Annotated in this window: 40 protein-coding genes (2 of these 40 only partly in view); 17 read left to right on the top strand and 23 right to left on the bottom strand. The window is 55.0% G+C overall.

The features are described 5' to 3' along the window. On the top strand, positions 1–112 hold the end of the coding sequence (locus tag LEP6406_RS27445; protein WP_162160861.1) for a DUF928 domain-containing protein. 458 nt of this gene lie to the left of the window's left edge; only the last 112 of its 570 coding nucleotides appear in the window; the start codon falls outside the window, past its left edge; its stop codon occupies positions 110–112. A gap of 218 nt (positions 113–330) precedes the next feature. Here LEP6406_RS27445 and LEP6406_RS0210395 read toward each other — a convergent pair whose 3' ends face one another. From LEP6406_RS0210395 to LEP6406_RS30190, 5 genes are all read right to left on the bottom strand, one after another. Continuing rightward, positions 331–1,050 carry a transposase gene (locus LEP6406_RS0210395; protein WP_008308666.1) on the bottom strand — a complete coding sequence of 240 codons (720 nt, stop codon included), beginning with the start codon at positions 1,048–1,050 and terminating at the stop codon, positions 331–333. Between the two features lie 15 nt (positions 1,051–1,065). Continuing rightward, entirely contained in the window at positions 1,066–3,768 is a 2,703-nt protein-coding gene (locus tag LEP6406_RS27440; protein WP_008308664.1) for a CHAT domain-containing protein, read from the bottom strand. Positions 3,769–3,970: 202 nt separating this feature from the next. Next, complete coding sequence (locus tag LEP6406_RS0210385; RefSeq protein ID WP_081748055.1) at positions 3,971–6,385, bottom strand: two-partner secretion domain-containing protein; 2,415 nt, start codon at positions 6,383–6,385, stop codon at positions 3,971–3,973. Positions 6,386–6,505: 120 nt separating this feature from the next. After that, a complete protein-coding gene (locus tag LEP6406_RS32800; protein ID WP_008310800.1) occupies positions 6,506–8,746 on the bottom strand; it encodes a hypothetical protein in 2,241 nt (746 codons plus the stop codon). A gap of 245 nt (positions 8,747–8,991) precedes the next feature. Then, a complete protein-coding gene (locus LEP6406_RS30190) occupies positions 8,992–10,038 on the bottom strand; it encodes a filamentous hemagglutinin N-terminal domain-containing protein (RefSeq protein ID WP_008310799.1) in 1,047 nt (348 codons plus the stop codon). Between the two features lie 436 nt (positions 10,039–10,474). On the opposite strand from LEP6406_RS30190, the gene LEP6406_RS0210360 reads away from it, so the two are divergent. Then, positions 10,475–11,425 carry a Uma2 family endonuclease gene (locus LEP6406_RS0210360; RefSeq protein ID WP_008310797.1) on the top strand — a complete coding sequence of 317 codons (951 nt, stop codon included), beginning with the start codon at positions 10,475–10,477 and terminating at the stop codon, positions 11,423–11,425. A gap of 164 nt (positions 11,426–11,589) precedes the next feature. On the opposite strand, the gene LEP6406_RS27430 is transcribed toward LEP6406_RS0210360, so the two are convergent. From LEP6406_RS27430 to LEP6406_RS32795, 5 genes are all read right to left on the bottom strand, one after another. Beyond that, positions 11,590–13,443 carry a ShlB/FhaC/HecB family hemolysin secretion/activation protein gene (locus LEP6406_RS27430; protein WP_008310795.1) on the bottom strand — a complete coding sequence of 618 codons (1,854 nt, stop codon included), beginning with the start codon at positions 13,441–13,443 and terminating at the stop codon, positions 11,590–11,592. Between the two features lie 207 nt (positions 13,444–13,650). Continuing rightward, positions 13,651–15,363 (bottom strand): HlyD family secretion protein, encoded by a 1,713-nt coding sequence (locus tag LEP6406_RS0210350; protein ID WP_027269026.1) that lies wholly within the window; start codon positions 15,361–15,363, stop codon positions 13,651–13,653. Continuing rightward, a complete protein-coding gene (locus LEP6406_RS0210345; RefSeq protein WP_008310789.1) occupies positions 15,360–16,949 on the bottom strand; it encodes a M50 family metallopeptidase in 1,590 nt (529 codons plus the stop codon). The genes LEP6406_RS0210350 and LEP6406_RS0210345 overlap by 4 nt, the downstream gene beginning before the upstream one ends. A 272-nt stretch (positions 16,950–17,221) precedes the next feature. Continuing rightward, a complete protein-coding gene (locus LEP6406_RS0210340; RefSeq protein ID WP_008310787.1) occupies positions 17,222–18,229 on the bottom strand; it encodes a hypothetical protein in 1,008 nt (335 codons plus the stop codon). 68 nt (positions 18,230–18,297) lie between these two features. Further along, complete coding sequence (locus tag LEP6406_RS32795; protein WP_008310785.1) at positions 18,298–18,459, bottom strand: hypothetical protein; 162 nt, start codon at positions 18,457–18,459, stop codon at positions 18,298–18,300. Between the two features lie 582 nt (positions 18,460–19,041). Here LEP6406_RS32795 and LEP6406_RS0210330 point away from each other — a divergent pair. Beyond that, complete coding sequence (locus tag LEP6406_RS0210330) at positions 19,042–19,392, top strand: bleomycin resistance protein (protein ID WP_008310782.1); 351 nt, start codon at positions 19,042–19,044, stop codon at positions 19,390–19,392. A 29-nt stretch (positions 19,393–19,421) separates the two neighbouring features. Next, the gene (lipA, locus tag LEP6406_RS0210325) at positions 19,422–20,330 is read left to right on the top strand and encodes a lipoyl synthase (protein ID WP_008310781.1); all 909 of its coding nucleotides are present in this window, start codon (positions 19,422–19,424) and stop codon (positions 20,328–20,330) included. Here lipA and LEP6406_RS0210320 read toward each other — a convergent pair. Further along, the gene (locus tag LEP6406_RS0210320; protein WP_008310779.1) at positions 20,299–21,204 is read right to left on the bottom strand and encodes an ion channel; all 906 of its coding nucleotides are present in this window, start codon (positions 21,202–21,204) and stop codon (positions 20,299–20,301) included. The genes lipA and LEP6406_RS0210320 overlap by 32 nt on opposite strands. A gap of 13 nt (positions 21,205–21,217) precedes the next feature. On the opposite strand from LEP6406_RS0210320, the gene LEP6406_RS0210315 reads away from it, so the two are divergent. Further along, complete coding sequence (locus LEP6406_RS0210315) at positions 21,218–21,838, top strand: thiaminase II/PqqC family protein (protein WP_008310777.1); 621 nt, start codon at positions 21,218–21,220, stop codon at positions 21,836–21,838. A gap of 84 nt (positions 21,839–21,922) precedes the next feature. Next, positions 21,923–22,570 carry a YdcF family protein gene (locus tag LEP6406_RS0210310; protein ID WP_008310775.1) on the top strand — a complete coding sequence of 216 codons (648 nt, stop codon included), beginning with the start codon at positions 21,923–21,925 and terminating at the stop codon, positions 22,568–22,570. Positions 22,571–22,872: 302 nt separating this feature from the next. Here LEP6406_RS0210310 and menD read toward each other — a convergent pair whose 3' ends face one another. Both menD and LEP6406_RS0210300 read right to left on the bottom strand, forming a co-directional pair. After that, complete coding sequence (gene menD, locus LEP6406_RS0210305; protein ID WP_008310770.1) at positions 22,873–24,759, bottom strand: 2-succinyl-5-enolpyruvyl-6-hydroxy-3-cyclohexene-1-carboxylic-acid synthase; 1,887 nt, start codon at positions 24,757–24,759, stop codon at positions 22,873–22,875. A 154-nt stretch (positions 24,760–24,913) separates the two neighbouring features. After that, positions 24,914–26,386 (bottom strand): isochorismate synthase, encoded by a 1,473-nt coding sequence (locus tag LEP6406_RS0210300; RefSeq protein WP_008308516.1) that lies wholly within the window; start codon positions 26,384–26,386, stop codon positions 24,914–24,916. Between the two features lie 744 nt (positions 26,387–27,130). Between LEP6406_RS0210300 and LEP6406_RS0210295 the strand changes: the two genes are divergently transcribed. From LEP6406_RS0210295 to LEP6406_RS31090, 4 genes are all read left to right on the top strand, one after another. Beyond that, a complete protein-coding gene (locus LEP6406_RS0210295; protein ID WP_081748054.1) occupies positions 27,131–28,141 on the top strand; it encodes a DUF7507 domain-containing protein in 1,011 nt (336 codons plus the stop codon). Beyond that, positions 28,141–31,905 carry an RHS repeat domain-containing protein gene (locus tag LEP6406_RS27425; RefSeq protein WP_008308519.1) on the top strand — a complete coding sequence of 1,255 codons (3,765 nt, stop codon included), beginning with the start codon at positions 28,141–28,143 and terminating at the stop codon, positions 31,903–31,905. Before LEP6406_RS0210295 ends, LEP6406_RS27425 begins: the two co-directional genes overlap by 1 nt. Further along, complete coding sequence (locus tag LEP6406_RS0210285; RefSeq protein WP_008308520.1) at positions 31,902–34,076, top strand: OmpA family protein; 2,175 nt, start codon at positions 31,902–31,904, stop codon at positions 34,074–34,076. Before LEP6406_RS27425 ends, LEP6406_RS0210285 begins: the two co-directional genes overlap by 4 nt. 118 nt (positions 34,077–34,194) lie before the next feature. Then, positions 34,195–37,674, top strand: coding sequence for a beta strand repeat-containing protein (locus tag LEP6406_RS31090; RefSeq protein ID WP_162160860.1), 3,480 nt, complete (start codon positions 34,195–34,197; stop codon positions 37,672–37,674). 12 nt (positions 37,675–37,686) lie between these two features. On the opposite strand, the gene LEP6406_RS27420 is transcribed toward LEP6406_RS31090, so the two are convergent. From LEP6406_RS27420 to LEP6406_RS27415, 3 genes are all read right to left on the bottom strand, one after another. After that, entirely contained in the window at positions 37,687–38,574 is an 888-nt protein-coding gene (locus LEP6406_RS27420) for a hypothetical protein (RefSeq protein ID WP_008319254.1), read from the bottom strand. A gap of 197 nt (positions 38,575–38,771) precedes the next feature. Further along, complete coding sequence (locus LEP6406_RS0210265) at positions 38,772–39,623, bottom strand: sulfotransferase domain-containing protein (RefSeq protein ID WP_008319251.1); 852 nt, start codon at positions 39,621–39,623, stop codon at positions 38,772–38,774. A 77-nt stretch (positions 39,624–39,700) separates the two neighbouring features. Continuing rightward, positions 39,701–40,585, bottom strand: coding sequence for a sulfotransferase family protein (locus tag LEP6406_RS27415; RefSeq protein WP_008319249.1), 885 nt, complete (start codon positions 40,583–40,585; stop codon positions 39,701–39,703). A gap of 100 nt (positions 40,586–40,685) precedes the next feature. Between LEP6406_RS27415 and LEP6406_RS0210255 the strand changes: the two genes are divergently transcribed. Together LEP6406_RS0210255 and LEP6406_RS0210250 are read left to right on the top strand one after the other, a co-directional pair. Next, positions 40,686–41,873 (top strand): glycosyltransferase family 4 protein, encoded by a 1,188-nt coding sequence (locus LEP6406_RS0210255; protein WP_225886498.1) that lies wholly within the window; start codon positions 40,686–40,688, stop codon positions 41,871–41,873. After that, positions 41,870–42,829, top strand: coding sequence for a glycosyltransferase family 2 protein (locus tag LEP6406_RS0210250; protein WP_008319245.1), 960 nt, complete (start codon positions 41,870–41,872; stop codon positions 42,827–42,829). The genes LEP6406_RS0210255 and LEP6406_RS0210250 overlap by 4 nt, the downstream gene beginning before the upstream one ends. Here the strand turns inward: LEP6406_RS0210250 and LEP6406_RS0210245 are convergent. Beyond that, entirely contained in the window at positions 42,826–44,016 is a 1,191-nt protein-coding gene (locus tag LEP6406_RS0210245; protein WP_225886479.1) for a glycosyltransferase, read from the bottom strand. The genes LEP6406_RS0210250 and LEP6406_RS0210245 overlap by 4 nt on opposite strands. A gap of 33 nt (positions 44,017–44,049) precedes the next feature. Beyond that, positions 44,050–45,069, bottom strand: coding sequence for a hormogonium polysaccharide biosynthesis glycosyltransferase HpsE (gene hpsE, locus LEP6406_RS0210240; protein ID WP_008319241.1), 1,020 nt, complete (start codon positions 45,067–45,069; stop codon positions 44,050–44,052). Positions 45,070–45,495: 426 nt separating this feature from the next. Between hpsE and LEP6406_RS32790 the strand changes: the two genes are divergently transcribed. The 3 genes from LEP6406_RS32790 to LEP6406_RS0210225 are packed head-to-tail and all read left to right on the top strand — an operon-like array spanning position 45,496 to position 47,043. Next, positions 45,496–45,645, top strand: a complete 150-nt coding sequence (locus tag LEP6406_RS32790) for a hypothetical protein (RefSeq protein WP_008319239.1) — start codon at positions 45,496–45,498, stop codon at positions 45,643–45,645. Further along, entirely contained in the window at positions 45,642–46,832 is a 1,191-nt protein-coding gene (gene dxr, locus LEP6406_RS0210230; RefSeq protein ID WP_008319237.1) for a 1-deoxy-D-xylulose-5-phosphate reductoisomerase, read from the top strand. Before LEP6406_RS32790 ends, dxr begins: the two co-directional genes overlap by 4 nt. Before the next feature lie 4 nt (positions 46,833–46,836). Beyond that, positions 46,837–47,043, top strand: coding sequence for a hypothetical protein (locus LEP6406_RS0210225; protein WP_008319235.1), 207 nt, complete (start codon positions 46,837–46,839; stop codon positions 47,041–47,043). A gap of 231 nt (positions 47,044–47,274) precedes the next feature. Here the strand turns inward: LEP6406_RS0210225 and LEP6406_RS0210220 are convergent, their stop codons facing one another. From LEP6406_RS0210220 to LEP6406_RS0210200, 5 genes are all read right to left on the bottom strand, one after another. Then, a complete protein-coding gene (locus LEP6406_RS0210220; protein WP_008319233.1) occupies positions 47,275–48,261 on the bottom strand; it encodes a cysteine synthase A in 987 nt (328 codons plus the stop codon). A gap of 317 nt (positions 48,262–48,578) precedes the next feature. After that, positions 48,579–49,202, bottom strand: a complete 624-nt coding sequence (locus LEP6406_RS0210215; protein WP_008319232.1) for a DUF3782 domain-containing protein — start codon at positions 49,200–49,202, stop codon at positions 48,579–48,581. A 186-nt stretch (positions 49,203–49,388) separates the two neighbouring features. Continuing rightward, on the bottom strand, positions 49,389–51,797 hold the full coding sequence (dnaB, locus tag LEP6406_RS0210210; protein WP_008319230.1) for a replicative DNA helicase: 2,409 nt from the start codon (positions 51,795–51,797) through the stop codon (positions 49,389–49,391). Positions 51,798–52,096: 299 nt separating this feature from the next. Further along, the gene (gene rplI, locus LEP6406_RS0210205) at positions 52,097–52,555 is read right to left on the bottom strand and encodes a 50S ribosomal protein L9 (RefSeq protein ID WP_008319228.1); all 459 of its coding nucleotides are present in this window, start codon (positions 52,553–52,555) and stop codon (positions 52,097–52,099) included. 141 nt (positions 52,556–52,696) lie between these two features. Continuing rightward, complete coding sequence (locus LEP6406_RS0210200; RefSeq protein WP_008319227.1) at positions 52,697–53,683, bottom strand: acetyl-CoA carboxylase carboxyltransferase subunit alpha; 987 nt, start codon at positions 53,681–53,683, stop codon at positions 52,697–52,699. A 722-nt stretch (positions 53,684–54,405) separates the two neighbouring features. On the opposite strand from LEP6406_RS0210200, the gene LEP6406_RS0210190 reads away from it, so the two are divergent. After that, on the top strand, positions 54,406–56,682 hold the full coding sequence (locus LEP6406_RS0210190; RefSeq protein WP_008319225.1) for an AMP-binding protein: 2,277 nt from the start codon (positions 54,406–54,408) through the stop codon (positions 56,680–56,682). A 17-nt stretch (positions 56,683–56,699) separates the two neighbouring features. Further along, positions 56,700–57,671: the beginning of a type I polyketide synthase gene (locus tag LEP6406_RS30185; RefSeq protein WP_008319224.1), read on the top strand. 5,901 nt of this gene lie beyond the right edge of the window; the window shows 972 of its 6,873 coding nt (coding positions 1–972); the start codon lies at positions 56,700–56,702; its stop codon lies beyond the right edge, outside the window.

The following is a 57,671-nucleotide window of genomic DNA, read 5'->3' as shown; positions in this document are numbered from 1 at the left end:
TGAGCCTAATAATGCTGAGGTTTTGGCGGCATGGCGTGGGTTGCTGGCGAGTTATGGGTTGGAAATTTTTGCGGAGCAGCCTTTTCTGGATTGTTGCCAGGTGATGGATTGAATTAGCCGCACACAGATCACCCGCGCACCGGGCACCCACAAGGGGTACCCCTACGGGATGCGGGGTGGGATGGCCAACGGGATGTTGTGGTCATAATTGGTCACCCGCGCACCGGGCACCCACAAGGGGTGCCCCTACCGAATTTGGTTGGGTTTGGCCAATGGGATGTGGGGGTGAAAATTGCTCACCCGCGCACCGGGCACCTACAAGGGGTGCCCCTACGGGATGCGGGGGTGGAGTTGGTCGGTTTCCCAGGATTTGGGGTTGTTGTGAATGTAGGTGCGGATTCTATCTAGGTCGGCAGGGGTCCGAATGATGTGTTCGTAATAGTTGCGTTGCCAGAGCCGTTTTTGAAAAGGGATCCAGTTTTGGTCTTTAACGCCTTTGGTGTACTGGTGGGTGGTTAGGGATTTGAACACGCCCACCACCGTCCCTAATGGCACCCTCGTTTGTGGCCGATCGGTACCCAAACCCGTAGGGACAGGTCTTGTGCCTGCCCTGGTGACAACCGTAGGGGCAGGTCTTGTGCCTGCCCTGGTATCAACGGAGTCCAGATCGGGTCTGGATGATGGCGGATCCATGGGGGCAGGTTCTGTGTTTGTTCCGACAACACCCAGATCCGTAGGGGCAGGTCTTGTGCCTGCCCTGGTCGCAGCGGAGTCCAACCCCTCTGTTAACACCAGAATGCCGTGCATGTGGTTGGGCATAACCACAAACGCATCCAGATCAACATGGTCAAATCGTTGGGGCAGCGATCGCCAGATTTCCTCCACCATAAAACCCGCAGGATTCAACTGCATGTGCCCCTGGCCTATTTTCCCCAGCAAACAGGAGCGGCTCTGGATACAGAGCGTGATGAAGTAGGCTCCAGCAGTGCTGTAGTCGTGATGCCGCAATCGCAGCGATCGCCGTCTATGTCGATCGGGGTCGTAAACCATGGTGCGGTTGGGACGCTATAGCCAGTTCCCCAGGCTGATGAACGCTGCCCAAAAATAGGGTGGCCGTCCTGCTTCCAATAGGGTGACCTGAGCCCGACGCAGGGCTTCTGACTTGGTCACCTTTTCTGTTGCCAGGATGTGATAAAAGGTGGCCATCAAGTTACTAGTGGCTCGGTCATCAACTATCCACTGAGAGGCGATTGTTCCTCTGGCCCCCGCTTGCAGGGCTAAACCCGCTAATCCAAGGGCGGCCTGCCCACCACCTTGCATCGTTTGACAGGCACTGAGAATCATTAGCTCAATTGGGTCAGGACTGTTCTGATCCCGAGGTCGGAGAATATCTCCCAATTCCCTGATATTGACTGGTTTATCCCAGGCGAGGATAAAGGTCTTTTCCAGATCGGCATAAAATTGTCCGTGGGTGGCAATATGCAGGATGGGACTATTATCAGTGACGACCACATCTCTCAATGTGTCGCTGGTAAAGGCTTGATTCAAAAAGACTTTGGCCAAAGGTATCGTTGATTGAATACTTTCAACTTCGGTAATGACATGTCGAAGAGCCGGGAAGTCACGGTGTGTAGGTAGGTCGCCGCGTTGCTCTGAGAGACCCATGACCACTGAACTGATGTCCTTTTCTTGCATGGGTTGGGGACTGAGCAGTTGCAACCCAGGGGATAGGGCGATCGCATAGGGTTTTTGAATCAGGAATTGCTCTCCATCAAAGAGGGCCGCTACAGGAATATCCCGCAAGACTCCATCCAAAACAAACACCAGTGTAGTCACCCCTTGTTCTTCTAGAGCAGCTTCAAAGGGCTCCACGAACCAGCTATAGGCGGCTTTAGTCAATTGCAGGGTGTCGTCAGAGAAGGCAGGCCCCTCTACAGCCCCTCTGAGTTGTTTAATCTGCGTTTCAAACCAGGCGGGAGATTGGTAGGTCTGGTGGCTGAGGAGTTGATCTTGATGGGGTAGTTTGAGAATCACCTCTAGGCGATCTCCTAGGACAATGGAGTACAGGAAAGCGGCGGAGTCAAATTGATCAATCACTCGATCCACGGCCTCTAGGCTGGCGATGCTACAGGATTGACGCAGATAGTTTTCCACCTCCAGGGTTTGCAGAGAGTCGATCACCTGACGGGCGTTCCTCAAAGAGGGTTGGGTGGGCTGGTCGGCCTTGAGGAGGAGGTCGGCGAGTTCGCGGTAGACGGGTTCGATGTCGTCGCGGAAGGAGAACTGGACATCGGGGTTGAGGATGACCAGGTCGCGACGGAGGGATTGGATGGTTTCGACGGCGGCGGTGTAGGCCGCGATCGCACTTTCCCGTTCCCCTTGTTTTTCCTGAATTTTGCCCAGTTGCCAGAGCCAGCGGTAGGTGAGTTCAGGGCGGTGAATGGCTTGGGCGGTGGTGAGGGCAACATCGGTGGCGCGGAAGGCATCCGCTAGGTGTTGGGGGGTGGGGGCTGCGGTTTCGTAGAGGCGACCCAGGATGCCAGTGGCTTCGCTGTAGAGGCGGCGATCGTTCTGTTCCTGGGCGGCGGCGACGGCAGTCCTGATCAGTTGGACTAGGTCGGCGCGGCTGGGCGGCAGACTGGGATGGGTCTGGAGCAGGGGAATCAGGTGGTGGGCAAAGTGGATGCGGGCGGCGATGCTGGGGCGATCTTGGCTCGGCAGGGCTTGGATCTGGGGATAAATCTGGCGCACCAGGGTAGTTAGGTCCTCCGGTTCGGGGGCTATATCTGTAGCCCGATGCAGGTGTTTAGCCATAAAACTGAGGGAGTTAAGTTGGGCTTGTAGTCCCTGGAGCGGTGTGGAAGCCATGGCAACGGCCTGGTCATAGGCGGCGATCGCCCGGTTCCGATTCTCTAGCGCTCTGGGCTTATCCTGGATGGCCAGGTTGCGCTCGGCGATGCTTCGATAGACATTTCCCAGTTCTAGATGGAGGGCACTGAGGCGATCGGGGGCTTGCTGCTGGGCCAGTACCTGAGCCGCTTGTAAAACCCCTAGGGCTGATAGGGTGTCTGGGGAACTGTCGAGGGTGCCAATCAAGCGCAAGGTGCGCCCTAAATCAATGGCTAAGTCTACCCGCAGGGCTGGGGTCAGGCGATCGGGCTCGGTCTGGATGGCTTGGTACAGACCGGTGAGCCGGGATTGGGCATCGAGATGACGACCCAGATATTGCAGGGCACGGGCCTGATAGAGCTGGTTTCTGACCCAATCTTCTAGGGCGCTGGGCTGGTTAAGGTGCTGGCGGTACTGTTGCTCTGCCTGTTGCCATAGCCCCAGGGCTGTCTCGGTCTGACCCTGGCGTTCCCACCATTGGCCATAGACATCTAGGCTGCGGCCTAGGGCTAAGGATGTCCGCTGGGGGGTACGGTTGCTGCGGGTCTCCTCCCAGCCCAGACTCTCTAGGCTCTGGAGGATGGCCTGTTGAGCTGCATCCCAATTCTGAAGGTTTTGATGGGCCAGGGAGAGGTTATTGAGCAGGGAGGCCCGCTGGGGAATCTCCTGGGTTTCGGCCAGTAGGGTTTCCCAATGTGCGATCGCGCCTTCATAGTCCCCCTGCTCATAGGCATCTTCCCCTGCTTGGTAGAGGGGTGGGGGGGCGGTTTGGGCCGGGGCGGGGATAAAGCTGCCCCCACTGCTCCACAGCAGGGTGAGCAGCAGGCCCAAAATCAGCCATAGGCAAAGACGCAGGGAGCGGCGCAAGGGTAGGGTCATGGTAGATGCGGTAGATGCAGTGAGCGATCAGGGATTTCCATATCCGTAGGGGCAATCCCTTGCCTGTCCTGAGCGGCGGAGTCGTTAGCAGAGCCTGCCCGGAGGGCATAGGATGCTTGCCCGCTGGGCGGGTGACCGATATGGGGGTAGCGAGCTGGGGATGTGATTTAATCGCACGTCCCTAAGGGCAGGGTTAATCTATCTATCCGGGACGATGACAGGCTGCGGCGGTGTGGATAGGGCGTTGGCTGCTATCCACACCTAACGGTGCTTCGGAATTCTCGGCAGGGATATCAGCATCGGGCCAGGGGCTGAGGGGAACTCGCACCCCATCTGGACTCAACGCCCCCTCTACCCCAGGGGCAACACCCCCCTGTCCGGTAATGATGAAGGTGCTCTGGCGGCGGCGACGCTCTGGGGACTGGGCCACCCCTGCGGCACAGCGATCGGCAATCTCCTCCCCTAGGAAGTCCTCTGGCAGACTTTCGTCTTCAGGACGTTCAGAAAATTCCACATCAACGCTGCCGTCTAGCCCCTGTTCTGAGGTAGCCGTAAAGTCATTTTCTGGGGTGCGAACACCTTGAAAGTCATTAAAGAAGAGAATCACCCCCCGCACATCGCCATAAATACGACCTCCTTGCCCCGATATGGCACTGGCGACCACATCATTGTTCTCACTTAAAACGGGAGCCAAAATCGACCCGCCTACAAAGAAGCCAATGTTGCCCCCATCCCCAGTGCCCAGTGCTTCCGTGGTGATTTCACTGTTGAAGCGCATGATGATATTGCCGGGGACTCTGAATTCAAGATTGCCCCCCAGCCCTGAATTTGTGAAGGCTTGAATACGGCCTTGTTGAATTAAATTGATGCTGCCTGCTCGAACATCCAAATTTCCAGCCACCCCTGCCCCTGCGGTGCTCACTGTGATGGCCGCATTGTTAGTCAATCGCAGCTCTCCGGCAGTCCGCAGTTGAATTCCCCCCGCTGACCCGGCTCCTGTTGCTTCTGACGTAATCCGGCTACCGGTATCAATGCGAACGGTTCCCCCCGCCCCAATATCAATCGTGCCCCCCTGACCATCTACAGCCTCAGTGGTAATGCGACTGTTATTCAACAGGCTCAATGTACCCACATTCTCCAGCCGAATACTGCCCCCCTGGCTATTGGTGGTTTCTTCCGCAGTAATCCGGCCCTGATTGTCCAGCCTAACTGTGGTGGCCTCCAGGACAATATTGCCTGCAATCCCCGCCGCAACAGTCTTGCTATTTATCTGGCTCACGCTGTCAACCATAATCGCAGAAGGGGCACCAGTTTGCAGCGGACGCACAGTAATATTTCCTCCTGCTGCCGGACTAGCAGTAGCGGCTGAAATTCTGGATCCAAATTGCAAACTTAAGTTCTGCGAGAACAAATTGATGTTCCCTGCCTCTCGGGTAGAACTCGGAAGAGATTCCGAGCGAATTTGACTGTCAGACAAATCAATATTTTGAGCATATATATTGACATCTCCGGCTCGACCATTACCAGATGTTGTGCTACGAATAGATGTGCCGGGATCTAGCAGCAAGCTGCCAGTTCTAATTTCGATGAATCCTACGTCTTGAGCAAGTCCCAAATTCTCCAAAAATAACTCTGTTCCACTGTCACGTAACTGAACAGATTCAGAGGTTTCAATCACGAGACTGCCAGATGCTTGAGCGGGTGTGGGACTCAAATCAAAGTAAGCCTGCTCTTCTATAATCAAGTTTCTAGCTTGAACTTGTATATTGCCACCGCTAGAAACAATCGCGCCACCTTGAGAAAGACGAATATCTTGAAAACTTGATGTATCACTATAATCAAAAATCCAACCTGTAGGAACCGCAGTTAAATTGACAATACTTTGAGGAGCAACACTACCTAGAGCAATTTGGCCATGGGTTGCACTAATATCACCAGACCTTATCTCAAGATCACCACCAATTAGAGCAAGCGTGCGATCAAAATCAACAGCCAACCTGGGAAAAATATTAAACCCAACTTGTACTCCATTAACCTGGATGCTTTCAGCCCTATTCCCAAATTGGAGGGAAACAGGAAGATTAATCGTCAGAAGTGGAACATCTGGAGATGCACTAGAGAAGACTTCTCCGTTATCAAATATCACACTTTCCGCAGTACTAGCAATGAAAGAACCTCCCAAATCTAAAGCTGCATTAGGTCCAAACACAATTCCATTGGGATTAATTAAGAATAAATCAGCACTACCAGTAAAGCCATTGCTAGATACTCCTAAAACCCCATTAATGTTGGAAGCATTACCACCCGTAACACGGGCAATAATATGACTGATAGTATTATCATGATCAAAATAAACACGCTGACCAGCACCAACATTAAACTCTGTAAAACTGTGCAGAAGATTGGCTCCTCGAATTGCACCACCCTCAATCACGATGGCGGGTTGAGCATTAATAAGTCCATTGATGGGACTTGATAACTCTGGCCCTACTAGAGTAGCGTCAGGAAGAATTTGGGCAGTTGCCTCAGACACCCCGACGCCCAATCCTAGTAAACAACTGCAAACAAAGGAAACAGATACCAGTCTAGAACCTGGCGCATTAATTGGAATAAACATTGTCACGCACCACTTGTAGATGTCCCTAACACAAAAAATATTTAAACAGGATGGCGATTATGCTAAGCTGAATCTCTCCTCACAAGGATAAATCTCAGTTTTTCAATCCTCGCCATAATTCTAGTCTTGACTCAAATACTTTTTCTTGCCAATCAGTCCCAGACCTAGCAGAGAGGCAAAGAGCCCTAGCCCTAGTGATGGTTCAGGAATATTGACTGGATCTACAACTACGTAGCCATCACAGCCAGGGTAAATCAGCTTTGCTCCATTCTCGCTACCCACAACTACTTTTGAGTTCCTGTTCTTACCAAAAATCCACAGACTATATCCCCCCTGATTTTCAATTCTGTTTGGCACATGAAACTGAAACACACTTTCAACAGGATCGGGCTCAGGGCAATTAGGGCCATAGATTGGAATTCCCTTTGTAGAGTCCGTAACGTAATCCGTTTTGTTTAAGGATGCTCCAGCAATATTCTGAAACAGTGAATTCCTAGGAAGGCTATCAAATAGTTGAAACTCAAGCTGAAGTTCAGGATTATTCTGCAAATCAGAGAGATCCAGAGTGCTGGACAAATAACCAAGTGTATTTTTGTTCGGATCCACGAGGACAAATCCACTAACCGACTCCAGAATCCCCTGAATCCATTGAGCAGAAGGAATGATTTCACCACTGGCATAACCGAACAGCAACCAAGGTGTAATCACGGAAACCGTCGTAGGATTTACTGAGAAAACATTGCCATCTGGATCAATGACCTGGCGAATTTCAAGGCTTTCCGCATTATAGTTACCTTGTTTAATCAGATTCTCAATTGAGGTATCGCCAACTTCAAATTTGTTGGGAATGAATCCTCGATAGCGACCATAACCAGCACCAACCTCTTCGGCAGCTCGCTCAAGCAATCCCGCAGCAGTGTATTTTTCACCCTCATAGCCCTTCTCCTCAGCAGGTGTAATGAAACACTGATTGAGTATATCCAGCAGCTCCGCAAAAGTATTTACTCTGGGACAAGGAGCATTATCAAGATATGGTTCTCCTAAAAGTTGTTTAATGTAATCATTCATTGCATCTGCATCTTGGCCTGATATAGCTGCATATTTAGCCTCCATGACCGGTGAGTTTGCTATTGTAGGAGAGCGATGCACAAATGAACCAGGAGAGTGATCCGCAATAACAACATCCCCTCGATTAGGAACTTCCACATCGGTACCTCTTTCTGGATCCCAGTAAAGTTTCTCTGTATAAGCCCTATATGCCTCCTGAATAACATCTTCCAATCGGATTCCAATGTGCTGCACACCATATCCTAAAGGTGTTGTAGGTACTGGTAAGGCAAGAACGTTATTAACAATAGAACCTGATATCCACTCACTTGCAGTTCCGGCAATTCGATACCAAGCATTAGTTGCAGGAATATTTAATCCAGTATATTGGATATTAATTCCACACCTTGTCCAAGAATCAAATGCCAAAGGAGTACCATTGGGAATCGCACTTGCACCTGCCTTTATTTGTTGGCCGCGACCTATATAATTGCCTTGTTCATCAATGCCAATAATGCCGGGTAGAGAACGAGTATTAGCACCAATCAACGAGGCTGCAATTCCATTAAACTGATAAGGCATAATCACATTCTCACAATCTAATATAATTGGAATTTGTAATACCCCTTCTTTACTGTCAATATAAGATAAACCACCTACCGACATGCTTTCAATTCGATTCCAATTCCCAAAGGTGATGTCCACCTCACTGTTGAGGGAAGAAACAATAATGTCTATGGAGTCACCTGCTTGAACATAAAGGGATTGCTGAGTGCCAGTTTCTCCAGTTCCATTCATGCCATTAATGGATATGATCTCTTGGGAGCCCTGCTCTTGGCTATTCCAGACAATCTGCTGTCGGATGTCAGCAAAGGCATCAGCAGTCAAAATGTTAGATAAAATAATTTCACCAGTAATGTTACTGACCCATCGTCGTACTAAAGATGTAGGTGAGTCGGCTTTAAGAGTTCCGCCTGTCGCGGTCAGAATACTCCCGTCAGGTGCGTTCCACTGACCACCCAAGGCTGGAACTATTTCTATAGGTTCCTCTTGACCTCCAAATAGATAAAACCACCGCTTATAGTTCTGAGTGTTAGAAAAATCTGTTACAGAGTCTGTAACCAGACTCGCTCCGTCCGTTGGATTAAGTAAGTCATCAATGGAGGCAGAACTCCCCGTACTACTACTGCCAGTATTGTGCGTACTGCCAGTAGTATTCTGAGCGCTTACAATTTCTGTAGTAAATACTACGGTCAGAGATGAAATAGCAGTCGCAGTTACTAACGTCAGAGCCAGCCCACGAATAATAGTCATCAGTATTTACCTCGGAGATGCACGGTATCTTTAATAAATCTATGCCTATCTCTGAGAATAGCAAGGGATTCTACGCAGCTTCTTGGTAACTTCATAGGAATTTTATACAGATGAAATTTGCGTAAAGGAAGGTTGATGACATCAGAGGAGGTTGATGTGGATGTTGCTGGAGAAACAAGGAGGCTGTTGTCGGCGGCGATCGCACCATAGCGATCGCATCGAGTAGAGCCAACTTCACCGGCACCCTAGCAACCTTGAGGAAGGTGGGTGGCAGGGCCGCGAGTGGTTCCAATATCGGAAACCATGGTGGGCTCCGGGGCGTGCTCACCCGGCCAAGGGGTTGGCGGCACCTGGATATCATTCAAGCTGAGGGTCGCATCGATTCCGGGCGCGAGTCCCCCTGGCCCGGTAATTGTGAAGCTAGGCTGTGCTGGTGATGTCCTACAACGTCCAGTGATTATCTCTTGAAGAAATCTCTGGGGCAGATCTCCCAATATGAGATCATCTTGATCAGAGCGTTGGTCTCCAAATCTAACTCCTTCTTGTTCAAGCAACATAGCAATTGCTTCAACGCCAGCTATAGGGTTAACACCTATCCTTTCATCTCCACCCTGCGGGATAACTAAAACGAATGACGGATTCTTGATAGCCGCTAGTACGATGAACGCCCGTAGATCAAAGCTAGGATCACCTTGATTGAACAAATTGAGCCAGAGGTTATGGTTCCCTTGGTGGTAGGTAAGGCTGACGGGAAGGTAGATAGCTAGTAAAGTTGGAGCCTCGGAGTCGGTGGGGCTGAATTCAAGACCACTGCCCCAGTCCAGACTATTGGCAGTACTCCCCAGAAAGGAACCTTGGATATCCAGGTGGGCATTGGGACCAAAGACAACACCGTTGGGGTTGAAAAGAAACAAATCGGCACTGCCGATGACTCCCAGGGTGCCGTTGATAAAGGAAGCATTGTTGCCAGTGACGCGACCGATGATGCGGCTGACGGTATCGGGGTGGGCAAAGTAGACCCGCTGGGAGTCGCCGACATTGAACTCAGTAAAGCTGTGGAAGAGGTTGTCGCCGCGAATTGCGCCTCCCTGGATCAGGTCAGCGGGTAGGCCATTGACAGTGCCAGTGTTGAGGGTGGATTGCTCTGGCCCTAAGGTGCCATCCGGGATAATTTGGGCGGTGGCAGCTATTGGGTTGATTAATCCCCCCAGCAACAAGCCACAGGTCAGAGCAAGAGGGCTAATCCATAGGTGGTTATTGTTGCTGTAACGATGGGTCAGTGGGTAGAGCATCGTTTGAGTCCAATTGGGGGTTGCCAGTCTATGCTGAGGACTTACAGGAACCGGTTCCCTGGGGGCAGCGGCCTGATACTTAGCCCTTTGTTAGTGAGATCTACCAGTAGAATTACTGGGGATAGACCTTGTTCTACTACTAAACTCATTTAAGCTTCCGTATTTTTATGCAAGTTAACTTTGTTTTGAAGAAAATTCATGCAAATAAAGTGTTCGTGAAGTAAGGTGGGCACTGTCCAGCAGCCTTAGTTGAGTGGCAAGCAAAGATTGAGTGACAAGCAAATAGCGTGGGTGATGGTGGCACCAAAATGGAGGCAGAGCCCCCGGCGAGGGTACCCAGGCAGAGCCAGGGCACCAGGAAGGGCACGGGTTCCTCGCAGCAGTGGGATCAACCCCCATCTGCATCACCCTCGGTAAAATGGGGACACCGTTGCCGATGCCTGCTCCCCCAACCATGACCTCCGCCACTGGTCACGCCATCCCCCAAAGCAGCCCCCCGCGCCCGCCGCGCGAGACCCTGCCCACCATGTATGATCTGCCCAGTGAGTGGCCAGAGGAACCTGGGTTGCCAGACGAATTTCATGACTTACAACCCCAACTGCTAAGCCGCACCCTGGCCCTGGCGGACTATAGCCGCGACAACTGGTATGCCGCCTCCGACCTCAACCTTTACTACAACGTTCATCACCCCCTCTGGCACAAGCGCCCCGACTGGTTTCTGGCGGTGGGTGTCCCCAGGCTGTACGAACGGCGGGAACTGCGCCACAGCTACGTCACCTGGCAGGAAGGGCAAAATCCCCATGTGGTGGTGGAATTCCTCTCCCCCGGCACTGAAAAAGAAGACTTGGGGCGGTTCTATCGCAGCAATGAGGCGCTCCCCTCTGACGAACCACCCAATCCAGCGCCCGCCGAGCAGCCCCCCGGTAAATTTACCGTCTATGAGCAGCAGTTACGGGTGCCCCACTACATCACCTACGATCGCAGAACCCAACACCTGCGCTACTTCCAACTGCTCGCAGGGCAGTACCAAGAACATCCCCTAGCCGAGGATGCCCCTCAGATTTGGCTCCCGGACTTAAAGGTGGGGTTGGGTATCTGGTCTGGCACCTTTGAAGGCATTCCCAGCCATTGGCTGCGCTGGTGCGATCTCGAGGGCAATTGGCTCTGGACTGACACAGAACGGGCAGAGCAGGCCCAGGCCCAAGAACGGCAGGCTAAGGAACAGGAACGGCAGGCCAAAGAACAGGAACGGCAAGCCAAGGAAGCCGCGCAGACCCAGGTCTTACAAACCGCGCAGGCTCTCATGGCCCAGGGAATGACGCTGGCGGCGGTGACGGCCCTGATGCAGTTGTCCCCTGAGCAAGTGGCCCAGATTTCAGTGGATTAATCCGAGTATGGGTTTGCCCTGATGTCTGTTGTGGGTAGGGCTGAATTCCTTGCAGGATCTGGGCCAAGGTTAGCCCTAGCTCCGGAAAGGTGGGAGACACAATGGTGGTGATTTGGGGAGCAGCCTGCACCATAGGAGACCAGGGGTACCGTAATGCCTCAAATCTAATTGACAAAGGGGTTGATGTTGATGGAGAGGCGGAGGGTGCTGTCGCGGAGGTTGGAGGTGCCGAACTGGGTTTGGGTGAGGGGGAGGCCCCAGTCCAGGTTGGCGTTGACGCCGGTAGATTGCCAGCGGAGGCCCAGACCTACCGAGGCCGGGGTGCTGAGGGTAGGGCGGGCAGAGCTTTGGTTCCAGGCGTAGCCAATGTCGAAGAAAGGAGCAAGATGCAAGATGCCGTTGCCCAGTTCCGGTACCCGCAGCAGCGGGATTTGGGTTTCGGCGGAGAAAAAGAGGCCGTTGTCGGCGGTGATGGCATCACGGCGATAGCCTCGGACGGTGCCCACACCGCCGAGGGCGAATTGCTCCAGAGGCACTAGGGGCCGATCGCCCCATTGCACCGACCCCCGCAGGATCAGCAGGGTATCGGGGGCTAGGAGCTGGATGTATTGTCCCTGGCCCTGCCAACTAAAAAAGCGACCATCGGGGGCTTGGGGATCCGGGTTAATCGTGGCATCAAAGGCATCTAGCCCTAGGTTGAACTGCGATCGCAGTGCCAAAACCCGCCCCGTGCCCCGCCAAGTGCCCTCCTGAAAGAGGCGCACCACCGATAGCCGAGTGCGGCCCTGCTCATCACTGCCCAAAGACGGCAATGGCACCCCCCGCCCCAACACCCCTTCTAAAAAGCTACTCTCCGTTTCCCAGCGAGAAAGGGTCAGCCCCAGGGCTACCTCCTGCCGAGGGGTTTGGACCAGGGGATGGCGCAGCGTCAGATCGTAGTAGCGCGCCGTCGAGCGAATATCCAGGAAATCAAAGGGGGGCTGAATAATGCGGCTGTCACTGGTGGCATAGCTGAAGCTGAGGGTGGTGTTGCGGGGGCTGAGGGGCAGGGTATAGCCCAGGGAGAAGCTGGTGCTGCCATCGGTGCCGTTATAGCCCAGGCGCAGACTGTCGCCCAAGCCCAGGAGATTGCCCTCCTGGACTTGGATGCCCCGCTGGGTCGGGCCAACACTGGGGGAGCGATTGTTATTGAGACTGAAGTTGCTACTGAGGGACGGGGCCTCCGTCACATCAATTCTGAGGGTAGCGGTTTCCCCTGGTAGCCCTTCCACAAGCTGGGCATCAAAATTCTCAATCAGTGGATCGCTCTGGAGCAGCCGCAGGGCATTTTCTACTTCCGTGAGATTCAGCGGCACACCCGTACCTAGGGCTAGGCGGGAAGCCACATATCCCGATTGCAACCGCCGGAGTCCCGTGACTTCAATATCCGCGATCTCCCATTCCACAACCTCCAAGACCGCAACCCCCTCCCCATCTACACCAATAAAGTTCAGGACTGAGAGCAGCCTGCCCTCTTCGCGATAGAACCTGTAGGTGGCCTGTAAAATTAGCTCTAGCTCAGGACTAGAAGCAGGGCGATCGCGGGGCAAGGTGACCCGATCTCGAATCGCCGTTGTCAGAGCCTCATCGTCAAAGGATTGGCTACCCTGAAGACGAAAATTGGTAAATCGAATAGACGACACCCCAGGCGGCGGTGGTGGGGCAGTCTGGTCAGGAGAATCAGGAGCGTCAGGCAGGGAGGGGAATAGATCCTCTAGGGAGGGTAACTCTTCCGAGTCTTCCGGCAGAACGGGTAACCGATCAAAGTCCGGCGATCGCGGTGGCGTTACCTCCTGGGACGGTAGATCGGGCGGGGGTGGAATGACTTGGGCCAGGAGAGGCTGGGGAACCGCGATCGCCATCAGGAGGCCACCTGCGATCGCAATTCCCATCCCCCTCGGTGGCCAGTGGCGTGCATCGATAGAGCCATCGCTGGAATCAAGGGATCCAACAACAATGCTTCCATTGACCTGTGCCATATCAAATATTTTCCCTTAACCCTGATTGAACCTAGTGTGCGGCAGAGCAACCAAATTTCTTGAGTGAATTACCAAAATTGAAAAATGAAATAAGTAGATAGGCGCATTTATCTTACGGAGGGGTGACGGACGGGTTTTCTCCCTTTGGGAGACGCTGACACGTTGGCGGAGCCTGTCTGAAAGACTTACGGAGTCTGTAACCGCTCGTTAAAACGCCCATAGCTTCTGCAAAGGCACAATTTTGAGGAATTCCCGGCTCACCTTGCGATAGATCGGCAACGTCCCCGTCGCAATCCGAGCCGTGCCCGTAGCCCGCAGTTGTAGCGTGTGGTCAGGACTCTCCAACCGCAGCGTCACCCGCACCATCGGTTTTTGCTCCGCCTCATTGAATTCCGTGCGGGCCGCGATCGTCTCCACCACCGCCGGATAGCTCTCCCAGCGGGCCGACTGGGGCCGAAACTCCGCCGCCATCCCCGCAGCCAACAAATCCCGATCCTCCTGACGCACCCACACATCTACCGTCAATTGCTCCGGGTTCATCACCTCCAGAATCGGTTGACCGGGCTCCAGGTAGCGGCCCCGCAGGGCATCGATTTCCTGCTGGGGGGTAATGACCGTGCCCGTAATCGTGGGGTGCAGGGTTTGGTACTGGCCTAGGCGAGTCTCTAGGCGGGCCACCTCCCCTAGCTGGGTCAGGGCCAACTGTTCCTGAACGCCGTATTCTTCCAGGGCCGACTGAATGCCCTGGTTCACCGTTTGCTGTCGGGCTTGGCGCTCCCCCAGGGCCGCTTCCGCCTGCACCAGGGTGGTGCGCCGCTGGTGGTACAGGGCAGCAATTTGGGCCTGCTTGGCACTGATTTGGCCCTGCTTTTGGGCGATTTGGTTTTCCAGTTGGGTGGCTTGGGCCTGCAATTCCCTGAGGTGATTACGGGCGATCGCCCCCGCTTCCACCGCCGGTAAGACCTCCTGCTGGTGCTGGGTCACACTATCGAGGGTGGCTTGCAAGCCCGTAATTTCCGCTTGCAGGGCCGCAATTTCCCCTTGCCAGCCCTGCACCTCCGGCATTCCCCCTTGCAAATCCTGCTGAAGTCGGGCCACCTCCCCTTGGGCGCTGCGCTGCTGGGCCAGGGCTTCATTCAACTCCGATCGCCGCTGCAATATCTGCTGACGACGACTTTCCAAGGCGGCCAAGGCTTGGGTTTGTTGCTGCTGGGCATGGCTGAGTTGGCTCTCCAGGGTGTCAATTTGGAGCTGCACCAAGGGGGTGTCCGGGGTGACCCCTTGGTTGGTACTAATCTGTACCGCCGTAATCGTGCCCCCAGAGGCGGGCATCGAGATTTTCTCAAATGCCTCCTCCGTGGCAATCACCTCTCCCGGTCCATTGATGCGATGGGGCAGGGGAATCAAGCTCATTCCCCCCAGGCCCACCACAGCGGCGATCAGTAGCAGCGATCGCCGCCCCGACCCTCGATTGGGCACTGGGTCAGTCCCTTGAGACGGCGCAACCGGAGCCGCCTCTGGCCCAGAGGTTGGCGGCGCAGCGGGAGCGGCAGACGGTGCAACGGGGGGTACGGCTCGGAGGCGAGTGGGGGAGGTTGTCATGGTGGGGGAGTGGGGGTGATGGGGTGATGGGGTGATGGGGTGATGGGGTGATTTCTGGTGCCCTGGCTCTGCCTGGGTACCTCCGCCGGAGGCTCTGCCTCCCCTGTTTTCCGTAGGGGCAATCCCTTGCTTGCCCTGAGCCAAGTCGTTGGCGGAGCCTGCCCGGAGGGCATAGGGCCTGTCCTGAGCGGAGTCGAAGGATGGTTGCCCGGTGGGTGACCGACCGATATTGGGGAACTGGATGGGGTGATGGGGTGATGGGGTGATGGGGTGTTGGAAAGTTTGAATTTTGAATTCTTGGTTCCCTTCACCCTTCACCCTCCACCCTTCATCCTCCCTTCCGGCCAGTAGTAATACACCGCCCACAGGGCCAGTAGCCCCAGGGTGAGAAAGGGAGCATTCAGCAACACCCACTGGCTGAGCCAGAGGAACAAATGGCCAAAGACCAGTAATAAATAGATGAAACTCACCGGGGCGTAGAGGGCGAGGATCCAGCGGATGGCGGCGGGTTCCTGGCAGGGGTGGCGCAGTAGTAGACATTTGTAGAAGGCGAAGGAGCGCGATCGCAGATTGTTGACCCCCGTCAAGGCAATCAGTAGGTAATAGCCATCGAAGCGGGCCAAGGGATTCAGGTTCAGGGCCACGGTAAAGAGGGCTGCAACTAACAGAAGGTAACTAGCCACGGCTAACCAACTGCCGGGAACCGAAAGATTCCACAGGACCCAGGCAAGGCTAGCAATGGTCAACTGACACAGCACCCCAGCCGCGACCACCAGCACCCGCTGCGATCGCTTCGGCAGGGCATACTGATCCGTTGTATTGGTATAGGCCGCAGGCATCAGACACATAAACAACAGCCCCACCTCCGGCACAATGCCGCCATAGTGCTTCAGCGTGTAGGCATGGCCCAGCTCATGGATCGTCACCACCGTCATCGCCAACAGCCCAAAGGGCAGAAATACCCCCGGCCCCATCGCTTGCCACAGGTTCATGCCCATATAGAGGATGGCTTGGCTCTGGGCCATGCCCACCACGGCACACACTGCTAAAAAGCCCGCCAAACTCAGGGCAAAGGGGCGGCTCCAAATCCATGCGATCGCGGGGAAGGTCCGCGTCAACCAGCCATCGGGGTTACACAGACTGAGCTTAAAAAATAGCAACTGCGTCGGTTTGAACTTGCCCTTAGGAGGCTCCGGCGGATGGGTACCCACCACCATCCCCGTCATCGCCAGTTGTTGCAACAGCGATCGCACCTCCGTTGCGGCCAACCCGTATTGCCGCGCCACCGTCCCCGGAGCTTCCCGCCCCAGCGCCTCCACAATCGGACGCGCCGCCCCCGGCACCTGCATAAACGTAAAATCCTCCAGATTCCGCAAAATCCAATGGCCATCCTCCGTCTGCACCCACTGCACAGCCGGTTTGAGCTGCCATTGGGAGGGAGGAGGTGGGGAGTGGGGGGGTAGGGGAGTGGGGGGGGTATTGGGGTGTTGGGGTATTGGGGTGTTGGGGTTATTCCCGTACCTATTTCTGGTTCCTAGCCTCTGGCTGGGAACCTCTCCTGGAGGCTCTGCCTCCCCAGGTAAGTCCTGGGAGTTGAACGCTGAATCTTGACTCCCATCCCCTTCCTCTCCAGAGGCGAGCACCCCCAAACCAATCAATCGCTGCACCAGCCCCGCCACCAGATCAGAGGGAATGGCACCGCCCATGTCCTGCTCACAACGCTGTTGCACCTGGGCCACCGTATAGCGCCCCACAAAATAGCGCAGCGCCACCGCCTCCAAATAGGGCAGGGCATACTGCTGCTGTCCTTGACGACACTGGAGCAAGACCGTATCTACATCCTGCGATCGCCCCAATTGCCAATAGGGCCGCAGGTCGGGACATAGGGTTTGGGGGGTGGGCATGGGGATATGAGGGTGTGAGGGTGGGGGGACTGTAGGGGCAATCCCTTGTGGTTGCCCTTGTTACCGGGTGACCCGTGGGGGGGTGGGGGGGTAGAGATCCCGTAGGGGCAATCCCTTGCCTGTCCTGAGCCGAGCCGTTGGCGGAGCCTTCCCGGAGGGAATAGGGTGGTTGCCCTTGTTGCCGGGTGATCCGTGGGGGGTGTGAGGGTATTGGGGTGGATCCGTAGGAGCGGATTTAGCCCGTATGTACTGGGTAATTCAGAATGGGGGGCTCAAAACCCGCCCTGCCCTGTACCGGGTAATACAGCCGATTTACCCCCACGCCAGAACCCAACCACACCAAACACAATCAGACCTAGCCATACCGAAGGCTCCGGTACAGAGGTCGCCGCCAAGGGAGTCATGGTGAAACTACTACCAGCCCCCTCGAATCGCAACTTGAGGGGAAAGGCCGTCGGGTCACTGGAGTCCACCAAGGGATTGATGTCCGAGAGAATAAACTCTTGGATTCCAGTGCCAAAAATTGCAACAAAATCCACCTGCTGCCCCGGCCCAAATTGGCCCAGGACTTGATCCCCAACAGTGACAGTGAACAGATCATCGTCATCAATCCCCATGGGGAAATCCAGAATGGCACTGAACAGCGGGCCAGAGGTGACGGTATAGCGAAACCCCGGTGTCATCGGTGGGTCAAACCACCCTCTGATGGGTGCGTCATCAAAGAACCAGGTATTGTCAATCTGGCGATCGGGCATGAAGGGATTGTCTTGGGTTGCCCCAGGCTGTTCGGGGGGTGGATCGCCAATGATTTGGCACCCCGGCCACCAGCGGAAAAAGCAAGTCTCCGCAGGTATCGGTGAAGAAATGGGCAGAGGTGATATCACCGGATCTGGAATTGAACCAGTCCAGGGAGAAACCGGATTCAGAACTACACTTGTAGGCGCTGTGTGATATACCCAATGTTGTTCGCCATCACTGACGACAACGTGCCATCCCGGCACCATTACCTGAGTACAGAAGGACTGGGGATGATGGATGCCCAAGCACCCATTTGACCAGGTCACAGGTTCAACCGAGATGATCTCTAATTGTTCCAGCGGCAGGCTTGTGAGTTGCTGAGTGTTAGCCAGGACTAAAGCATCGGTCTCGGTTGTATAAAAATCTTGGACGGAGGGGAACTGCTGGGCTTCGGCGCGGTGCGCGATCGCAAGTACCGCAGTAGACAGCACAGCCAGCCCCAACCGACCCAATACAGTTTGGGAATTGCTGGTAGCGTTCATGGTAGAAAAACCTGCAATTGAGTAAATTCCTAAGAGGGGCATTGCGCCTCTGCTGACTAAAACTTGCCCTAGGGCTCAGAGAGAGCCTGAGCCAGATACTCCGCGATGACCTTTTTCAGCTCATCGTCAGGCTTCTTCGGTGCAGGCTTCGGTTTGTTCACGTCATCCAGCCACAGCTTGAACATCGCCACAGCAAACAGAATCGGCAATACTTCAATCAGTCCAAACATGGTTCGCAATGCCTCATCGGAAGGGTTGGAGGTATGGGGCAAGGCCCATAACGTCCCCAGTTGTCCATCTTTCTGCTAGGTAAGATGCTTTTTATGCAAAACCGATATTTTGCCCAAGCGGTTCCACTTCGATTAGGTGAAATTTTTGCCTGACTACACACCTAGGGTGCGATCGCGTCTATGTGGCTCATCTATCTGACTCAACAGTGCTGCCATTACTGTTCAGCAATTGGTAGAGTGAGATCGCGGCGGCAATCCCCTCTGGCTCAGCCAGTTCATCCCCTGGGTCATTGGTGGGATCCCGCAGGTCGTCATTTCAATCCTTATGTACTGGAAAAGGGCAGAAATCCTGTGCCCCTTTCCCCTAGGCGCGGCATGTCTACCGTGCATTGCTTCGCGTTTCACAAGCAACATAAAAGGCGAAGCCGTGCCTTAACGCCATGCACCACTTCGCTAACGCAGGTTAGTGAGTCGGCGAAGGCCGACTTCGTTATCTATAGCAGCGGTTTTAACCGCCGTGGGCCTAGCTAGACTATTTGCAAGCCGCTTCCAATGCCAACCGTCGGATAGAGAGTGATCCTCATGCCCGAAGAACTTGTCCCAATCTTTCGCGTTGTGGATGCCCGTGAAACTGCAAAATGGTACGCTCGGCTTGGATTTGTGATTGAAGGAGAACACCGCTTCGCCCCGGAATTTCCCCTGTATCTGTTTCTACGGCGCGGTCTAAATGCCCTTCACCTATCAGAGCATGAAGGCGACGCCAGACCAAACACACTCATATATTTATATGTCAATAATGTTGATGAAATTGCTGCCGAGTTTAACACCGAAGTTGAGGATCAACCGTGGGCGCGCGAAGTACACCTGACCGATCCTGATGGCAACCGATTACGTATTGGGCAATTAAACTCCACCATTAGGCAGTTAGGATAAAGGCTGGCAACTCTTCAGGACACAGGCTCGTGGTAGTCAAACCAGATTGGCTCCGGGTGAAAGCACCCCAATGGGAACGGATCGGCAGCGTCACATCTTTGCTGCGTGACCTCTCCCTCAACACCGTCTGCGAAGAAGCCTCCTGTCCCAATATTGGCGAATGCTTCAACGCAGGCACCGCCACCTTTTTGATCATGGGGCCAGCCTGCACCCGTGCCTGCCCCTACTGCGATATTGACTTTGAGAAAAAGCCCCAAGCCCTAGATCCCACCGAGCCCCAGCGACTGGCGGAGGCGGTGCGGCGCATGAACCTGAGCCATGTGGTGATTACCTCAGTGAATCGGGATGACCTACCCGATGGCGGCGCATCTCAATTTGTGCGCTGTATTGAAGAGATCCGTCAGGTGTCCCCTCACACCACCATTGAGGTGCTGATTCCTGACCTCTGTGGCCAGTGGGAAGCCCTAGAGATTCTCCTTCTTGCCCGCCCCGATGTGCTCAATCACAATACAGAAACGGTTCCCCGTCTCTACCGGCGCGTCCGTCCCCAGGGGGATTATGCGCGATCGCTGGAACTACTCCGCCGGACCCGTGACCTGGCCCCCTGGGTCTACACCAAATCCGGCATCATGGTGGGCTTAGGGGAAACCGATGCCGAAGTGCGTCAAGTCATGGCGGATCTACGGGCCGTAGACTGCGATATTCTCACCATTGGTCAATATCTCCAGCCCAGTGCCAAGCATCTAGACCTCCAAGCCTTCATTAACCCAGAACAGTTTGACGCATGGCGGGAGGCGGGAGAAGCCCTAGGGTTTCTCCAGGTGGTGTCTTCTCCCCTGACTCGCAGTTCTTACCACGCAGAGCAGGTTCAGACCCTGATGAAGGCCCATCCCCGGCCAGTTTTCCTTACTTCGGGGCCGACGGGGCCAGGGATGTGACCTGATCAAAGCGGCGATAGTCAATACTGCGGCGATCTCCCAGCCAACCAAGAATATCCTCAAAACGGTGGCTCCAGAGGATTTCATCTGCGATAAAAGAATGACGAGCGTGGATAGTTTGGGAAATAGTCTCATCCATACCCGTGAGGATCACAATGATTTCCCCCTGGCAGTGGGCTAGGGAGGCTTGGGTTTCGCCGTAGAGGGGACTCAAGGTATCAATAGGGTGCATGGCGGTCCAAGTGAGGGCAAATAGGGGGGTGTGGGCACGGGTGAGTTTGAGGTCATAGAAGCGGCGCAACTGCTCTCCCTCCGCCGTTTCCTCATCCCGTACCAGGGTGACCCAAAGCTGCGCCTCTAGAATGCGGTTGCGGCGCTGGTTTGCCGTGCGAAACATCAAGGTAGGGATTCCGTTCATGGGGGCCACTACGGCATAGTGGCTGAACACAATGCGGGAGGTAGGGATGGAAAATCGAGCAAACACCATTCCCGTTGCCATCGCAATAAACAGGAGGCCCACAAAGGACTCCAGTACCACAAGCCAATGCCCATAGAGGGTTTGGGGATACATCGCGCCATAGCCAATGGAGGCCATGGTCTGTACGCTGAAAAAAAAGGCATCTAGGAAAGCGTCAGGATCGGCATTCGCGATCGCATCTTCTCCCAGCCAATAGGCGAGGGCAAAGACACTGTTGATCACCAGGTAGGTACAGAGTAAAAGAGCGACAAACCCAACCCAGGAAATAGTCAAAAGAAGGTGGTAAAGATCCCGCCACGGAGCTTGGCGAGTCCCAATCCTTACAATATTAGGGAACTCTCCATCCCGCGTAGCGATGCGCTGGGATGGACGACGAACAGATTTACCCACAGCCATAGCCCTCTCCTACATGATTTTGACTTGTGAAACTCTCCTCAAAACCCATGCTCCTGCCTGGAAACAGGCCACAGTGCATCCCTTTTTGACCCAGTGCCAAGGGGGTACAATTCGCCCGGAGCAGTTCAATACCTGGCTCGTGCAAGATTATCTCTTTGTGACAGAATTTACCCGGTTTTTAGCTCGCACCCTAGCGACAGCCCCCCTAAACCACTTCGACGTACTCCTCAGCGGGTTACAGGCACTCCAGGATGAACTAGCTTGGTTTCGAGACCAGGCGACATCGCGGTCCCTCGGCCTAGACATTCCTCGCCAAGAGACCTGCCAGATCTACTGCGACTTCATGGGTAATTTGGTCCATGCCCCCTATCCGGTTCAAGCCACCGCCCTGTGGGCCATTGAATATGCCTACAACCAGGGCTGGCAACTCCCTGGTCCCATGGTTGAACCCTATGGAGAATTTGCAGAGCGCTGGGGCAATCCCGGTTTTACCGACTATGTGGGGCTTCTAGCAGCCCAAGCCAACACCAGCCTCGTCACCGCCACCCACACAGAACAAGCCCAAGCAGAAGCGAGCTTCCTTCGGGTGGCGGCTCTGGAACAAGCCTTTTGGCAAATGGCCTACCAGGCGTAGGCTATCGGATCAATTTCTCGGATTCATTTCTCGGATCTGATACCAAATCCAGGACATTCCAGCAGAGCATCCCAGGAACAGAGTATGGCGAGACAGCGATGGCAGCGATGGGTCAGCCTATTACTGCTCCTGCTCTTGACGAGTTGGGGTATTATCACCGGCAGCAGCCTTTACCGAGGTGCCCAGCGCCCTAACCCTGATGCCATCCTGATGCTGGGAGGCAGCATTCGTCGCGAAATGTATTTGGCAGAGCAAGTCGCCCAGGGGCTGAGCCAACCGATTTTGATTTCACGAGGATCCCCCGATCCCTGTATCCGCCGCCTCTTTGAGCAAGCGGCAGCCCCCCTGAACCAGGTTTGGCTGGAAACCTGTGCCTTCTCCACCTTTGACAATTTTCGCTACAGCCTGCCGACACTGCAAAGTTGGGGGGTGCGACGGGTGCGGGTGGTCACGTCCGGAACCCATGTGATCCGTGCCCGCTGGCTGGGTCGGATCATGTTGGGTGGTCACGGTATCTGGGTGGAGATGGTGAGCGTTCCGGAGCAGGGTGTTCCTGGTAATCAGGAACGACCTCTGAAAACTGCGCTAGATCTCTTACGGGGTCTGGGATGGGTGGTTATCAGCCAGGTCTATAATCCCCCTTGTGCCTCTTTGGCTCCTCTCAGCGCTGTGGATATGGCGTTGTGGGATCGACTGACCTACACCTGTGAACATCAGGGGCAATTGGATTAACCTGAGTTCGGGTTAAGCGGCTTGAGGGAGAGCAAAGTCAAGATTGAGCGATGGCTTCTTGGGCTGATGGCAGTCAGCAATTAAGCCAAAGATGACATTGACCATTGAGCAAGCTCTCCACCGGCTTACGGTCATCAGTATTGCCCGGTGTGATCTCATACCGAATCCGACTCACAAAACCCCGATTCGAAACGGATACCTTGTAGGGACATTGCACTGCAATGCCCCTACGAATCGGGGCTGTACAGACAGGATTTGATATCAATATTGAGCAACTCGCCCTGATCATTAGCTTCCAAGACTCATTCAAACCCATCACCACCAAGGTCGTCGTGCCTTTCGGCGGGCTGTGCGTCAGTGGGTGCGAGGGGTGGTCGGGCTAGGTCCGTAAGTAATTGACGGCGGCGTTGGGCATCTCGTTTGCGATCGCTGCGCAGTTCCAGGAGCCGAATTCCCGCTGGGGGCAGCTCCTTGAGCAGCGCTGTCAACTGGGGCCAAGTTTCAATCCGTTCATACTCCACGCCGTAGGCGGCGCAGAGGCAGGCAAAGTCCACCTGCTGGGGTGTGGCAAAGAAGGATTCAAATATAGGCTCCATCTGCGCCACCGGCAGCATCTCAAAAATGCCGCCCCCCTGATTATTCAGCAGCACAATTGTCAGGTGTCCCCGCAGTTGGGGACGACTCAAAAAGCCATTGCTGTCATGGAGCAGGGCCAGATCCCCCGTGATGAGGACACTGCCGCTGCCCCCGTGGGCCATTCCCAGGGCGGTGGAGAGGGTGCCATCAATGCCGTTGGCCCCCCGACTGAAGTGGGGCCGCAAGCCGCGATCGCAAACGGGCCAAAACCATTCCACATCCCGCACGGGACTGCTGTTGGCGATAAACACCGCTGTTCCCGGCGGCAAGACCTGGGGCATCAACCACGCTAGCTTGCCCTCAAATAAATCCGCCGTGGCCACCATGGCCCGCTCCAAACGCTTTTGGGCCATGGTGTTCCACTGCTGCCATTGCTCGCGGTAGGGGTTAGCCATCGGGGCCGCAGGCAGAGATAGGGTAGCGGCGAGATCGGCGACGGTTCCTGACCACTGTACCGTGCGGCCATGGAGGGGATCTTGATTGCGATTGCACCCCATCACGACCCACCGCAGCGGATCTACCTCTGCCAGCCACTGCCGCAGTTCCTTACTCGTAGGCAATGGGCCGATCTGGATCACCTGTTCTGGTTTCAATGCCTCTCGATGCTCACCATGTCGCAGGATGGCGTCGTAGTGGATGATCAGCCCCGGCACCATACTCCCGTGGTTGCGTAAGGGCGACAGTCCCTCTGCTAGGACGGGCCATCCCAGACATTGGGCAATGTGGGCGATGGCTTGGCAATAGGCAATGGGATCTAGAGGCTGTGCGGGTCCGGCGATGATGAGGCCGGTGGGGTATTGGGGTATTGGGGTGTTGGGGTGTTGGGGTATTGGGGTGTTGGGGTATTGGGGTGTTGGGGTGTTGGGGTGGCTCCTGATTCCTGACTTCTGGCTCCTAGCTCCTGGCTCCTGGCTCCTCCCTGCCGATGGTTGCCCTGGTTGAATGTTGAATTTTTCTAGGTGATCAAAGAAATCAGTCCCTAAATCCAAGGTCAATCCTTGGTCTATGACCGGGGCGAGGGGATCGCGGAAGGGGCAGTTGAGGTGGACGGGGCCGCCGTGGGGGGCGTGGGCCTGGTGCCAAGCTACTGCGATCGCTTGGCGCAGGTATCGCAGCAGTGGCTTACTGGCTTCTGGCAGCGGTAGCTCGCCGTAGTAGTTGGGATAGGTGCCAAACAGTTTTTGTTGGTCAATGGTTTGGCCCGAGGCACAGTCCCTCAGTTCTGGAGGACGATCAGCGGTGAGGATGAGTAGGGGAACCTGACTTTCCTGGGCCTCGATCACCGCTGGGAAATAGTTGGCCCCTGCGGTGCCGGAGGTACAGACGAGGACTACGCCGCGCCCCCCAGCCCGCGATCGCCCCAGGGCAAAGAAGCTGGCGGAGCGTTCATCTAGAATTGGCAGGCTATCCACGGCGGGGTGCTGGGCAAAGGCCAGAGTCAGGGGAGTGGACCGTGAGCCGGGGGAAATCACCGCCGTTTGTAGCCCCAGACGCACTAGGGTTTCCACCAGCACTGAGGCCCAGAGGGCGTTGGGTGTGCGCAGATCTAGCATGGCGACAACCTAGTACCGTAGGGCGTAAGTAAAGCACCTATCTGCCAAGGCAAAAACCCTTGTATATCCTTCTGCCTTCATCCTTCTGCCTTCATCCTTCTGCCTTCATCCTTCTGCCTTCATCCTTCTGCCTTCATCCTTCTGCCTTGCAGTACTAGCCCAGGGCCTCTGCTAGGGCCTGGAGTTTGAGCTGGATTTCCGCCAGTTCTCGGTCGGGATCGGACCCGGCCACGATGCCTGCCCCCGCAAACAGTCGCGCCCGATTGCCCTGGAGGAGGGCGGAGCGGATGCCGACGATAAATTCGCTGTTGCCCTGACTATCGATCCAGCCAAAGGGGGCGGCATAGAGCCCGCGATCGCCCCCTTCGCTCTGGCGAATTTGTTCACAGGCGGCGGCGGTGGGTACGCCTGCCACGGCGGGGGTGGGATGGAGAGCCGCTACCAGTTGCAAGGGGGAAAGGTGGCTGGGCACATCGCCGCCAATGGGGGTGTGCAAATGCTGGATGTGGGACAGGCGTAGGAGTCCCGGTGGTGTGCCATAGCGGGGCTGGAGTCCCTGGGCTTGCAGACGCTCCACAATGAAATCCACCACCAGGCGATGTTCGCTCTGCTCCTTGGGATTGTTCAGGAGGGTCTGGCCGATGTGGTGGTCTTCGCTAGCGGTGGCTCCCCGAGGTGCGGAACCCGCTAGGGCATCGGTGACTAGTCGGCCCTGGCGAATACTCAGGAGCCGCTCCGGACTAGCGCCAATAAAGTGGGCTTGCTCCCCGGTGCTAAAGGAAAAAATGTAGCAATCGGGATGCTGGCTCCGGAGCCGCTGGAGGGACCAATCCCGTTGCCAAGGGCGGGGGCTGGTCACATCTAGGGCGTAGGCTACCACCTGTTTGCTCAGGTGACCCCCATGGATCTGTTTCAGGGCTTGGGTGACGCGATCGCGAAAGGTCGCTGCCGCTGGAGCCGATAGCTGGAGCGGGACGGAAGCTCGTCCCGAGTCCCGCAGCCCAGATCGCCCTTGCCCCCGGACTTGGACAATGCGGGTCATTTGCTGGCAGATTTGGTGGGCGACGGCTTCCAGGGAGCTGTGGCGAGCCAGCATCAGGTTGGCTATCGCCCAACAGTGCTGGTGTTGCCGCACGATCTGCCAGGGACAGAGCAATAGGGTGCCGGGGGCAAAGGGTGAGGATCCCATGGGCTCAGAGTCAGTCTGGGTATGGGATAGATTCAGACTGGGATCAGGATTGGCGACGGTATTGAAAAAGGTAAAGCTGTTGAAAAAGTAGGGGCCGGGGCCTGCCATCGCCTCGGGGCGCAAGATGCGTTGTTGCCACTGGGTCAGGTGTTGATGGGCAGATTGGAAACGGTCGCGCCCTTCCAATCGGGTTTCGAGCAGGGAGCCCCAAGCCGCGATCGCGTGGCTGCGGGCGGGGGATTCCAGATAGCACTGGGGCTGATGCTCCGGCGCTAGGGCCAGCAGCACCATGAGGGGATCGACCCGAGGCAACCTAAAACAAAGACTGACAATGGTTTCAGCCCGAGAACGGGGAGCGGTGTGTTGGCAAACCTTGAGCCATTGAAAAACGGTTTCGTAGGGGGGAAGGGTTAAACACGCAGAAGGCGCAACTGTCATGTGAATTGGCAACAACCGCTTTTTATCAAATCCGCCGTAGACCACGTCGGGTGCCCCCAGATGGTCCTCAACTTAGCTTTACAGTAAATCACCCCCGAGATTAGTGGCCGCGATGGCCTCTTGGGGCTGGTCCCTGAGCATCGCGGCGAAAATAGGGGTATTAGGGACTCGCAGAAAAACAACCTACCCGCTGCTCCCTTAGATTAATCGTCGCATCAATTCAGGGGGTGGGCCTCCCCATCAGGTGAAGAAGCATTAAGGGGTGTGTAGGTGTGACAGTATCCTCTAGGGAACCTCTCGGTATTTATATCTGTCCGTATTTCCGTATGTAATAATTCGCTCCCCCTTGGCTAAATCGCTACAACCTTTGATTCCTCGTTCGAAGGTTGGTGAAGCTAGACGTTTGCGTCCGTATTTGCATCCGTATTTATATCTACATCCATCCACTGGGGAGAGCAAGAAAAGAAAAAAATCAGTAAAGCTCCGGATTGCCTACTAAAAGGATTGTATTGAGGCAAGTTTTCATGTATACCTCTGTAGGTGCTAGCAGAGAGCTGCTTAACCTCAGTGGTGCATGCATAACCTGTGGATTTTCTGCGTTTTCCATAACTCCAAGACTCGAACCAAGACTTGAAAGAGTTAGGGGTGATTTGTTTCGTTCTCAGGCAAGGTGAAGGGCTAGACCTTAAGTCCAGATAGGATCCATCAGGGTGTTGAGGGTGCAGATACCATGAATTTTAGGGAATGCCACGCTTTAAAGGTTTAGCTCAGCGATCATTGCGATCGCATTTTTTCAGGCGAAGGATTCAGAGCCGGATTTTACGGTTCTTGTTCATTGCCCTAGTGTCTTTTTGGGCTGCCTGGTTGTTTCCCCAGGTTCACCCCGACACCCTGACCCTGGAGGATCCAGCCGCCTATGGTCAGTTGGCTCCCATTACTAACCAGGCCAGCGCCCAGTTCCAAGATGGGGCGAACCCCCCTCAAACGGTTCAGTCCAACACCACCACCATCAACCGAGCCGCCCCCGCTGTAGGCCCAGCCCTAACCATCGTCAAAACGGCTGATCGCGGCGCAGCAGAACCCGGTGACGTGGTGGTCTATCGGCTTTTAGTCACTAATCGCGGCGCGACTAACCTGACGCCCTTAACGGTTTCCGACCAACTGCCCTTGGGAATGCAGTTGATTCCTGGTTCCTTTAGGACCGCACCCCTCACCCCTGACACCACAACGGTCCAAGGGCGCACCTTTACCCTGACCTTCCCCACCCTAGCGGTAGGTCAATCTGTACAGATTACCTACGGCGCGTTGATTACGCCGGATGCGGTCCGAGGGTCGGGACGCAATACGGCGGTGGCCTCTGCCCCTGGGGTGAGTGCCGCCAGCTCCACGTTCCAACTCCTAATTCGCCCAGGGATTTTGTCCGACTGCGGCACCATTATCGGGCGAGTCTTTGTAGATAAAAACTTTGACGGAGAACAGCAGGCCGGTGAACCAGGCGTGCCCAATGCGGTCATCTTCATGAGCGATGGTAATCGCGTCATCACCGACCCCGATGGGCTGTTCTCCCTGATTAACGTCATCAACGGCACCCACGTCGGCACCCTGGATCTGGCCAGTTTGCCCGGTTATACCTTGGCTCCCAATCTCTATTGGCTGGCGGACAACAGTGTGTCTCGATTGGTCCGTCTGGAGCCCGGTGGATTAGCTCGGATGAACTTTGCCGTCACGCCCACCTCTGGGGAGGGCCAAAGCTAATGAAGGTTTTGTTGCATACCATCGGCTGGGCGGGTCTACTCTCCATTGCCCCGATCTGTTTGGGGCAAACCGCCGCTGTCCATGCGGACGAGTCGCCCTTATCAGTGCCAGAAGCAGCCCCGGTTTTAGAGGCTGAACTGGGGATGGCGACGGTAGAAACGGGTCCGGCATCGGTCTCTAGTCAAGCGGTAGATCTTCAATTAGAGCCCTCAGAAGCCTCCCAGGGAGACAGTCTGGCACTGCCCCAAGCAGCGCAGGAGACCCCGCCGCGATCGCTGGAAGCGGTATCCCGTTCTGTGGCCCCCGTTATCGCCGATGACACGGCTACCAACCAGCCCAATTTTTCCCTGGATGCTCCGGCGCTAGAGCCGATGGGCTTCACGGCCCAGGTCATTGACTCGCCTGAGGCTGCCCAGGATCCGGATTCTTCAGCCCCAGATTCTCCAGAGCCAGAGATTCCAACGGCGGGATCTGCCGCTACGGAAGCGCAAGATCTCTTCTTCGAGCTTCATCCTGCCGACAGTTCCCGCATTCCCGCCGATAGTCGCTCTACCCTGGTTCTGGAGGGGGCGATTACCGATGCAGAAGGAAATCCCCTGGACTACGACGTGGTGGTGACCCTGACCACCAGTGCCGGGGAGTTCATTGAGGCAGATTACGATAGCGATCGCATTGGCTTTCAAGTCCTGGCCCGTCGGGGGCAGTTTCAGGTCACGCTGCGCTCTAGCCTAGAGGCCCAGCAGGTGCAGGTGCGGGCCGTGGCAGACGGCTTTGCGGCCCGAGATCTGGAGCCTGTAGTCACCACCGATCCACCGCCGGATCTGGAAGCCTTTACTGAGGTCTATTTCATCACCGACCTGCGCCCCACCCTGGTATCGGGCTATGTGGACTTTCGCCTGGGGGCTGGGGGGACGAATTTCTGGGGCAGCTTCCGGGATTTCCTCAACCCCAGCCAGATCGGGACGACGCAATGGGACTTGAATGCGGGTCTGTTTGCCATTGGCACCACTGGGGAATGGCAGTTCACCGGAGCCTTCAACACCCAGCGGGCACTGAACCAAACCTGTGATGGGAATCGGCTCTTCCGGGATACCCAGTTCTGCGATCAGACCTACCCCGTTTACGGCGATAGTTCCCAGTCGGACTTCCTGACCCCCTCCATTGACAACTTCTACCTGCGCTTCCAGCGGGAATCAGAGGTGCCGGGGGCGGAACCGGATTACTTCATGTGGGGGGACTACAGCACCCTAGAATTTGCCCGCTCCTCCCAGCAATTCACCGCCGTCACTCGCCAACTCCACGGATTTAAGGGCAACTATACCTTTGGCAATTTCCAGGTGACGGCGATGTACGCCAATAACCTGCGACCCTTCCAGCGAGACACCCTGGCCCCCGATGGCACCAGCGGGTTCTATTTCCTCTCTCGCCGCGCCATTCTCCCCGGTAGTGAGGATGTTTTTCTGGAAGTAGAGGAGTTGAACCGTCCTGGGACTGTCCTGGAACGGCGACCCCTATTCCGGGGAGCCGACTACGAGATTGACTACGATCGCGGCACGCTGCTGTTCCGCCAGCCGGTGATGGCCACGGATGTGGATCCCTTTGGCCAGACCCGAGTGCGGCGTATTGTTGCCACCTATCAGGTGGATGGGGTCGGGGTCGGGGGCAATCTCTACGGAGCCCGTCTTCAATACAACCTGGATCCGGGCAGTGATGCCGCTGGCTGGGCTGGGTTTACCACGGTCTTGGAGGATCAAGGCATCCAGCAGTTCCGCTTGGCCGGGGTCGATGTGCAATTGCCCCTGGGGGAAAGCGGTCGCTTTATCGCAGAGTTGGCCACGTCAGCCCTGACCTTGAATAACCAGCGGGCGGGGGGAACGGCCCTCCGGCTAGAGGCGCTGGGCACCCTGCTGCCGGGGGTGGTGGGGAATGCCTACCTGAGCAGTACGGGGAGCGGCTTTTCCAACACGGCTACGACCAGCTTCCGTCCCGGCCAGACTCGCTGGGGGGCGGGGGTGACCGCAAATCTGGGTCCCCGGACTCAATTCCGTGCCCAGTTTGACCAAGAGACCAATGTGGGGACGGCTCCCCAGGTCAGTACTACGGCGGCGGATCTGTTGGTGCCGGGGCAGTATGCCACGCCAGGTAGTGCCTTGGACAATACACTGACCACGCTGCAAATTGGGGTGCAGCAGCGGTTGGGCACCGCCACGGTGGGGCTGGATTTTGTCAATCGTCGTCGCAGCGATCGCATTGCGGGCATTAGCACCAGCGCCCAGCAACTCGTGCCCCGCCTGCGGTTTCCCATCGCCCCCACCTTGGAGTTCCTAGCCCAGAGTGAACTTAATTTTGGCTCTGAATCCGATCCCCTCTACCCCACCCGCACCACCCTGGGACTGGAGTGGGCGGTGGAACCTGGCGTCACGGTGCGTCTGGCCCAGCAGTTTGTTTCGGGGGGACAGCAGCCCAGATCCGTGACCAGCCTGGATACGATTGCTGACTACACCCTGGGGGACAACACCTCCCTCACCAGCCGCTATTCCATCCTCAGTGGCTACGGGGGATTGATTGGGCAATCGGCTTTGGGATTAAACCACCGTATTGTGCTCGCCCCCGGTTTGCGGGCCACCCTGGGGTTTGAGCGTGTCATCAACGATGCCTTTAACAACACCGGGGCGGGACAACAGTTTGCCCAACCCTACGCTGTGGGGTTAGGCGCGACAGCCCTGGGGCTCCAGGCCCATACCGCCTATTCTCTGGGGGTGGAATACACCAATAATCCCGATTTTCAGGCCAGTGGCCGTTTAGAACACCGCGACTCTCCCTCGGGGAATAACACGGTCCTATCCCTGGCGGCGGCGGGACGGATCACCAATGCCCTGACGACCCTATTCCGCTATCAGCGGGCGAATTATGCCAACCAAACCATTACGGGTCGGTTAGGCAATTCCAGTAGTTTGAAACTGGGGCTGGCCTACCGTAACCCCGCCAGTGATGTGTTTAATGCCCTGCTGAGCTATGAGCATCGCCGTAACCCGGCGACCACGCCCTCTTCTCTCCTGATCGACAGTGGCATTGGCTCTACTGACCATACCTTTGCCTTTGAGGGCATTTACTCCCCTAATTGGCAATGGGAGTTCTATGGCAAGTACGCCTTCCGGGTCAACAATGCCACCCTGGCTGAGGATTTCAACTTCAGTAGCAGCATCCATCTGGCCCAACTGCGGGCGTCCTACCGCTTTGCCTACCGTTGGGATGTGCTGGGGGAACTGCGCTGGATTACCCAGCCTGTGGTGGGCTTCAATGAGATTGGTGCGGCGCTGGAGTTGGGCTACTATCTCACCCCCGATCTCCGCATTGGTGCGGGCTATAGCTTTGGCAGTGTCAGGACGGATGGGTTTGGTGGGAGTGGGGACTATCGTTCTGCGGGGGGGGTATACCTGGGTGTGCAAATCAAGGTAAATCAGCTCTTGGAGGGCTTTGGCCTCCAGACGGTGGCTCCCGCCCAACAACAGGAGTCCCAGGTGAGTCCAGGGACGTTCACCGTTCCTTCCCCGAATTTGGGCATTCCCGCTGGTCCGCCCCCGGCCGCCAGTCCGCCGCCAGTGGCCCCGGCGGCTCCGCCCCCGGCAGAGCCACCAGCCCCGGTAGATCCGCCAGCCCCGCCGTCCACCGATGGACCCGCAAGTCCGGCGGGGGATAGTGCCCCGGAACCGGAGACTACTTTGCCCCTGCCAACTCCGGCTAATCAGGAGGGCGCAGAATGAAAACCCTTCTGATCCGGTTGATATCCAGTCCGTTTTTCTCCGTAGGGACGCACAACCCCGTAGGAGCGAACGGTCGTTCGCCCCTACAGACTTGCGGTGGTGTCATATTTTTGCTCCCTGCCCGCCTGCCAATTCTGATTCTGGGGGCGATCGCGGGGATTGGCCTGAGTTGGAGCCAGATCTCGGTGGCCCAGACCAGTGGTTTGCGGATTACGGTCAATAGTCCCCTGGATGGTCCGGTTCAACCCGATGATGCCTTAACGCTGCGGGAGGCGATTGAAATTGCCCATGGCAGAATTGCGATCGCAGATCTATCCCCCGCTGAGCAAGCCCAGGTGGTGCCGACACCGGGGGAAGACGCGCTGTGGATTGGGTTTGATCTGCCCGCCGAGGCCACCACGATTTACCTGACGGAATTGCTGCCGCCCCTGACGGTTCCCGGTCTCCACCTCGACGGCACCAGTCAGCCCGGTTATGGCCCCAGTTTGGCGGAATTACCGGAGATTCCCATTCCCCTAGTCAGTCTCACCCCCGCTGCTGGGGTGGAGGTGTTTCGGGGGCTGACGGTAGCAGGACCGGAGGTGACGATCCGAGGGTTGAGCCTCTATGGTTTTTGGGCCGCTGCGCGGTCTACATTGACAACGCCCCCAGCAGATATTTTCATCGCCAGTGCGCCGCCGCCAGCGGATGCAGGACCAGCAACACCGCCCTTAGAGCTGTTTGATCTGGAAAATCCAGAGCTAGCCCCCACTGGCATTGTGGTTGAGCACAATTGGCTGGGGGTGACGCCCACGGGGGCGATTCCAGAGCAGCGATCTGCCTTTGGGGTGTCGGTGTTTAACGGCACCAATGTACGGGTTTCTGAGAACCTGATTCAGCACCATGAGGGCAGCGGCGTAATTACGGGTTACCGTGCCCAGGGGCTGCAACTAGTGGGCAATGCCATTCTGGGCAATGGGGTGGCGGGAATGCCCGATGCCATTCGCCTGGAGGGGGCTATTCAGGGCACGGAAATCACCAATAACCTGATCTGTGGCAATGATGGCAGTGGCATTTTTATGTTTAAGCCGGAGGGGTCGGCCTTGATCCAGGGCAATGACATTCGCTTTAATGGTCGTCGCTACCAGCGGGCGGCAGTCTATGTGATGGGCAGTAACCACCAAATTCTGGATAATCGCATTGGCTATCAGCCCGGACCCGGAGTTGCGATCGCGGCCCACCCCCACAGTGAGCGCAATATCATCCGCAACAACCGCTTTGCCCTACTGGATGGTCTCAGCATTGATCTGGGCTCTCGACGCAGTAGTGGAGTGCAGGACTACCAACGGGCCGATGGCCCTAATCCCCCCCGCGATTCCCACCACCGCCGCTGGGACACGGCTAATGCCGCCATCAATGCGCCAGAGTTTGACAGCTATGGGTTCAAAAGCGATGACACCCCCGCCCTACTGGTGGGACGAGCGGATCCCGGCAGTGAGGTCGATCTCTATTGGGTACAGGAATCCACGGGGGTCTATGGTCCCCTGACGGCTCCCTTGGCAACGGTGTCGGTGGATGAATCGGGCCGCTTTGAGTTCCTCTGGGAACGGGAAACGGGGGGCTGGATCAGTGCGATCGCCACCGATCCCCAGTACGGCACCTCGGAACCCTCACCCCTAATCCAGGTGACCGGACCCGATGGCATCGCCCCTTCCCCTTCTGGGCCAGCCCCCTACTTGGCCCAATGTCTGCCGCCGCCCCCCCTCGATCCCCCCGGACCACCGCCTCCACAGCAAGTGCAACTCCGGCTCCAACGTAACATCCACTTTGCGCTGGATCGCTCGGACATCAGCCCTACAAGTGCTCAGATTCTAGATGGCATCGCCGCTGTGATGTTGGAATATCCCTTTCTGACCGTAGAACTCCATGGCCACACCGACCCCCGCGCTAGTGCTGCCTACAACCAGGCCCTCAGCGAGCGCCGCGCCCGCGCCGCCCGCGACTATCTCGCCCGCCGAGGCATCGCCCCCGAACGGATGCAGATTGTCCCCTTCGGCCTTACCCAGCGCCGCAGCCAGGGCACCTCAAGGCTGGACTACGCCCGCGATCGCCGAGTCGAGTTCGTCTTCACCGACACCCGTGGCCTCGACATCATCCTCGAAGACCAAGAAGCCGACATCCAGTTGGAGTAGCTTCTCCCCGGTTTATCTAGCAGAAATTACATCTAAAAACGTAACGATAGTGAATACCCGATTAAAGACTCTTGTGGCTCCTGTGACTAGTAGAATAAGCTCTCTCAATCGAAGATGTGTGAAATTTTTCAGGGATCTATTTTCTCTGCTATTAGCCATATTCTTGGGAATTATTATAAACCTAGGATATTCACCACTGGCAATTGCCCAAGTGAATCAATTTCCTTGCAATCAGGACTTTTATTTTAGTCAAGGTACGGATCCCGCTCCTGTTTTGTTGAATAGAATTGATACAGCTACAGGCAACTTTAATCCCATACCTTTCGGAGGCTTCACTAATCCTGGGGCCATTAATTTTAATGCCTTGGCCTACAATGTTCAAAATGGCAATCTTTATGCATTAGATCTTATTCCGACACAGATTGCTGGAAACACCTATCGGTATCAGGTATATAGAATTGAGCCTGCTGGACCTGTCAATATAGGATCAGTACAAGTTAATTTGCCTTCTCCAGCAACTCGTGAAGCCTTTGCGGCTGACTTTGATGAGGCTGGCAATCTGGTAGTCTTGACCAACTCTCAAAATCCCAATGCTACTGGTGGAGCAAATCTATTTAGCTTCCCGGTTCCTGCCCTGCCAGGAGGTGTAGTCCAGGCAGTACAGCTTCCCCTTAGCGGAGGACAAAGACCATTCATTCCAGATCTGGCTTTTAACCCAAGCGATCGTTTCTTTTATGGGCTTGATAGAGATAACAATAATGCTTTGACACGTTTTCAGTTTGATGGGACTACAATTTCTGGTTTTACAGCTACAAACGTCCCAGGCGTAGGAATTGGTCCCTATGGAGCATCGTTTTTTGATGCTAGAGGAAACTTTTATGCTTATCGAAATCCTGGCACAGGCCGATTCATCAGAATTTCAGGTATCCCAGGGGCTCCAGTTCTAACGGAGCTTTCAGCTAATCCGGGACCATCGCAGCGAAACGATGGTGCATCCTGTGCCTTTATCCCTGTTTTTGAGAAAACTGTTTCTCCCTCGCCTGCAACCGCTGGTTCAATTGTCACCTACACCTATACCTTACAAAATCGAACCACAATTACAATAAATAACCTGAACTTCAGTGACACAATGGCTGATGGCCGTACCTATATTCCTGGAACTCTCAACATTACAGGATTGGGCGGGGCTCCAACTCCAGTTTTCGGTGCGGGTAATACGACCCTAACAATTACAGGAGCAACTCTGCCTGCTGCTCCAACTCCACCAGCCGTTATTACCCAAGCTACTATCACTGTTAATGTTCAAATCCCGGTTGGAGCAACAGGAACATTGCTGAACCAGGCAGACATAGACGGTCAGATTGGTGGAACTAATACTACAGTCGAATCTTCTTCAGATTCTCCAACTACTCTAGCCTTTCCTGATCCGACTCCCTTACCGATTGTTCCTGCGGTTGGATCAATCGGAGTCGCTAAACAAGCTGGAGCACCTACCTTTGTATCTCCGGGTGTATTCGATGTCCCTTTCACAGTAAGGGTTCAAAATACTGGACCGCTGACGCTAAGTAACGTTCAAATTGCGGAGGATTTGTCAGAAACCTTTTTGAATAACCCCCCTAATAATCCCCCCGCCCTCAATGCAACGCTCCAAGTAGATCCAGCGATTGCGACGACTGGAAATGTTGGTGGCGGAGGATTTGTAGGGCCGCCTACTCCCCCCCCCCCTGCCAACGGTAATTTCAACGGTAATTTAGCGGGTGTTGCGGATACAGGTTTACTGGGTGCGAATACTACCCTAGCTCCAGGAGACTTTATTGAAGTTACCTATACCGTACGGGTTGAGCCAGGAACTAATCTCAACTACACCAATACTGTGACAGCAACCGGGACAGATCCTGGTGGTAATCCCGTTAATGACGTATCCCAGAATGGTCCCGAAGTAGACCCTGACGGAGATGGTGATCCTACGAACAATAATGACCCTACCCCTATTAACTTTGCTCCTATTACAGGTTCTATTGGGGTGGCGAAACAGGCTGGAACTCCTGTATTTGTGTCCTTAGGAGTGTTTGATGTCCCTTTTACAGTAAGGGTTCAAAATACTGGACCGCTGACGCTAAGTAACGTTCAAATTGCGGAGGATTTGTCAGAAACCTTTTTGAATAACCCCCCTAATAATCCCCCCGCCCTCAATGCAACGCTCCAAGTAGATCCAGCGATTGCGACGACTGGAAATGTTGGTGGCGGAGGATTTGTAGGGCCGCCTNCCCCCCCCCCCCCTGCCAACGGTAATTTCAACGGTAATTTAGCGGGTGTTGCGGATACAGGTTTACTGGGTGCGAATACTACCCTAGCTCCAGGAGACTTTATTGAAGTTACCTATACCGTACGGGTTGAGCCAGGAACTAATCTCAACTACACCAATACTGTGACAGCAACCGGGACAGATCCTGGTGGTAATCCCGTTAATGACGTATCCCAGAATGGTCCCGAAGTAGACCCTGACGGAGATGGCGATCCTACGAACAATAATGACCCTACCCCCATTGGATTTCCTATTCCAGTGAGATCAATTGGGGTTGCCAAGCAGGCGGGAACACCAATTCCAGTGGCAGCAGGAGTCTTTGATGTCCCTTTTACGGTGCGGGTTGAAAATACTGGCACTTTGCCTCTCACCAATGTTCAAGTGGCGGAAGACCTGTCCCAAACTTTCCTTAATAACCCCCCTAATAATCCCCCAGCTTTGAATGCTACTTTGCAAGTAAACCCTGCCATTAATTTCACAGGAAACACTGCGAGTGGAGTATTTATTGGCCCACCTTCTCCTCCCCCAGCAGCCAATATCAACTTCAACGGTAATCTCGTTGGTCCTGCGGACACAGGTCTACTGAGTGCTGGTACTACTTTGGCTCCAGGAGACTTTATTGGTATCACCTACACTGTGCGAGTTGAGCCAGGAACCAATTTGGCCTACCTAAATAGTGTGGTGGCTACAGGTACTGATCCTGGCGGAAATACAGCCACGGATATTTCTCAAGACGGTGTCGTCGTCGATCCTGATGGGGATGGCAACCCTGGAAACAATAATGATCCAACGCCAATCAACTTTGGTCCTGACTTACAGTTACTCAAGCGGATTACAGGGGTTATAGGGCCAACAGTCTTTCCAGGGGGTTTCTTTAACGGCATAGAAAATCCAGCAGATGCAACTGTTTTGGCTTTACAGGTAGCGGGCGTCAATCCAGTAGGTGTTACAACTATCAATCCTGCTATTGGGAATCCTACTGTGCAGAGTGGGGATACAATTCAATATCGGGTCTACTTTATTAACCGGGGTGGAACCACCGCTAGTAATGTACAACTCTGTGATCAGATTCCAGGGGGAACAAATTATGTTCCCAACAGTATTCAGTTGGGAAATCCCCCACCTCCAGGGGCTTTGGCTGATGCAGCAGCCTTTATCAATCCAGGAATAGTTGTGGCTGTACCTCCATGCTTGGGTTCTCCTGGAAACCCGACTGGTGCTGTTCAACCACCACCGTTTAACGTTAATCCTGGGGTAGCTGGTTTCTTGCAGTTTGAAACCATTATTCCGTAGCGAGTTTGACCCTCAAGGAAACAGGTACTTAAGTTTGGATCTTAGGTGCGATCGCACTTTTTTCAGGAGACGGAACTTTGATGCGTCTTGGCGACCCGACCAATAATCAATAGTAGGATTCCTGAGAAATCGTTGGATTAGCGGATGGGAAACCAACCGCTGTTTTTCTTTGTAATGACTTACGATTTTTTCCACCTCATGAAGATTGTGACTTGTATAGTCATCCAGATCAGGCGATCGCCAAGCTGTATCATCTCCCAAGTGAAATGTTAGATGTAAATGGCGAAATTCTTTGAAATTCTCACTATTACAGATTAAGTTGACTAGCATTGCCATCCCAATTAAAGTGGCACCAATGCAAACCTGCTCTAGACGATAGTGAGGATATGCTGATCGCCTGAAAACAAAGCAGTCATGGCCAAGATGAGGCTTCCCAACTTGGGAATACATCAATAGTAAATCAGCGGGATCACTATAGTTTTTGGAAATAGTACGTCTATTAATGACAAAGGCATCATGCCCAGCCTGAACCAATTGCTCCACTGTGCGATAGAAATTTGGCATAAGGGCAATATCAACATTTGTATAAATCAAATAGTCGGCTGTAGCGTCAGCCGCGTATAGCCGATCTAGGATGTCTTGAATAAATGGTAGACGACGTGATACTTTAAATGGCCTTACGTCTATAACTGATCGCTCTAGCTCAGGAGTCGATTGAAAATCTAAAGGAACAAAAGGGCGATCGCATTCATATTGGGCGGTATAAAGATTCACCGAAATTCCGTGACATTCAGCGATCTCTTTAGCAATCCTCATGGACTCAAAGGTAATAGGTTGAGCCCGATAAAGATCAGACGTTGGAGGAACAATAACTGGATTGATGATATGAGCAATCTTCACAACGGAATTCTCCACTTGGACTAGGCTTCAAGGATACTTGGGCGATATGTCGGACTTGCCAATCACTAGGGGCTATGGACAATCAAAGCCAGATTCCTGGTATGGGGCGGTCACAGTCTCTAGCTTGATTTAGTAGGGCGGGCGTGGTCATGCCTATCCCGCAAGGGCTTCTCCGTCAATTGTCCCCACGTCCTAGTCTATGGATACTCATAACCAAGTCTAGATATAGTTTCACCCCACGCTTGTTCGATCTTTTCTAAAGCCTCAAGGGATAGTTTTTCCTTGCCATCTCCCGATTTCGCTGATCGAATAAATGATATATCCTGACGCATATCCCCATCAAAAGGTTGCCATTTTTCTTGGCTTTCTAGCTTTCTCATACGATCAGCGCTGCTGAGATCGATCACCTGTTTCAAGTGATCTGATGAATAGGAGTAGCCTAGAAAGGTGGCAATTTCACCTAAGATCCGAATTGGATCATGCTGGAGATCTTCATAACGAATCTGTAAATAGTAGGGAATCTGATCGCTAGCTGCCATCCAACTTTTAGCATTACTCTCCCAAGTTCCAAACTGAGGATGATAGCTGCCTTGGAGAAATGAATCAAGCCACTGATCAATCGGTAAGTCGTCGCGAATTCTTCTAACTTTGATTAGGTGATAGTAATAAGATACGGCAATATCTCTAGGGTCTCGAATCAAATGAATAACTCTGGTGTATCGAGGATCATAGGGCTCGTGACTCTTCAAATAGCGAGGCTGCTGTACAGCCAAAAGTGCTTTATCAGTATTTCTATAAATATCAGGAACCAGGCTTTCAATAGTTGTGAAGGTTACCTGATGATTTTGGGAATAAATTAGGTTGCCCACCAAGAAACGCAACCATGTATTACCAGACTTGGGATAGGAAACCAGAAAAGTATCTCTGGGCAAAACCGTCAAAGCACGAGCTGCATAATGGGCTCCATTAAGCTTTTTAACTTGTCTTCGATTTCCCACTTGACTAATAGACAAAAAGTTTTTAAAAATCTCTTTCAACTTGTTTTTCATGACTCAAATATTAAAGTACTTCAAAACTAAAATACCTCGAAACCAAAATGCACACATGCTATTTTACGAATTGAGAGCTAAGGATTTGGGATGATTGAAGGTCTTTTTTCTTGCCCAAAAACATGTTCTAATTGCTCTTCCAACTTGGAAATTTTTTGCATGACTTGTGTTTTCTGATCCGTGGAGAACAGGCTGTCAAACTTGAATCGATACGTGTCTTTTATGGGCTGATAAACATCCTGTTTCCAGGATTCATAATCTTTGATAATATTGTTGCCTGAACGGCTACGATTCCCTGATCGCGAAAGTATTTTAGCTGAAAAATCAAGATTCAAATCCCTGAAAATCTTGGATAACACTTTTTCGGGATCTTCTACCAATTTTTCATAGGAAACCAAAACATGATTTCCCTGATTTTCATAGTTCAAAGATGTACTAATAGCCTGCACCCATTTGTCTATACAATTATCCAGCGACCAAGTTCTATTACCCCAATGTTGCGGATGTTGATGGGTGACTTCGTAGAGCGAAGCAATTGTATCTGGCCCATTACGGATGAGGTGAATGAACTTAGCCTTTTTAATATGCCTCTCAATGAGAGGCATATATTGAAGATGATCTGGGGTTTTCTCTAGCCAAATTTCCTTACCGTTTTCTTGGGCAATACGATCCAATACACTCACAAATAGATGGATGTATTGAGACTGAAAAATAGTCCAAGGCTTAATACACTTATTGATATCTTTAGCTCCAATTGAATTGCCAAAGTTGATTAGATACGATTTTATGCAGCAGGATGCCAAATGATATCGTTTGCGCCTAGGCTCATGCTCTGGATAGAGATGTCTAAAGAAGTGAGACTCTGGAAAGGATATGATGGCTGGATGAGCTGCCAGTAAGCTCTGGAGTAGAGTGGTGCCAGAGCGAGGGCATCCGACTAGAAAAAGGCGCTGATTGATCATGACTTTTGTTGCTTGTGATTCGGGAAAGTCGTGGGAAACAAGTGGGTTGCTACGTAGTCTAGTTGTGGTACAGGTACCCCCTTATCCACCCATGGGAGGGGTGGCACTGCGGAATTGGCAGACGATTAGTCTACTGGCTCAATATGGGCCAGTAGCAGTATTTTCGATATATAAAGGGCCAGGTGGCAAGGGGGATTTGCCAGGAGTTGAGTTTTGGCAGCATTGCGATCTGTATGAAGCGAAGCGCTCTTTTTTTTCAAAGGTTCAGTGCCGCCTTCAAAACCTCCGACCTCAGGGCCATCCCTATGTGGACTGGGTGTATCGAGATGGGGTTGCCCAAAGGCTTCAGGACTGCTTACACCAGTTACAACCGGAGGTTGTGGTCTTTGAGGAGGTGTGGCTCTATCGATATCTTGCCACAGTACAGCGGCATGGATGCTTAACTGTATTGGATAATCACAATCTGGAGGGAGATAAGGAAGTTTATCGGCAAGATACAAATGCCAGTAGAAAGCTACAGATCCAGGCCCATATTCGTCTCCGACAAATCCGTTCTGTGGAAGCAGCCTTTATCCGACAGGTAACGCAGACTTGGCTCTGTAGTGCTGAGGATCAATCCCTGATGCAACAATGTTACGGGGATCGGCAAAATACTTGGGTTATTCCAAACGGGGTGGATGTAGATTTTTACAATGGGGTTCGACAGGGTGATATCGCTCCTGCCGAGATCTTGCAACAGCAGGTTCATCGGGTGTTGTTTCTAGCTAAGTTTTCCTATGGCCCTAATCAGCAAGCAACAGAGATTCTGATTAGGGAAATCTATCCTGTATTGCGTCAGCGCTATCCCGACTGTGAGCTGTTACTCGTAGGACGAGAGCCCACGTCGCTTATGCAGCAAGCGGCAAAGGAAAATCCCCGTATTATTGTTACGGGACAGGTTCCAGATGTACGTCCCTACTTAGCAGCAGCTCAGGTGATGGTTGTCCCTCTGCGACAAGGGGGAGGGACGCGCCTCAAAATTCTGGAGGCTTTTGCAGCGGGTTGTGCAGTGGTAAGTACGGCTAAGGGGGCTGAGGGGATTGCGGTAGAAGATGACGAACATTTGTTGCTGCGGGAGTCGGCAGATGACTTGGCTGCGGGGGTGATAACCCTTTGGGAAGATGGGGCATTCAGATCTCGTTTGGCAGCGGCAGCCTGGGAATTAGTCAACTCTCGTTATAGTCGTGAGGGAGTGGGGCAGCGACTTCGCGATGCGATCGCGGCTTTACCCTTAGAAACATCCCCATGACCATCACCGTCACCGTTGTCATTCCCCTTTACAACAAAGCGCCCTACATTGAGCGCACCCTCCAATCAATCCAGGCCCAAACCTATCCCCATTGGCAGGCGATCGTAGTGGATGACGGGTCCACCGATGATGGAGTGGAGCGAGTACGCAGGGTTTCAGATCCTCGTATTCAGGTAATTCAGCAGCCCAATACAGGGCCAGGAGCCGCTCGAAATTGTGGATTACGCGCCAGCGATACCCCTTTGATTGCGTTTCTCGATGCTGATGACGAATGGCTACCGGAATTTCTAGAGCAGGGCGTGATGGCCCTAACTCAGTATCCAGACTGTGCGCTGTGGGTGTCGGGGCAACAACGGGGGGCGGCGGGGAAACCCTGGGCAGGGAGTCGATATCCAGAGGGACCGTGGCGGATACCTATGGATTTACCCACAAAGCAGCTTAAACCCACCCTGGATGTACTACATTCAGGAGCGATTGTGGCACGGCGAAAAACTGTGCTGGAACTCGGGGGATTTTACGATCGCGACAGATGTACCTATGGCGAAGATATCTATCTTTGGCTTCAAGTCGCCCTCGTCCATACCATTTACCGCACCCCAGAGCCATTAGCTTGGTACCACTCAGAATCATCAGAGATTGGCGTATGGCAGCGTCAATACCTTCCCCCTTGGCCCATGGTCATGGATCCCCAGCCCCTACGAGATCGCTGTCCAATTGAATCCCGTCCCCTGTTAGAGCGTTACCTTGCCTACTATGCCATCCTCTCTGCTCGACGACTGGCGGCAGCGGGGCAAGCCGACGCCGCCCGAGACATTTTGAGACAATACCCCCAGGCTTGGCAGATGGGATGGCTCTATGCCAAGGCATTATGGGACGTGGCGATCGCCCCTTTTCCAGCTCTCCAGCAATGGACCCAGCAGGCCCAGACTGCCCTGCGCCGCTGGCGTTCTCCCTAGGAGGTAGCGGGGAAATTGGCGGCGAGCAGTTGGTCATAAATCATTTCTAATCGAGCTGTTTGGGTGGTGAGGTCAAACTGGGTTAGAACTCGTTGGCGTCCGGCTGTACCAAATCGCGATCTCAGTTCCGCATCCCCCAACAATTGCAGCAGATACTTGCTCAAGGTAGAAGTATCCTTCTCCGAGGCCAAAAAACCCGTCTCCCCATGGGCTACAGCTTCTGGAATACCACCACTGGCAAAGCTTACCACCGGTAGCTCCATAGCCTGAGCCTCTAGAAACACCATGCCCAGCCCCTCCGCATCCCCTGTAGTGGCGACAATACTAGGTACACAAAACACCGATGCCCGGTTCATCCAATCACGCACTACCACCGGGGGTTGCCGCCCCAAAAACTCCACCGCCACCGATAGCTCTCCGGCCAAGGCTTGCAATTGAGGCTTGAGCGGCCCCTCCCCAATCATCACTAGGCGGGCTTGAGGCATCTCTTCTTGCACTGTTGCCATAGCCTGAATTAGATAAGATCCCCCCTTCTTTTCCACTAATCGCCCCACAAACAAGATGATGGGCTCTCGGAGAATATCCATCTCGGGACAAAACTGTTCAGAATCAATGCCAATGTAATGAGTGACTACCTTCTCCGGAGAACATCCCTCCCGAATCAATGCTTGGCGAATAAAGTCTGACACCGCAATGATGCCCTGGGCCGAATGAAACAGCCGGGGCCGTTGACGCAGGTACCATTCCCGAAAAAATCGTCCCCGATGGTTGATAAAGTCCAGAACATGGGCTGGCCCTGATCTCAGATCCGCAGGGTTGCTCGTTAGCGTGGCATCATATCCGTGGAAAGTGACCAATAGCGGTATCCGAAAGGTACTGGCTAAGGCCAGAGCTAAAACCCCATCAAAACCAAAATGGGCATGGATCAGGCAAGGATTGAGTGCCTTGAGGGATCGTCTCCATGCTGGTGCGATCACCTGCCCTAACTTATAGGCCATTTTCCAAGGCGCGGCTGACTGTACGTAGTCAGAGAGAACAATCCGCTTGCCAGATAGCATCTGGGTTTCCAATGCCTGGGCAGTTGAGGTGCCCACATAGTAAGGACGATAACGGACTAAGCTTTGCCCCTGAGCCAGAATAAAGGTCTCTGAATAGGGAAGGAGATGATCGCGATAAATCAGGACCACCCTGGTATCAACTGGCAACTGGTCAACCATGGGCTACGAGGTAGACTTAGAACTAGGGACCGGATTCAATTGAACTAAAGTACGGTAAAACGGACTGAGAAAGCTATACCAAAAGAGTTGAAGTTCACAGGCAGCAATCAAATCTTGCTGAAGATGATGGCGATATTTAATTAAGTGAAAAATCACTTTTCTCAAATCGTTTCCCATAAATAGAAACAATTTGAAGGGCCATTGCCAATGGGGGCAGCCGAGGAAACGAATATGGGCACGACCCAAGCCGACGCCCTGGAAAAATCGCAACAGATATTTGCGCTCAAACCGAGATGAGGGAATGTGGTGATAGATGTGCATATTGGCATTAAACCAGATCTCCCAACCTGCCTTTTTGATATAGAGTAAAGCTTCAATATCTTCCCCTTTCTGATCCAAAGACTCTCCTATTGGCCCTGTCAACACCAGGTATTTAGGAACATAGTCCAGCCAAATCTGGCGACGAATTACCAATCCTGCCCCAGGGGGGAGCATGTTTATTTTGCTATAGGTTCCTCTGGTAAAGCAGAGGGAGTTCTCACGCTCCACAATGGGCAAAAATCCAGCAATACGTCCAAAGTTGGGAGGTGGGGGAACCTCAAATATGCCGTGGATTTGGCTGCCAAAGGCGGCAGCCTGTGGGTGCTTTCGGGCAAAGTCGATGGCAGTCCAGACCCAGTTTTGACTGGGTACATTGTCGTCATCCAAAAAACCTATCAAGGGAGAGTTGGCTTCTTCAATGGCGCGACGACGGGCGAAGGATGCCCCCTGATTAGATTCAAATACGTAACGCAGGGGATTTTCTGAAGACCATTGAGTTTGATATTCTCGAATAATGCTAACAGTGCGATCGGAACTACAGTTGTCTACGATGAGTACTTCCCAGTTGATGTCTTCTAGACCCACTTGAGATCGCAGTGCATCTAAAATTTCTGGCAGATATCTTTCACCATTATAGGTTCGGATAACAACACAGAAGTCCAGCATCTTTTTTGCTCTTAGAGCATCTTGAGAAATTTGCATGTATCGAAGAGAGGCAATGTGTGATTATAAGAGTTCAGATTCTTGGGATTTCCCCTAAAACAATTAATTGAATTTTTCTGTAGATATTCAGGGAAATTACTCTAGGCAGTTTTGGCTAGGCATGACGTGTGGTAATCCTATTTGATTTCTGAAGGCCGTTGTAGTGTGGGTTGAGCTGAGTTCGAGCAGCATCCCCGCTAGGAAAAAAACCACGAAGAGGCTTACTCAAAGTTCATGCAGGATCGCTATAGATGGAATCTGTGCTGTCAGAAATTGAAACAATCGCGAAGGATTGAGATCATGTCTCTCAGCTTAGATTGCCCTCTTGGGGCTGAGGGTGCTACAGCTTTACACAAGCTTGTGAAAGTGTAGTGACTTGGCTCCCCATTTGTTGAACTTGACCATCGGTATGTTTCTTCTGTTCCTATGACCTATCCCGCTGATATACCTCTGGAGGCACCCCTAGAGACAGAGGTGCAGTTTCCCACCGGAGAATGGTTGAGGGACGAGCCGCCCATGGTCCAGGCTCCACAAGCCTGTAAATTGGTAATGACCCTTCTCACCGCAGCGCCGTGAAAGCAATTACCCTGCTCGGTTCCACTGGCTCCATCGGCACCCAGACCCTGGATATCGTCCAGTCCCACCCGGATCAGTTTCGCTTGGTGGGGATAGCGGCGGGGCGGAATGTGGCGTTGCTGGCCCAGCAGGTGCGGCAATTTCGGCCAGAGATTGTGGCAATTCGGGATGAACGGTGTCTGGAAGATCTGAGGGCCGCGATCGCAGATCTGGATCCCCAGCCCCAAATTGTAGCGGGAGAGGTAGGCATTGTGGAGGTGGCCCGCTACGGCGATGCCGAGGCAGTGGTGACGGGCATCGTGGGCTGTGCGGGACTGTTGCCCACCCTGGCAGCAATTGAGGCGGGTAAAGATATTGCCCTAGCGAACAAGGAGACCCTGATCGCTGGGGGTCCGGTGGTGCTGCCCTTGGTGGAAAAGCATGGGGTGAAGCTGCTCCCGGCAGATTCGGAACATTCCGCCATTTTCCAATGCTTACAGGGAGTCCCCGCCGGGGGACTGCGGCGGATCCTGCTGACGGCCTCCGGGGGAGCCTTTCGGGATTGGCCCGTGGAGCGGTTACCAGAGGTGACGGTGGCCGATGCCCTGAAGCATCCCAACTGGTCCATGGGGCAAAAGATCACCGTGGATTCCGCCACCTTGATGAACAAGGGGCTAGAGGTAATCGAGGCCCACTACCTCTTTGGGGTGGACTACGACCATATTGATATTGTCATTCACCCCCAAAGCATTATCCATTCCCTGATTGAGGTGCAGGATACTTCAATGTTGGCCCAGTTGGGCTGGCCGGATATGCGCCTGCCCCTGCTCTACGCCCTCTCCTGGCCAGAGCGGATTTACACCGACTGGGAGCCCTTGGATTTGGTCAAGGCGGGGGATCTCACCTTCCGGGAGCCAGACCACGCCAAGTATCCCTGCATGGATCTGGCCTATGCCGCTGGACGGGCCGGGGGCACAATGACGGCGGTGCTGAATGCGGCGAATGAGCAGGCCGTGGCCCTTTTCCTGGCGGAGAAGGTGAGCTTTTTGCAAATTCCCCAGGTGATTGAGCGGGTGTGCGATCGCCATCGCCGTGACCTGAACCCCACCCCCGGCCTAGAGGACATTCTCGCTGTAGACCGCTGGGCACGGCAGGCGGTGTTGGAGGCCAGTGCGGCCCCCGCCGCAATCGCAGTTTCTCTGGGATAACACCATGGAACTTGTCATTGTCCTCGGCGCGATTCTAGTCTCGTTTTTGGTCTTCACCTGGCTGCTGAAGGTGGTGCGGGCCACCCTCAAGACAGCGATTTTGGTGGCCCTGATACTCTTGGCCCTCCAGGTCATTTTCGGCATTGGCCCCGCCAATCTCTGGGAGCAGATAGGCAGTTGGCTACCGAATTTCGAGCCTACGAATCAATAGCTGGGCGCATCTATGCCATGGTTAGTGGCAAAAGGCTTTCATTGGAGCAAACTTAAGCGCAAAGCTCTGGCCTAACTACGTTGCAGCCCTCCCCCTCATCCCCTGCTGCGCACGTCCTCCGGCCTGCTCCCAGAAGGGAAGAAGGGGGGCCGGATTCAAAGTCCCTCTCTGGGAGAGGGCTAGGGTGAGGGGCTGGCGCAACAATAGTGGACTGATTTACGCCCTGCGGTACTAGCCCAGCAGATCCTCAGACCACAGCCCTTTTTCCTTCAGCCAAGCAGGGTTAAAGAGGCGGGATTGGTAACGGGCACCGCTGTCACACAGCACCGTCACGATAGTATGCCCCGGCCCCAACTGCTGCGCCAACTTCACCGCCGCCGCCACATTGATACCCACCGAGCCCCCCATAAATAGGCCGTCCCGGTGTAGCAGTTGATAGACCGCGTGAATCGCCTCCGGGTCCGTGACCTGAATGGCATCATCCGTGGGCACCCCCTCCATATTCGCCGTGACCCGACTGTTGCCGATGCCTTCAGTAATGGAGCTGCCCTCCAGGGTGATTTCCCCCGTTTTTACATAGCTATAGAGGCCGCTGCCCATGGGATCCGCCACTACACACTTCAGGTCGGGATTCTTTTCCTTGAGAAACAGGGCCGTCCCCGCATAGGTGCCCCCCGTCCCCGTTGCCGCTACCCAGGCATCGACCTTGCCATCGGTCTGGGTCCAGATCTCTGGCCCTGTGGTTTCATAGTGGGCTTGTCGATTGGCTAAATTGTCGAACTGGTTTGCCCAAATGGCATTGTCCAGTTCCGCCGCCAGCCGCCCCGACAACTTGACGTAATTGTTGGGATCGCGATAGGGCACCGCCGGTACCGGACGCACCTCCGCCCCCAGGGTCCGCAGCATGTCCATTTTTTCCTGGGACTGGGTGTCGGGAATGACGATAAGGCAGCGATAGCCCTTGGCATTGCAGATATGGGCCAGCCCAATGCCCGTGTTGCCAGCGGTGCCTTCAACCACGGTCCCCCCCGGTTTCAGTTGCCCCTGCTTCTCGGCGTCTTCAATAATATAGAGAGCGGCTCGGTCTTTGACGGAGCCCCCCGGATTGAGAAACTCCGCTTTGCCCAAGATCTCGCATCCGGTTTCCTCACTGAAGCTGTTGAGACGAATCAGGGGGGTGTTGCCCACCGTGCCGACGAAACCGTAATTGATAGTCATTCTGGAGCCCTGTCTTCCGTGATCTTGAGCAATGCTTCTCTTTCTATCCTAAAGCTGCGGTGTATGGACATCTCTAAGTAGGTAGGCTCAATTATCTTGTAGACGGGTTTCGACTTCGCTCAACCCTCAAACCCTTGCCGGATAGAGAGTCTAGCTGATTGAGCGGAGTCGTAAGTCTTTCAGACAGGCTTCGCCCTAACTTTAGCCTTAGCGTAGCCATGCCGAAGGCTATTGCCCCTTGGGCTATACGCTTTAGCGTCTCCCGAAAGGAGAAAATCAGCGGCGGGTGTGACGTTTAATTAGTCCCGGCTACTTACCTACCACCGTCTAGGCTGAAACTCCTCATCATTCAAAATCGTTACAGTCTCCCCCGATGGGGCCAAGACAAACAATCCCCGGCGGTAGGCATAACGCGCCACATCTGGGGGTACTACCATCCCCGCCACAGCCCCCATAGCCTGTACATCTCCGTAGCGCGGCATCAGCCGCTTGAACTTGGCCAAACGCTCTAGGTGCTCGTCCACATCCGTTGGAGCGAGCTTGCTCTTGACCTCCACCAATACCGCCTCGGTGCTGTTAATCACTAATAGATCAATCTCAAAGCCCTCGTTATCCCGCTGGATAGAGACCCCAGGGAATAATTCATGAACTGCAATGCCCCGTTCTTGAAATAACCGCAACACCGCTGGGCGGACTTGCCATTCCACAAACTCCCCCAGACGATTCCCCAGCTTCCCAATCTGTTGACTCACTTGCTGAATCTGCCGATCAGTTTCTTGAAACCGGCGCTCGGTCTCTTGGAATCGGCGATCAGTTTCTTGGAATCGGCGCTCGGTTTCTTGGAATCGGCGCTCGGTCTCTTGGAATCGGCGCTCGGTCTCTTGCTGGGCTGTAGCCAGTTCACCCAGCAAGCGCCACACGTCATCTGCGGTCGTAGCCATAGGAGTGCTCTGAGGTATCGCTATAGCTTCATTTTAGCCACGCCGTGAGGTCGGAGACCATCGCGCTAATGGTCAGGATCATCAGGTGTCGGCAAGGGAAAGGGTAGCGCGATCGCAAACCTGTTCCCTGGGGATGAGGTGAGGGGCTGGTCAGGGGACGGGTTCCTTTGAGGAACCCGTCCCCTCTCACTGGGGCTGCATGAGGTTACGGAAGCGGGTGAATTGAGGCTCAAACAACAGCTTCACCGTGCCCGTTGGCCCGTTCCGGTGCTTGGCGATAATAATCTCCGCCAGACCGCGATCGGGGGTATCGGGCTCATAATATTCCTCCCGATACAGCATCATAATCAAGTCCGCATCTTGCTCAATGCTCCCCGATTCCCTCAAATCCGACATCATTGGGCGTTTGTTGGTGCGGGATTCGACGCCCCGGCTGAGCTGGGAGAGGGCGATGATGGGGACATTGAGTTCGCGGGCGAGACCCTTTAGCGATCGCGTAATTTTCGACAATTCCTGCACTCGGTTGTCGCTGGTGCCCTCCATGAGTTGGAGATAGTCAATCAGGATCAGCCCCAAGACGCCCCCCTGCTCCGCCTGAAGTCGCCGCGCCTTGGAGCGCATCTCGATCACCGAGATATTGGGGGTGTCGTCAATGTACACCGGGAACTGGGACAGAGTGCTGATGGCTTGCCCCAGTAGCTCCCACTCATGCTGGGCAATGCGCCCGGTGCGGAGGCGACTGGTTTCCATCGCCACCTCACTGGACAGCAGACGATAGACCAACTGCTGCTTTGACATCTCCAGGCTAAACACGGCCACGGGCAGCTTCTGCACAGCAGCAATATTGCGAGCAATGTTTAGTACAAAGCTAGTGTTGTGGACGCAGATGTCGTTGGCGACGAAGTTATGGGTGTCGGGAATGGTAAGGTCGTAAACCTGTTTTAGCCCCAGGGGTGCGATCGCAACGATTTCATCCCAGTAGATGTCGCTGGTGGCGATGTGCTGAAGTTCTTTGTGCTCTAGGGCAGTGGCTAGGGCAAAGAGGCGATCGCGCGTCGGCGATCGCTTACCTGCATGAATATTGCTGGTGCTTTGAAACCCGGCCCGCGTGGCGAGCGATACCCAAGATTCCTGGCCCTTAGCCGCTCGAATAGTTTCCCAAACCTCTACTGGGATCAGGTCGCGGTTGGGTTGGTAGCGACGGTTGGCCAGGGTCGCCTCAACCTTGGCTAGGGCATCTTCTTTACCAAAGATACCGATCTCGCCGATGAAGGTTTTGATGGAGGGGACATCGGTGACATCGAGCTGCCATGCGGGACGGTGGCTGTCGAGATACTTGATCGATCTCATTTTGAGCTGAGCTAGAATACCAAACCGCAGTAGCAGATGCTGCACTTGGCGGGCAAGGGTTTCGCTGACCGTGGCAAAGCCCAGCTGAGCCTGACCAGAGGCCAGTACGGTAGCCCAGCCATCGGTGGAGAAAAGGCGGTTGAGGAAAAGGGCTATCAGCCCCTTCTCTAGTCGAAAGACGATTAATGGAATGGTTTGTTCATGGGGAGAAGTGCCCGTGAGGCAGCCATCGCCGATGAGATACGCCAGCAGCTTGACCTGATGCTCTGGTAAGGTCTCGGTGCCAAATATGGGGAGTACCCTGGGCACAGCAATTTTTTGCCCCACGGCTAGCTCAGCCAGAGGTCGCCAGCCCCTGACAGTCAGATAGGGGTGGGTTAGGGTCGTTTCGATTTCTCGCCCTGATCGCGTGCTCACCCGAAACACAGGTTTGTGGCCATCGTCAACGTAGGCGCTAGGCTCGGTGAATTTCAACCGCCAGTCGATACCTAGGGTGAGTAGCGAGGCAGACCGCTGCTGGTAGATTTCGCCAATGGTTTTAAGGCTACCGTCGGCTACTACAATCTGGGCGTCTGTGCTGAGGCACTTACCCATTGCCGGACGCCCTGCGGCGATGATCAGGTCCGAGCGTTGGAATCCCTGGGTGAGGGCGTCGAGATCGTAGAAGCCGCAGGGAATTCCCGGTAGCACCATGCCCAGGGATCGCTGTTCGATGTCCGAAAAGGTATCGATGAGGATATCGGCGGTGGAGGTGAGGCTCTGCTGGGGGCGGTCTTGGGTGATGGCAAACAGCTTTTGCTCCGCCTGATCCAGACTTTGTTCTAGGGGTTCCCCGGTTTCAAAGCCGAGTTGGGTGATTTCCCCGCCAATGCGGATTAGCCGCCGCCGCATAAATTTTTCCATCACCAGGGCGGCGTACTGGTCGATGTTGGTGGCGCTGAGGGTGCGGTCTACCAGTTGGGCGAGACGGCTCTGGCCGCCCACCCGCTCCAGCAAGTCTTGATCCTTGAGCCATGCGGTGACGCTCATCAGGTCGGTGGGGCGACCCTTGCCATTCAGGTCTACCGCTGCCCGGTAAATGGTCTTGTGGGCGCTGACGTAGAAGGCATCGGGGTTGAGTACCTCCATGACCCGTCCGATGGCCTCTGGATCGAGCAAAATCCCCCCTAGAATCGCTTCCTCTGCCTCCACGTTCTGGGGAGGCAGGCGATCGCCCATCGGTTGAAAGTCAAGATTTTGAACCATGGGATCCGGCGCGGGAAATAGTTCTTACCGTAGCGGATGGCTGACTAAAACGGTGGAGACGAAGGACTAGTACAGCAGGCAGATCCTTGAACACAAGGAAACAGTCTGCGTAGGTTGGGTAAAACGAAGTGGAACCCAACAGCGGTGGGCCATGTTGGGTTCCGCTAGCGCTGCACCCAACCTACAAATGGAGGCTTGACAGAGCATAGTACAGCAGGCAGGCTCTTGAACACAAGGAAACAGGTTAGAGCAGTTGCTCTAACCTGTTTGATCCGATTCCGGGCGTCAACGCCGGGGCTCTATTCCGCCGAGACCCGCAGGTTCACGGTGGCGGTCACTTCTGCGTGGAGCTTCAAGGTGGCTTTGTACTCACCCAGCTTGTTGATGTCGGGTACGGTGATTTCCCGGCGATCCACCTCTTTGTTGGTGTTGGCTTGGATGACTTCTGCCACATCCGCTGCTGTCACCGTGCCAAAGATGGCCTCGTTTTCGCCTACGGGCTTCTTGATCACGAACATGCCGATGGTTTCCAGGGCGGTCTTCATGGACTCCGCCTCTGCTTTGATGGCGAGTAAGCGTTGCCGCTCCGCTTCTCGCCGCCGTTCTACCTGCTTCAGTACGCCGGGGGTGGTGCGGACTGCGATGCCCCGAGGCAGCAGGTAGTTGCGGGCATAGCCGGGGGCAACCTCGACGAGGTCACCGGACTGGCCCAGTTTCCGAATATCTTCTTGCAGAACGACTTGAATCCGCTTCGCCATAATTTTCCATCTAACGCCCAGTCTACTACCTTAGCGAAGCAGGAGGGTTTAGGGCAAGGGGGTATGGGGGTATTGACCGGAGTTTTAGAAAACTAGGGGCCATAGATCTGCGATCGCAATCGACCACCCCGGCAACAATCCCTAGGCAACAGGTTCCTCAGAGAAAATGCCAATGCGGCGAAATTTTTCGTAGCGGAGTTGGCGACGCTGATCGGGAGCCAGCGCTAACAGTGTGTCTAGATTTTCCCGCAGACCCACCTTCAGAATTTCCGTCGCCTTGACGGGATTGGCATGGGCACCGCCGATAGGTTCCGGCAGCATCACATCCAAAATCCCCAACCCCTTCAAATCCAGGGCCGTAATCTTCAGGGCTTCTGAGGCTTGGGCGGCGCGGCCCGCATCGCGCCAGAGAATAGCGGCGCAGGCTTCGGGGCTGGCGACGTAGTAGACGGAATGTTCGAACATCATCAGCCGATCGCCGACGCCGATGCCCAAGGCTCCACCGGAACCCCCTTCGCCAATCACAGTGCAAATAATGGGGACATCCAGGGAGAACATTTGCCGCAGATTGTAGGCGATCGCTTCCCCCTGTCCCTGCTCCTCTGCCTCAAAGCCGGGGAAGGCTCCGGGGGTATCAATGAAGGTGAAGATGGGCATCCCGAAATGATTGGCGTGCTCCATCAATCGCATGGCCTTGCGATAGCCACCGGGGGAAGCCATGCCAAAATTGCGGGCGACATTATCCTTCGTGTCTCGCCCCTTTTGATGCCCCAGCATCATCACCGGGCGACCCTCAAACCGGGCAATCCCTCCCACTAGGGCCAAGTCATCCTTGCCGGAACCGCGATCGCCGTGGAGTTCAATCCATTCGTCACCGATGGCCTGAATGTAGTCCAGGGTGCTAGGGCGACGGGGATGGCGGGCCACCTGGAGCCGCTGCGCTGGGGTGAGGCTGGTGAAAATTTCCTGACGGAGTTGGTCGGCCCGAGATTCTAGCTGGTGAATTTGTGTCGAAACATCCACATCGTTCTCCTCCGCCAACTCACGGATTTGGTTGATGCGCTCCTCTAGCTCGACGAGGGGTTTCTCGAAATCTAAGAGGATGGGGCGACGTTCAGTAGGAGGCATGGCGTATCGAGCAATAGGGGAGGCGACAGGGAGGGAGGCGACAGGGAGGGAGGCGATGGGGTGGCAATCCTATGGAAATAAGCATAGCGGTTTGTGTCTCGGGGCCAAGGGGGCAGGGGGCCAAGGGGACGGTGCTGTGGGTAGCAGGGAATTTGTATAGTATTTTTAAGAGCCTGTCATTTTCAGGGAATCATCAGGACTGGATCTGCACAGTGATGGGGTTTGGGGGGCTATCTCTAGTTCCTGTTCGTCTCTAGCTATAGCGGTGGCACTGGGGATGATCACGGTGGCCTGGGGATGATCGCCCCAGCTTGGTGACGCCATCTAGGGGTTGTGGACAATCAAAGCTAGATTCCTGGTTATGGGGCGGTTACAGCCCCTAGCCTGATGCCGTAGGGCGGGCGTGGTCATGCTTAGCCCGCAAGGGTTTCCCTGTTAATTGTCCGCAGGCCCTAGTAAGGCTGGGAAGGGGGACGGTCCTGGGGGAGTCTGCGACCATCCCGGCGGAGGGGTAATATCTAGCAAAGCATAGGGCGGGTAAGGCGATGTTTTGGCTAGAAAATACCCAATTCGGGCAAGTTGTCTGGTAGGGGTTGGCCTCTAACGGCGTTCTCTCCGGTTTAACAGCCGTTTAACAGCGGCTTGACGGCGGTTTTCCTAACAGCGGCCAGCAGTATTGGGGGCCAACCCCCAGGAATAGTATCAAACAGTGGACAGAATTCATGGGTAACGGTTCTTTTGGGAAAATGGGTGCGGTGGTGACGCTGGTGGATTTGTTACGGCAGCGCGCGATTCACCAAGGCGATCGTGTGGCCTATGAGTTTCTCGCGGAGGGAGAAACCGTCACCGCTGCCCTTACTTACCAAGGACTCGATACTCTGGCGCGGGCCATTGCCACCTTACTCACGAGTTTGAACTGCCAGGGTCAGCCGGTGCTGCTGCTCTATCCCCCTGGTTTGGACTATATCGCCGCTTTTTTTGGTTGCTTGTACGCAGGCGCGATCGCAGTTCCCGCCTATCCCCCCCGCCCCAACCGTTCCCTAGATCGCCTCCAGGTGATGATCCAGGATGCCGGGGCACGAGTGGCCCTGACCCATGGCACGGTACTCAGCGGCCTAGAGAAACGCTTCAGCGAATACAGTCGGCTGCAACAACTCCACTGGCTAGCGACGGACGACGTAGAAACGGCACTGGCGGAGTCCTGGCAGCCTCCCGCCCTAGAGGCCGACAGCCTTGCCCTGCTGCAATACACCTCCGGGTCCACCGGAACCCCCAAGGGGGTGATGATTAGCCACGGGAATTTGATCCACAACTCCGCCCGGATTAATGAATTTTTCGGCGACACCCCCGCCAGTCGCGGCGTATCTTGGCTGCCCCCCTACCACGACATGGGCTTGGTGGGGGGCATTCTCCAGCCCCTCTACGTGGGGGCTCCCATGGCCCTGATGCCCCCCGTGGCCTTTTTGCAAAAGCCCTACCGCTGGCTCCAGGCCATCTCGCGCTACGGAGCCACCACCAGCGGCGGTCCCAACTTTGCCTACGATCTCTGTGTGCAAAAGACGACGCCGGAGCAGCGGGCGGCCCTGGACCTGAGTTCCTGGCGGCTGGCCTTCAGTGGTGCGGAGCCCGTGCGGGTCGAGACCCTGGAACGATTTACCACCGCCTTTGGGGGCTGTGGCTTCCAGGCCACCGCCTTCTACCCCTGTTACGGCATGGCGGAGGCGACGCTGATGGTGACCGGCGGCGATCGCGGGCGACCGCCCCAGACCCAGAGTATCCAAGACCGGGCGTTGCAAGATAACCGCGCGATCGCAGCGACAGAAACCACCGCTGAAGACACCCGCCTGCTGGTAGGCTGCGGCCATGCCCCGGCAGACCAGCCCGTGCAGATCGTGGATCCCCACAGTCACCTGCCCTGCGACGACGGCACCGTGGGAGAAATTTGGGTCGCCCATTCCCCCAGCTTGGCCCAGGGCTACTGGCGACAGCCGGAGAAAACCGCCGCCGCCTTCCAGGCGACGATGGCGACGGGCAACGGTCCCTTCCTCCGCACCGGAGATCTGGGATTCCTCCAGCAGGGGGAACTGTTTGTCACCGGGCGGCTGAAGGAGCTGATCATTATTCGAGGCCGCAATTACTATCCTAAGGACATCGAGACCACGGTGGAACTGGCCCACGAGGCGCTGCGCCCTGGAGCCGGAGCCGCCTTTGCCATCACCATTGGCGGTCAGGAACGGCTGGTGGTGGTGCAGGAGGTGGAGCGGCAATATCTGCGATCGCTGGATGCAGAGGCCGTCGTGGCAGCGGTGCGGCGGGCGGTGGCCGAACACCATGATCTGCAACTCTACGGCCTTCAGTTGCTAAAAACCGGCAGTGTGCCCAAAACCTCCAGCGGTAAAATTCAACGCTATCTCTGTCGAGCCGGATACCTGGACCATCACCTCGACCCCCTGCACACCTGGCAACTGGCGACACCGGAACGGTTGGCGACGGATGAATGGAGCGCAGATTGGCAGAGCGACTGGGCCGCCGCTACCGCTGCGCCCCGCGTCCCCCCTGTCCCCGCGTCCCCACCGTCTACCGATCTGCCGCCTCAGCCCTCCCCAGCCCAATTGCAGCGATGGCTGGTAGATTGGCTGGCCCAAGCGCTCCAGATGGCCCCCAGCGCCATTGATACCAGCCGCCCCTTTGCGGAATATGGCCTCGATTCGGTGGCGGCGGTGGAACTGACGGCGGTGCTACAAACCACACTGGACTATCCCCTATCCCCTACCCTGGCCTACGAATACCCCACCATTGAGGCGGTGGCGACCTATTTGGCCCAGCAGTTGGGGGATGACAATGGGGGAGAATACAGAACGATTGCCCTCAAGGGCTCAGGGCCAAGGGCCAGTGCCGATGGGGGAGATCTTGATCTCGATCTCACGGATCTCGTCAGTGAGCTAGAGCAGCTCTCGGAAGCTGAACTCCAGGCTCTACTGGGGCAGCAAGGACGCTAAACGGTAAGGGTTGACCTGTGGATGATCTCGCACGGCGGATTGCGAAGCTGTCGCCCCAGCAACGGGCACTGTTGGAACTGCAACTGCACAAGAAAAAAGGACTGCCGGAGCCCATTGCCATTGTGGGCATCGGCTGTCGGTTTCCCGGTGCGCCAGACCGGGAGGCATTCTGGCGCTTGTTGCAGGCGGGGGGGGATGCCATTACGCCCATCCCCCGCGATCGCTGGAATGTGGACGCCCTCTACGACGCCGACGCCACCGCTGTGGGCAAGACCTACTGCCGGGAGGGCGGCTTTTTGGCGGATGTGGATCAATTCGATCCGGCCTTCTTTGGCATTGCCCCTCGGGAGGCCAAATACATGGACCCCCAGCAGCGGGTTTTCCTGGAGGTGGTCTGGGCTGCCCTAGAGGATGCGGGCATTCCCCCCAAGCAGCTCAGCGGTTCCTCTACCGGCGTCTTTGTCGGGTTGTCCACCAATGACTACGGCCAGTGGCTGCTGGCGGGGCCGGAGGCGGTGGGTACCTATACCACCACTGGATTGGCCTCGACCATGGCGGCCAATCGCCTCTCCTATTTACTGAATTTGCGGGGGCCGAGTCTGGCCCTGGATACCGCCTGCTCCTCTTCCCTAGTGGCGGTGCATTTGGCCTGTCAGAGCCTGCGGCAAGGGGAATCTACCCTGGCGATCGCGGGGGGAGTCAATCTGATCCTGCGGCCCGAACTCACCATCGGCTTTAGTAAACTCACTGCCCTTTCCCCCGAGAACCGTTGCAAGGCGTTTGCCGCCGAGGCCAATGGCTTTGTGCGCTCGGAGGGAGCCGGAGCTGTAGTTTTGAAGCCCCTCTCCCAGGCCATTCGAGACGGTGACCCCCTCTACGCCGTGATCCGGGGGAGCGCCGTGAACCAGGATGGCCGCTCCAATGGCCTCACCGCCCCCAACCGGGAAGCCCAGGAACAGGTGATCCATACTGCCTTTACCCAGGCGGGG

The organism is Leptolyngbya sp. PCC 6406 (assembly GCF_000332095.2).
Taxonomy (GTDB): domain Bacteria; phylum Cyanobacteriota; class Cyanobacteriia; order Phormidesmidales; family Phormidesmidaceae; genus PCC-6406.
Note: the sequence above shows the minus strand (reverse complement) of the source record. Positions and strands in the feature narration are given on the sequence as shown.

What these genes read in the sequence shown, in the direction of transcription:
- LEP6406_RS0210345 (WP_008310789.1), bottom strand. Translation starts at nt 16,949, where the DNA reads ATGCCCACCCCCCAAACCCTATGTCCCGACCTGCGGCCCTATTGGCAA.
- LEP6406_RS0210340 (WP_008310787.1), bottom strand. Translation starts at nt 18,229, where the DNA reads ATGAACGCTACCAGCAATTCCCAAACTGTATTGGGTCGGTTGGGGCTG.
- LEP6406_RS27425 (WP_008308519.1), top strand. Translation starts at nt 28,141, where the DNA reads ATGAAGGTTTTGTTGCATACCATCGGCTGGGCGGGTCTACTCTCCATT.
- LEP6406_RS32790 (WP_008319239.1), top strand. Translation starts at nt 45,496, where the DNA reads ATGACCTATCCCGCTGATATACCTCTGGAGGCACCCCTAGAGACAGAG.
- LEP6406_RS0210300 (WP_008308516.1), bottom strand. Translation starts at nt 26,386, where the DNA reads ATGACAGTTGCGCCTTCTGCGTGTTTAACCCTTCCCCCCTACGAAACC.
- LEP6406_RS0210330 (WP_008310782.1), top strand. Translation starts at nt 19,042, where the DNA reads ATGCCCGAAGAACTTGTCCCAATCTTTCGCGTTGTGGATGCCCGTGAA.
- LEP6406_RS27430 (WP_008310795.1), bottom strand. Translation starts at nt 13,443, where the DNA reads ATGGCACAGGTCAATGGAAGCATTGTTGTTGGATCCCTTGATTCCAGC.
- LEP6406_RS32800 (WP_008310800.1), bottom strand. Translation starts at nt 8,746, where the DNA reads ATGACTATTATTCGTGGGCTGGCTCTGACGTTAGTAACTGCGACTGCT.
- LEP6406_RS27440 (WP_008308664.1), bottom strand. Translation starts at nt 3,768, where the DNA reads ATGACCCTACCCTTGCGCCGCTCCCTGCGTCTTTGCCTATGGCTGATT.
- menD (WP_008310770.1), bottom strand. Translation starts at nt 24,759, where the DNA reads ATGCTAGATCTGCGCACACCCAACGCCCTCTGGGCCTCAGTGCTGGTG.
- LEP6406_RS0210395 (WP_008308666.1), bottom strand. Translation starts at nt 1,050, where the DNA reads ATGGTTTACGACCCCGATCGACATAGACGGCGATCGCTGCGATTGCGG.
- LEP6406_RS0210295 (WP_081748054.1), top strand. Translation starts at nt 27,131, where the DNA reads ATGCCACGCTTTAAAGGTTTAGCTCAGCGATCATTGCGATCGCATTTT.
- LEP6406_RS0210310 (WP_008310775.1), top strand. Translation starts at nt 21,923, where the DNA reads ATGGCGAGACAGCGATGGCAGCGATGGGTCAGCCTATTACTGCTCCTG.
- LEP6406_RS0210385 (WP_081748055.1), bottom strand. Translation starts at nt 6,385, where the DNA reads ATGTTTATTCCAATTAATGCGCCAGGTTCTAGACTGGTATCTGTTTCC.
- LEP6406_RS0210265 (WP_008319251.1), bottom strand. Translation starts at nt 39,623, where the DNA reads ATGAAAAACAAGTTGAAAGAGATTTTTAAAAACTTTTTGTCTATTAGT.
- LEP6406_RS30190 (WP_008310799.1), bottom strand. Translation starts at nt 10,038, where the DNA reads ATGCTCTACCCACTGACCCATCGTTACAGCAACAATAACCACCTATGG.
- LEP6406_RS0210220 (WP_008319233.1), bottom strand. Translation starts at nt 48,261, where the DNA reads ATGACTATCAATTACGGTTTCGTCGGCACGGTGGGCAACACCCCCCTG.
- LEP6406_RS0210320 (WP_008310779.1), bottom strand. Translation starts at nt 21,204, where the DNA reads ATGGCTGTGGGTAAATCTGTTCGTCGTCCATCCCAGCGCATCGCTACG.
- LEP6406_RS0210285 (WP_008308520.1), top strand. Translation starts at nt 31,902, where the DNA reads ATGAAAACCCTTCTGATCCGGTTGATATCCAGTCCGTTTTTCTCCGTA.
- rplI (WP_008319228.1), bottom strand. Translation starts at nt 52,555, where the DNA reads ATGGCGAAGCGGATTCAAGTCGTTCTGCAAGAAGATATTCGGAAACTG.
- LEP6406_RS0210360 (WP_008310797.1), top strand. Translation starts at nt 10,475, where the DNA reads ATGCCTGCTCCCCCAACCATGACCTCCGCCACTGGTCACGCCATCCCC.
- LEP6406_RS0210315 (WP_008310777.1), top strand. Translation starts at nt 21,218, where the DNA reads ATGATTTTGACTTGTGAAACTCTCCTCAAAACCCATGCTCCTGCCTGG.
- LEP6406_RS0210250 (WP_008319245.1), top strand. Translation starts at nt 41,870, where the DNA reads ATGACCATCACCGTCACCGTTGTCATTCCCCTTTACAACAAAGCGCCC.
- LEP6406_RS0210190 (WP_008319225.1), top strand. Translation starts at nt 54,406, where the DNA reads ATGGGTAACGGTTCTTTTGGGAAAATGGGTGCGGTGGTGACGCTGGTG.
- LEP6406_RS27415 (WP_008319249.1), bottom strand. Translation starts at nt 40,585, where the DNA reads ATGATCAATCAGCGCCTTTTTCTAGTCGGATGCCCTCGCTCTGGCACC.
- LEP6406_RS0210215 (WP_008319232.1), bottom strand. Translation starts at nt 49,202, where the DNA reads ATGGCTACGACCGCAGATGACGTGTGGCGCTTGCTGGGTGAACTGGCT.
- LEP6406_RS0210200 (WP_008319227.1), bottom strand. Translation starts at nt 53,683, where the DNA reads ATGCCTCCTACTGAACGTCGCCCCATCCTCTTAGATTTCGAGAAACCC.
- dnaB (WP_008319230.1), bottom strand. Translation starts at nt 51,797, where the DNA reads ATGGTTCAAAATCTTGACTTTCAACCGATGGGCGATCGCCTGCCTCCC.
- LEP6406_RS0210225 (WP_008319235.1), top strand. Translation starts at nt 46,837, where the DNA reads ATGGAACTTGTCATTGTCCTCGGCGCGATTCTAGTCTCGTTTTTGGTC.
- hpsE (WP_008319241.1), bottom strand. Translation starts at nt 45,069, where the DNA reads ATGCAAATTTCTCAAGATGCTCTAAGAGCAAAAAAGATGCTGGACTTC.
- LEP6406_RS32795 (WP_008310785.1), bottom strand. Translation starts at nt 18,459, where the DNA reads ATGTTTGGACTGATTGAAGTATTGCCGATTCTGTTTGCTGTGGCGATG.